We start from the raw sequence: 57,100 nt of genomic DNA, 5'->3' as shown, positions 1-57,100 counted from the left end.
CGCAGGAAGCAATTCGGGCATGAGATGCGCCGGAAAGAGAGCCGACGCCCTCCATGTCCAGCCGGACCCCCGGATGGGGCACCCGGCAAGAGAGGATGTAGGCGCGGCCCGCCCGATTTCAAGCCGCCGCCCCGGCGCGGGAAAGGCGGGGTCATGGCCCCCGACCGGGCCGGAAACGAAAAATATCTTGCGGAAGTACCAATGGGTATATATTAAAACCGTAAGGAACATCGAGCGGACCAATATCCAAGGCCGCCTGCGGATTCGTTCCTCTTCCCGCCGGGCGGATATGGAGGATAGCCATGGAATTCGGTATATTTCTGCCCTCTGCGCGTAACGGCTTCATCATTTCCGAAACCGCGCCGCAAATTCCCCCAGCTATCCCCTGATCAAGGACATCGCCCAGGCGGGCGAGGAGAACGGCTTTTCCTTCGCGCTCTGCCTCTCCTGCCTGCGCGGGCTGGGCGACGGCGGCCCGACCGGTTTCTGGGACGACGCGCTGGAAGCGATGACGGAAATGGCGGCGCTGTCGCGCGACACGAAGTTCATGAAGCTGATCGGCTCGGTCAACATCCTCGCCATCCATCCCGCCATCGCCGCCCGCATGGCGATGCCATCGATTCGGCCAGCGACGGCCGCTTCCTGCTCAACATCGTGCCGACCGTCTTTGCCGACGTGACCAGCGACATGACCATCGCGCACGAGGAGATATTCGGCCCGGTGCTCGCCATCCTCGGCTATCGCGACGTGGAGGAGGCGATCCGCATCGCCAACGACACGCCCTATGGGCTGGGGGCCATGTGCAGGGCGCGCCCGAAGAGGCGGAGGCCGTGGCGCTGCGCCTGCGCGCCGGGCAGATCATGCTGAACGGCGCGGACTATGATTTCACCGCGCCCTTCGGCGGCTACAGGCAATCGGGCAACGGGCGGGAATGGGGCAAATATGCCTTTGCCGACTTCCTCGAATATAAGGCCGTCATCGGCGTGGGGCGGGGGCGGGTGATGCCGGATAGGGCGGAGAGGGAATTCTCCGTCCCGTTTGGCCGCATCCGTTATTCTCGAGACGTGGGAAGACGTTCCGGCGCTGCCGGGAACGATGCCAGCCTGCGCTGGCATGACGGCAAGGGCGGACGTTCACCCCCGCGTAGGGGTGCCATCCGCGTCACGCCGTCTTGCGCGTCGTCGTCCGGCGGGCCGGTTTCTTCTTCTCCGAATAGGACACGATGTTGAGCGCGAATTTCGACATCTTCTCCGCCAGCTCGTCGGGGGAGAGGCAGCCGTCGGCGCGGTACCAGCGGTGGATCCAGCGCACCATGCCGCTGATCGCGAGCGAGGCCAGCATCGGGTCCTCTACGGTGAACACGCCCGACTTGACGCCATCCTCGATCAGCTTCGCCAGCCGCTTGTCGAATTCATGATGCTGCGCGCGCAGCCGCTTCTGCGATTCCGGCGACAGGTTCTTCTCTTCATTGAGGAAGATCGCCGTGATGTCGGAGCGCCGGATATTTTCCAGCACATAATATTTGGCGAAGGCCTTCAGCCGGTCCTCCGGCGGACCGTGCACGGCGAACACCTCTTCGGCGCCGGTCAGGATATTCTGCAGCGCGCGCTCGAAAATCTCTTCGAGCAAGGCGTCCTTGTTCTTGAAATAGGTGTATACGAAAGGCTTGGTGACCTTCAGCTGCTTGGCGATCTTGTCGATGCTGACGCCCTGAAAGCCGAATTCGGCGAAGAGCGGAACCGCCTCATCCAGGATCCGCTCTCTCTTGAATTCCCAGACCTCGTCTTTCATTACCATTCCATACCTATATGCGCGCACGCGCCTGCCATTTGTCCCCTTTCATAGCCGCAATTACGGAATTTTGTCCATATCGAAGGTAGGAATTTATACCCTTCCGTCTCTTTTTCCGATTCCGGCCCGCCCCGCGCGCTTGCAGGACGCGCTGCCTGTTCTCTCCCCGATCGAGGAGATTATGGAAGCGGCGGCCAATGGGCGCATGTTCATCCTCGTCGATGACGGCGACGCCCGATGCGGTGAACTTCATGGCGACGCACGGACGCGGCCTCGTCTGCCTCGCGCTCAGCGCCGAGCGGTGCGACCAGCTCGGCCTGCGGGCGATGGCGCGGCGCGGCGACATGCCGCCGGGCAGCGACTTCACCGTCTCCATCGAGGCGCGCGACGGGGTGGACACCGGCATATCGGCGGGCGACCGCGCCCATACCATCGCCGTCGCGATCAATTGCGAGGATGGCAGGAAGGCGCTGGTCAGCCCCGGTCATGTGTTCCCGCTGCGCGCGTCGCCGGGCGGCGTACTGACCCGCGCGGGCCGCACCGAGGCGGCGGTCGATATCGCCCGCCTGGCCGGGCTGAACCCCTCCGCCGCGATCTGCGGCATCATGAAACCGGCGGCGCCGATGAATTTCCAGATGGGCGGCATGGGTACGTCCTTCTTCGGCGACATCCATGTGCCGGGCGACGGCTATAGGCTGTTCTACACCGACCATAAGGGCGTGGTCAGCCGCTGGTAACGGTCCTCCTATCATCATCACCCGGCTCCCCGTCGCGGCTTCGCCCGCGGCGGGGTTTTTCATGCCCGGCATAGGGGGCGGCCTCATGCGATATCAAACTGCTATCGCCCCTGCCGTCTCTTCATCGTGATTTCACCCGCCATGCTGATATCGTCCAGCAAAAGACCGGGAGAGACGGATTGTTCATCCATAATAGCTGGTATGTCGCGTGCTGGGCGCATGAGATCGGGCAGGGTCCGGTCGGGCGGGAGATATTGAAGCAGCCCGTCGTCCTGTTCCGCACCGAATCCGGCGCGCTGGCCGCGCTGGAGGATCGCTGCCCGCATCGCCATCTGCAACTCTCCATGGGCCATGTCGCGGGCGAGACGATCCAGTGCGCCTATCACGGCATGCAGGTCGACGGGACGGGGCGCTGCGCCCATGTGCCCAGCCAGAAGGCGATCCCGCCGCGCGCCCGCGTGCGCAGCTATCCGGTGGAGGAGCGCTATGGCTGGATCTGGATCTGGCCGGGCGACCCGGCGCTGGCCGACGCCGCGCTCATCCCCGATTTCGGCCAGCTCACCGACCCGAAGCTGAAGGCGGTCGGCGCGACCAACCATGTGAAGGCCAGCTATCAGCTGCTGAACGACAATCTGCTGGACCTGTCGCATGTCGGCTTCGTCCACACCTCGACCATCGGCAACCGCGAATTCGGCGCCAATGCGAAGATTTCGGTCGAGAAGGAAGGAACGGGCGTGCGCGTGACGCGCTGGGTGCGCGATTGCCCGCCGCCGCCGACCTATGTGAAGACCGGGCACCTGCCCGAAGGGTGCAATATCGACCGCTGGTCGATCATCCACTACACGCCGCCCGGCTTCGTCATCATCCACACCGGCGGCGCGGAGGTGGGGACGGGCGCGCCCGAAGGCAGGCTGGAGCATGGCATCAACCTCTGGGTGATGAACGCGATGACCCCGCAGGACGAGCGCACCACCCATTATTTCTGGGCCACCGTCCGCAATTTCCGCATCGACGACCCCGCCGCCGACGAGCTGATCTTCACCCAGGTGCGCGAGGCGTTCGAGGAGGACAAGCGCATATTGGAGGCGCAGCAGGTCGCGATCGACCGGCATGGCGATGACTGGTCCAACGCGCTTCAGGCCGATGCCGGGGCGGTCGAGGGACGGCGAAGCCTCGAAAAGATGCTGAAGGCCGAAACCGGCGAGGCGGCGATCCGCGACGCGGCGCGCGCCTGACGGGCCGCCGCGCCCATTCCACCATAGACAAGGGAGCAGGACCGTGTTTCTCATAACCGCCGCCAATGGAAATCAGGGCAAGTTGCTGATGCCCAAGCTCGCCGCCGCCGGGTTGCCGGTTCGCGCGCTGGTGCGCACCGAGCAGTCGGGCGACGTGCTGCGCGCGCTGCCAGGCGTCGAGGTGATGGTCGGCGACATGAGCGAGCCGGGCGTGCTTGAGCGCGCGATGGAGGGCGTGTCCTCGGTCTATCATATCGGCCCGGTCCTCCACCCGCGCGAGCGCGAGATAGGCTTCGCCGCGGTCGATGCCGCGAAGGCGGCGGGCGTGCGGCATTTCGTGTTCAGCTCCGTGTTGCACGCGATCCTCACCGATCTGGTCCAGCATGAGATCAAGCGCGATGTGGAGGAGCATCTGCTGTCCTCCGACCTCGAATATACCATCCTGCAACCCAGCAACTATATGTCGCCGCTGAAGCTGCAACCGGTGTTCCGCGAGGGCGTCTTTCGCCTGTCCTGGTCGCTCGACCGGTTGCAGTCGATGGTCGATCTCGACGACGTCACCGATGTGGTGGTCGAGGTGCTGACCAACGGCGAGCGCCATTATGGCGCCACCTATGAGCTGGTGGGCCGGGGCCGCTATGACGCGCATGAACTGGGGCGGATCATCTCGCAGGTGCTGGGCCGGGAGATTCCGGTCGAGGAGATCGACGGCGACGAATATCTGAAAGCCTTCATCGGCGACCGCGACCCCGCCGCCTTCACCCATGAGGCCCGCGTGCTGCGGGCGATCACCGCGCGCTACAGCGCCCATGATTTCGTCGGCAACCCCAATGTGCTCACCTGGCTGCTGGGGCGGGAACCGACCAGCTTCGCGCAGTTCGTCGAGCGCGAATATCGCCATTATCAGGCGCGCGCGGCGGCCCCCGCCGGGGCCTGAACGAACCCTATTTCCGGAGACCTGTCTTGACAGCACCCCATCTCAAGCACCACCCCAGGGTGGTCATCATCGGCGCGGGGCCGACCGGCCTTGCGCTCGCCATCGAGCTGGGCAGCCGCTCGATCCCCTGCCTTGTGATCGAGCGCACCGAGCGCGGGGGCTATGCGCCCCGCGCCAAGACCACCCATGTCCGCACGCGCGAGCATATGCGGCGCTGGGGCATCGCCGACAGGCTGGCGGCGCTGTCGCCCTTCGGCATCGATTATCCCAGCGACGTGCATTTCGTCACCCGGCTGGGCGGCTGGCCGCTGGCGAAGTTCGAGGATTCGCTCAACTGCTCGCCCGCGCGCGACGAGCGCTATAACGAGCATGGCCAGTGGATTCCGCAATATAAGCTGGAGGCGGTGCTGCGCGAGCATGCGCAGTCGCTGCCCGACGTGACGATCCGCTACGGGCAGGAATATGTGGGCTTCACGCAGGATGACGCCTGCGTCCATGTCGATATCCACGACAGCGCCAGCGGCCATGACTGGTCGGTCGAGGCGGACTATCTGGTCGGCGCGGACGGCGCGCGCAGCCTGGTGCGCGATACCATCGGCGCGAAGATGATCGGCACCTACGGCCTGTCGCGCAACTACAACATCATCTTCGAGGCGCCCGGCCTCGCCGAGGCCCATCCCCATGGGCCGGGCATCATGTACTGGCAGGTCAATGCCGAAACGCCCAGCCTGATCGGCCGGATGGACGAAGGCGAGCTGTGGTATTTCATGCCGACCATGCTGCCGCCCGACGTGACGCTGAGCGACGAGGAGGCGCTGGACCTGATCCGCCGCTCGACCGGCATCGACATGCCCTATCGCATCCTCAGCTCCGACGAATGGGTCGCCAGCCGGCTGCTGGCCGACCGCTACCGCCTGGGCCAGGTGTTCCTTGCCGGGGATGCGTGCCACCTGCATCCGCCCTTCGGCGGCTTCGGCATGAACATGGGCGTGTCCGACGCGGTCGATCTGGGCTGGAAGCTGGCCGCGCGGTTGCAGGGCTGGGGCGGCGAGGCGTTGCTCGACAGCTATGAGGCGGAGCGGCGGCCGGTGCACGACATGGTGCTGGACGAGGCGGAGGGCAATCATTCGGTGCTCGCCAACCAGCTCTACCGGCCGGGGCTGGAGGACGACAGCGAGGAAGGCGCGCGCATCCGCGAGGAAGTCGGTGCGCTGATCCGCGAGGCCAAATATCGCGAGTTCAACGCGCTCGGCATCGTGCTGGGCTATCGCTATCTCGGCTCTCCGATCATTGCCGACGACGGATCGTCGCAAGGGTGGAAGATGTCGCGCGACTATGCGCCCAGCGCCGCGCCGGGCGCGCTGGCGCCGCACCGCTGGCTGGCGGACGGCCGCTCGCTCTACGACCTGTTCGGCAAGGATCTGACGCTGCTGGTGACGAACGAGGCCGCGCGCGAGGAAGCCGAGGCGGCGGCGCGCGAGGCGCAGCAGGCAGGCATCCCGCTCGACCTGCTGGCCGTGACCGACGCGGGGCTGGAGGAGCTCTACGAGGCGCGCCTTGCGCTGATCCGCCCGGACCAGCACATCGCCTGGCGCGGCAACCACGCCCCGCCGCGCGCGGTGCTGGACCTGATAACGGGCCATGGCGCGGATGCGGCGCATGATGTGGAGCGGGTGCGCACGGCTTGATGCGGTTGTGAAATTCTGCCGAACGGTTCCGCAAGATGCGTCGGGCAGCCGTTCGGCGGGAAATCATGAACAGGTTTTCGTCCCTGTCATTCTCGCACGATTTGAAGCAAGGGTTCAAAACTATATAGGGCCGGGCGCCTTCCTGCCGCCGGTTCCAAGGTCCGCAGCAATTCCTTTTCCACAAGGATTCTTGTAAATCTGTGGGCTGTCGCCTCCGGTATTCCTGATTTTCGGGTGAAGATATTGTTTCTGAAAATCGGCCTGGAGAACAGGAAATCCAGGGCGGCCATTCCCCATTGAGAACTTAGCAGCTGTGGAAAATCCTTCTTCAACTCTTCATAGAGATCTCTGATGCTTTCCGCCGTCGACAGATTCTTTTTAGCTTGAGCCTCCAGGGCTTCGAGGAAGAATATTACCCATTGGGTCCATGCGCCCGACTTCGAAACCTCGCGCATGCGATCGATATATTCGTCGCGACGATCCTCGAAATAGCTGCTTATGTAAAAATGGGGCGCTGAAATGGCTCCATATTTCCAAAGCATAAGTGTAATCAGCATGCGCCCGATGCGGCCGTTTCCATCCTTGAAAGGATGAAGCGCCTCGAATTCCAGATGCGCCAGGGCGGTCCTGATAAGAACCTGCATCTTGTCCTTTTCAATGAAATCGAAAAGCCGGTCCATGCCATCCCGAAGCTGCTCGGGTCGCATCGGGATGAACAGAACTTTCCGCTTGGTGCGATCGGCCAGATAATTCTGCTCGGTCTTGAAATCTCCCGGCGACAGGCTGGCCCCCCGGCCAAAACCCAGTAGAACCTTATGCGCGCTTTTGATCAGGAAGCTGGATAACGGCGCGCCTTCTTCCATATTATGCTGAACGGCATTGAGCGCGCGTCCATAGAGGAACACTTCTATCGCTTCGTTGCGATAATGATATCCGGCCCCCGCTCCCCCGCCATTGTCTTCCTGATCCGCTTCGTAGCGCAGCACTTCATCCAAGGTGCTGACCGTGCCTTCCATGCGCGATGACACGACCGCTTCCTGATTGCGCAGGGGCGTCAGGAGAATTTCGCTGTTATGCATGCCCTTGAGCATCTGATCATATCGCGCCAGGGCATCCACGGCTGCCGTCAGGGGCATGATCAGGCTGGCCATATCCAGCTGTTGCGGCGGAAATTGGCCGTAATGATATTCTACCGCTTCAGAGAGGTCCAACGAGGAAGAAACCATGTTGAGTTCCAAAAATATTGAAATTTGAGAGACAAAAGCCCTTGTGTCTCTTCTGCCGCGTTCAAAGCAATTTGTCTATCAAAAATAGAATAAAATGATAGTCAAATCGCTTTGGCTTGCAGGAGCGGGAGGCAAGGACATTTGGGTGTCAGAAAAGGGCTTTTTTGAAACTCAACCGAGTTTGAACAATATGGATGCAGCACAAATGGCATTGCCCATCAAAAACGGGAAAGCGTAATAGTCAACGGCCCCGGCCTTAGCGGTTAAAGGCGGCCTTCGTGGGCGTAATGCGTCCCCGCCCGCCTCAGCAGGTCGCACAGCCGTTCCGCCATCGGCGTCAGCGGCACGTCGCGGCGGCGCACGATGCAGACCGGCGCGGCGACCAGCGGGTCGTCCACCGTCAGCGACAGGAACTGCCCGGCGGCCAGCGGATATTCGAGCCATTGCTTCGGCAATATGGTCAGCAGGTCGGAACTGGCGACCAGCAGCAACGTCACCAGCGTGGAGCGCGAATGCATGACGATATGCGGCGGCGGCAGCCCCGCCCGCTCGAACATGCGCTCGAAATCCGCCTCGCTCGTCCGCGTCGCCATCGTCGGGCGGACCCATTGCGCGCCGACCAGATCGGCAAGGCGGGTGGCGTTCGCCAGCGGATGGCCGGTGCGCGCGACGATCACCCGGCGGTTGTCGAACAGCTTTTCCATGACGAACTGGTTCGAAAAGGCCTCCTGATCGAAAACGCCGACATAGAAATCGATCCGCCCTTCCAGCAGGTCGGACGTCACCGGCTCGAACAGGCCCTCGGAAACCTTGACCACCGCCTCTGGATATTCCTTGCGGAAATTGTGGAGCGCGCGGGGCAGGATCGCGATGCTGGCCGCCGTCGAGGCCGTCACCGAAACCTGCCCGGTGGCGCGGCCCTTGAGCTGCTCCACCTCCTCGCGCGCGCGCCGGACCTCCTCCTGTATGCGCGACGCGCGGCGGACCAGCGCCTCGCCGATCTCGGTCAGGCGGACGCCGCGCGCATGGCGCTCGAACAGGGCCACGCCCAGTTCATTTTCGATATCGCGGATGTTGCGCGTCATCACCGGCTGAGCCACGCCCAGATGGCGGCTGGCAGCGCGCAGGCTGCCCGCTTCCGCGACCGCCAGCACGTCGCGCAACTGGCTCAGTTTCATGCTTCCTCTCCGCCTCTCCGATAGCAGTTTGATATCGTTATTACTCAAATAGAGGCTCTGCAAGCGGGGATCCTTTCCATAGCCTTGGCGCAACAACCAGAAAAGCCCGCCGCCGGGGCGACCAAAGGCGGGCGACCGAAGGGGAGACACGACATGAAGCTGAAGCATCTCTATCTCTGTTCCGCGCTGCTGCTGCCGGCGGTGCCCGCCGCGCCGGCGCTGGCGCAGGAAGAGGCGCAGACCGACGCCACAGGCGCGGCGGGCGTGGGCGACATCGTCGTCACCGCGCAGAAGCGCGCCGAGAACCTGCAAAAGGTGCCGATCGTCATCACCGCGGTCAGCGGCGCGCAGATCGAGAATTCCGGCGTCACCAACCTCCAGACCCTGCCCGCGATCGCGCCCGGCCTCAACAGCCGGGTGACGGCGGGCGCGTTCCAGCCCTATATCCGTGGCGTCGGCACCTCCAGCAATGTGGTGGAGAACCCGGTCGCCCTCTATATCGACGGCGTCTACCTGCCGCAGCAGCGCGAGGGGCTGCGCGAGTTGCCGGACGTGGAGCAGGTCGCGGTGCTCAAGGGGCCGCAGGGCACGCTGTTCGGCCGCAACGCGACCGGCGGCGTCATCCAGATCACGACCAGGAAGCCGACGCAGGACGCCGAATTCATGGCGCGCGCGGGGATCGACAATTATGCGACCTTCCGGGGCACGCTGTTCGCGTCCGGCGGCCTGACCGACGGCATCGCCGCCAGCTTCTCGGCCGATTATGCCGATCAGGGCAAGGGCTTCGGCGACAATGTCACCAACGGGCACGACACCTTCCAGCTGCTGCATTCGCTCTCGCTGCGCGGCAAGATCGTGGTCGATGCCGGGCCGCGCACCGAAATCACGCTGATCGGCGACTATATGGACCGCAAGGAGCGGACCTACAGCTTCGTGCCCTATCCGGGGACGTCCTTCTCCGTGCCCTATGCGCCGGTGGGCAGCGTCTACGACACGCGCTCGCCGATCGATCCCTATACCGCGTTCGAAGGCGGCGGGGTCAGCCTGAACATCGACCATGACCTCGATTTCGCGCGGCTGGTTTCCATCACCTCCTGGCGCAAGGGCAGCACCAGCTATCTGTTCGACGACGTGCCGGTGGGCACGCCGGTCTTCTATGTCGGCGTCGACAAGGGGGATCAGCCGAACGAGAATTTCACGCAGGAAATCCAGTTGATTTCCAGCGACAACGGCACGTTCAACTGGACGGTGGGTGCCTTCTACTTCTGGAACAAGACCGCCAACAGCCCGATTACGCGCCAGTTCTTCCCGGCCTTCTACGGTCCCGCCGGGCCTGCCCCCACGTCCAACCGGATCAGCCAGACCTATGGCGAGGAGACGACCGAATCCATCGCCCCGTTCGGGCAGGTGTCGATCGAGGTGATGCAGGACACGCGGCTCACGCTCGGCGCGCGCTATACCTATGAAAAGCGCGACATGAACGGGCGCACCGTCCTCACCCGCTATGACGGCACGGTGCTGACCATCCCCAAGGCGGCGGTGGTGCCGGATTCCATCACCATCAAGAAGCCGACCTGGCGGGTGGCGCTCGACCATCAGTTCACGCCCGACGTGCTGGGCTATGTCTCCTATAATCGCGGTATCAAGAGCGGCGGCTTCAACATATTGAACGTCAACAACCCCGCCTATCTGCCGGAACGGCTGGACGCCTATGAGGCGGGGCTGAAGATGCAGCTGTTCGACCGCAGGCTGCGGCTCAATGTCGGCGGTTTCTATTACGACTATTCGAATCTTCAGGTCATCCAGTTCATCAACCTCGCGCAGACGGTGGTGAACGGCGCCAAGGCGCGCATCTATGGCGTGGATGTCGATTTCAACGCGAAGCTTTCCGACGAATTCAGCCTGAGCGGCGGTTTCGAGATATTGCATGCGCGCTTCACCGACTATCGCAACGCGGTCGGCAGCACGCCGCTGCCCGGCGGCGGCGCGACGCTGGGCACGGTCGTCGCCAGCGGCAACCGCATTCCGCAGGCGCAGAAATTCGTCGCCTCGCTGTCCGCCGATTATCAGAAGCAATTTTCCTTCGGGTCGCTCAATTTCAACCTCACCGGCAACTATAACGGCGATTATTATGTCGAGCCGGACAATTTCCTGAAGCAGGGCAGCTATGTGATGCTCAACAGCTCGCTCACCTGGACCGAGCCGAACGGCCATTATTCGCTCAGCGTCTGGGGCCGCAACCTGGCGAACGAGAAGATCATCACCAATGCCAGCAGCCAGGCGATCGGCTATCCGATATCCTATGGCCAGCCGCCGCGCACCTATGGCCTTACCGGCAAGGTGATGTTCTGAAAAAGGAAGGGCGAACGTTTTGGAAAACCCCGGATTGACCCTATACCACTTCCCCGGAGCATGCTCCGGGGTTGCCGTCTGCGCGCTGGAGGCGGCGGGCCTCGACTATGAGCTGAAGCTGATCGACATTACCGCCGGGCAGCAGTCCGAACCGTCCTATCTGGCGCTGTCGGCGCTCGGCAAGGTGCCGCTGCTGCTGATCGACGGCGTGCCGCTGTCGGAAAATGCGGCGATCCTGACCTATATCGCCGCGCTGCGGCCGGAGGCGGGGCTGTTTCCGGCGGACAGCGCGCCGCGCGCGCGGGCCGAGGCGGTCGGCGGCCTGTCCTTCTGCGGCGGCACGTTGCACCCGATCATCCGGGGCATCGCCAATCCCCAGCGGCTGACCGACGGTGACATCGAAGGGGTGCGCTCCCGGTCGAAGGAGCTGGCGAAGAAATCCTTCGGCTATGCGGACCGGCGACTGGCCGAGCGCGGCTGGTGGCTGGGCGAGCGGTCGATCGTCGATGTCTATCTCTACTGGGCGTTCGGCGTCGCCCGCAACGCCGGTTTCGACGCCTCGCCCTTCGCGGCGCTGGTCGCGCTGGAGGACCGGCTGAAGGCGGAGATGCCCGGCTTCGCGGCGATGCTGGATATCAACGCCAGGGCGCGGGCCGAACTCGGCCACTGACGCGCGGCGCCTTTTCCCGATGCCTTGCGGCCCGGTTTCCTTAGGGAAACCGGGCCGGTTTTTATGGCTGGCTTCGGGGGCCGATCAGTCCCAGCGCAACGGCAGGCGCAGCACCAGCAGCGCCGCTATGACCGCCGGTATCGCCATCAGCGCGGAGACGAACAGCTGCCCGAAGCCCAGCGAAAACAGCAATCCGCCGGTCGCGGGCGCGATCGCGCTGCCCAGGCGGCCGACGCCGATCACCAGCCCGGTGCCGGACGCCCTCGCCTCGGCGGGGAAGCTGCGCGAGACGACCGCGTAGAGCCCGGCCATGCCGCCGATGGTGAAGCAGCCCAGCAGCGCCGCCATCGCCGAAAGCGCGACGATGCCGATGGTCGCCAGCCCGAACGCCGCGATGGTTGCGGCGCCCGCGGCAAAGGCCAGCGCCACGCATTGCCGCAGGCCGATGCGCGAGGCGACGAGGCCGAGCAGCAGCCCGCCGGCGATGCCGCCGCCGTTCATCCACACCGAGACATGCGCCGCCTGCGACGGGGTGAAGCCCGCCCCCACCACCATCGCGGGGATCCAGCTCTGGATATAGAAGAGCGACACGACATAGAGGAAATAGACCGCCATCACCCGCAGCGTCAGCACCGCCATGTCGCGCCGCGCCAGCAGCGAGAGGGCCGATGGCCGGTCCTTCTTCGCGGCGGCGGCGGGCAGGGCCGAAAGCTCCGGCTGGTTGCACAGGCGCAGATAGAGATTGACCCGGTCGAGCGTCGACGGGGACGGGCGGGCGATCAGGCTCGCCACCGGTTCGGGCAGCCAGCGGGCCGCCAGCGCGATCATCACCACGCCCAGCCCGGCCGCGCAGACGAAGAGCATGCGCCAGCCGAATTGCGGCAATATCCATGCGGCGATCATGCCGCCGATGATTGCGCCCACCGGAAAGCCCAGATTGAGCAGCGTGACGCACAGGTCGCGCCTGCGGGCGTTGGAATATTCGGCGGCCAGCGGATTGATGATCGCGATCATCGCGCCGATGCCGATGCCGGTGGCGAGGCGGGACAGGCCGAGGTCGAGCGGCCCGGATGCCGCCGCCGACCATGCCGTCCCTGCGGTGACGAGGGCGAGGCTGGGCAGCAGCACGCGCCGCCGCCCCCATATATCGGCCAGCGGCGCGATCAGCAGCGACCCGGCCGCCATGCCGAACAGGCCCGCCGACAGCACCAGCCCCAGCTCCGCCTTGCCGACGCCCCATTCCTTTTCCAGCTGGGGGATGACGAAGGTGATCGCGAACACGTCGAACCCGTCGAGCGCACACAGCGCGATGACCAGCGTGACCGCCATTATCTGGAACCGGCTCATGGGGGCCGCCAGCAGGCGCTCGCGATAGCCTTGATTTTCCATATCATCCCCTCGGATTTATGTTTCTATGGTGCAGGACTATGCCCGTCGCGCGCGACATGCCCACGATATTCCTTTTCCGGCACAGATATCATTTTGCTATCATTGCCATGGCTGGCGGGCGGTGCTCATATTTGCTAATAGGAACTAGTAGCAGGTGATCGATCGCCTGCGGGACGTATCTGGCGCAAGGCGGCATTTGATGAAGCAAGGCATCGACACTTTTTCCGCCCTTCAGGGGATCATCGGCAAGACGCCGTCCGCCATCGATCTCAAGGTCATCGACCATCTGGACGAGAACGCGCTGCGCTGGCTCGGCGTGTCGCCGCTGATGTTCGCCGGTTTCGGGGATGGCGCGGCGCTAGCGGTCACTTTGGGCGGCGGAAAGCCCGGCTTCGCGGGCGGCGATCCGCGCGGGCTGCGCCTGCCGCTCGCCGCGCTGGACGATCCGGCGCTGGCGCGGCCCGGCGCGGGCTTCGGCTCGCTCTTCCTCGCGCCCGGCATCGGCGAGACGCTGCGCGTCAACGGGCGCGTCGCCGCGATAGAGGACGGCGCGGCGGTGATCGCGGTCGAGGAATGCTATGTCCATTGCGCCAAGGCGCTGATCCGCTCCGGCTTCTGGTCGGCCGCGCCGCTGGCCGAGGCGCCGGACGATCCCGCTGCCTTCGTCGCCGCGAGCTGCTTCATGGCGCTGGCGACCGCCGACGCGCGCGGCCATGCCGACCTCAGCCCGAAGGGCGATCCGGCCGGGAGCATGGCGCGGCTGGAGGACGATGCGCTGTGGTTCGCCGACCGCCCTGGCAACCGGCGCGTGGACAGCTTCCGCAACATCCTCGACCAGCCTCATGTCGCGGCGGTGCTGATCGTGCCGGGATCGAGCCGGGTGGCGATCCTCGGCGGCCCGGCGCGGCTGACCGCCGACGAGGAGGCCCGCGCGCGGTTCGCGGTGCGGGGCAAGGTGCCGCATCTCGCCGTCCGCATCGACCCGCTTGCGCTGGACCTCCGGGTCAGCCCGGCGCTGGAGCGCGCCCGCCTCTGGCCGCTGGAGGCGACAGCGCAAGGGATCGACCCGGCGAAGATATTCGTCGCCCATGTGAAGGCGAACCGGGAAAGGGGCATGGGCGCGCGGCTCGCAGGCGCGGTGATGTCGATCCCCGGCCTGATGCGCAAGGGGCTCGACAAGGATTATAAGGACAATCTCTATTGAGCCGGGCCGGATTTCAGAAAGCCTCGCCGGTCCACTCGTTGCTCTTCGCCCAGAGCGCCCTGGCGCGGTCGGGGTCGATCGCATAGGAGCGCACGCCGACGCGGGAGCCGGGCGTGTCGTTGATCTCCGCGACATGGCAATTCTCGCAATAGCGCCCGCCAACGGCGTCCGCATCCGCCACCGCGCCCGCCCAGACGGAGGTCGCCGCGCCCTGCTCCACGCTCTTGTACCGGAACGGGGGCGCCCCGGCGGGAAGGTTGGCGTTGATCGCCGCGATCTGCGCCGCCTTCGCCTCCGGCGTCTGGTGGCGGGACAGGGGCGTATCGATCGTGCCGGGGTGCACGGCCACCGCGCGAATGCCCTTGTCGCGGTGCCGCCGATCGAACTCCACGGCGAAAAGGGCGTTGGCGGTCTTCGACCGGCCATAGGCGGCGCGGTCGCTATAGGGCGTGTTCGCGAAATTGGGATCGTCGAGATCGACATCCCCGGCGCGATGGCCGCCCGACGTCAGCGAAACGACGCGGCTCCCGGCGCGCAGCAGGGGCGCCAGCCGGTTGACGAACACGAAATGCCCCAGATGATTGGTGGCGAAATGCATCTCGAACCCGTCCTTGCTGAGGCCGAAGGGCATCGCCATCACGCCCGCATTGGCGATGACGAGATCGAGCGGCATGCCCTGCGCCGCCAGCGCATCGGCGCAGGCGCGCACGCTTGCCAGCGAGGTCAGGTCGAGCTCGACCAGCTCGATGCCCGCAATGCCCTGCGTCGCCGCGCGGCCTTTCTCCAGATCGCGCACCGCGCCGATGACGTGCGCCCCGCGCGAGGCCAGCGCGCGCGCCGTTTCGACGCCGAGGCCGGACGACGCGCCCGTCACCAGCATGCGCTTTCCGGTCAGGTCGATAGTACCGAGCACTTCGTCTGTGGTGGATTCGGCGCCAAAGCTCGTTGCCATGCTCATTTCTCCTTCTCTTCCCCCGTTATGATCGGACGAAAGCGGCGGTTCCACGCCTGATCGGGTCAAATCATTGCACGATCCTCTCATTCCGGCCTCTCCTGTTGCCGCGAATAAAAAGCAACCGGACATTGCTTTCGCGAACATTTGCAATTACAAAGGATGCATGCAGGCGATATTGGACGAGATGATCGATCGGGTGGTGCGCCATGCGGACAGGCCGACCCCCATAGTGCCCCGGTTGCGGATGCGCGTGCGCGACTGTCCGTCCGACCACGGCGCCGCGACCATCTATGTGCCGATGGTCTGCCTGGTGCTGCAAGGCGTCAAGCAGGTGATGATCGGCGATCAGGTGCTGCGCTACGACCCGGCATCCTATTTCGTCAGCTCGCTCGACCTGCCGGGGCGGGGCCATGTGGTGGAAGCGAGCGCGGAGCGGCCGTTCATCAGCGTCAGCCTCGCGCTCGACATGGAGAAGGTGGCGGCGCTGCTGCCTCATCTGCCGCCGCCCGCCGACGACCCCGCCCGCACCTTCGCGACCGGCCCGGTCACCTCCCGGCTGCTCGACCCGTGGCGGCGGCTGCTCCACCTGCTCGACGAGCCGGAGGACGCGCCGGTGCTGGCGCCGCTGCTGGAGCGGGAGATCATGTACCGGCTGCTGCGCGAACCGGCGGGGCTGGCGCTGCGCCAGCTGGTCAGCGCCGACAGCCGTCTGTCGCGTATTCGCCGCGTGATGGGCTGGCTGCGCCGCCATTACAACCGGCAGCTCAGCATAGAGGAACTGGCGGACATGGCGGGGATGAGCACGGCGTCGTTCCACCGCCATTTCAGGATGGCGACGGGCACCAGCCCGCTGCAATTCCAGAAGAATGTGCGCCTGCAACAGGCGCGGGTGCAACTGCTCGCCGGGGAGAATGCGGCCTGCGTCGGCCATGCGGTGGGCTATGAAAGCCTGTCGCAGTTCAGCCGCGAATATGCGCGGATGTTCGGCGCGCCGCCGGTGCGCGACGCGCGGCGGGTCAGCGCGCGGCTCGGCTTCGCGGAGGCGCGGGCCTGATTATCGTTTAAAAGTGGTTTCAAGTCAGATGGAATATCTGACAGCCCGGAACGAAGTTCAGCGCAGCTAAAACACGGAAACAAGCAATACCGGACTCTGTCTGGCCCAATCTGAACAGGACAGGGTTCGGTCCTAAAGCCCGAACCCGCTTGCCGGAGACTATCCGGCAAGCGGGGAGACGTGCGACCGTCGGGGAAAGGGATCAGACCAGCGCGGTGACGCCGCCTTCGATGCCGACCAGCGCCTTGCCGTAGACCTCCGCGCTGATCGTCGGCGAGATCACCGCATGGCGCCCGGCGGTTTCCAGATCGCGCCAGATCCGCTGCAACGGGCTGACCTCCGCGAAGGTGCCCGCGCCATGGATGGAGATGAGCTGGTCCACCGCCTCGCGCGCGAAGGTGATCGCGCAGCCCACGTCCATGCGCACGCGCGCGCGGTCGAGATAGTCGAGATTGCGCCCCTCGCGCGCGGCGGTGTCGATGACGTCGGCCGCGCGATAGGCGAAGAGATGCGCGGCATCGACCTTGCTCGCCGCTTCCGCCAGACCGAGCTGGAAGCTGGGGGAATCGGCCTGCCGGTCGTAGAAGGAATAGGAAATGCCGCGCTTGGTCGCCTTGCTGCGCACGAAATTGAACGCCTCGGTGCACAGGCCGAGCTGCGGGCCGACCAGCGCCAGCGCCGCGACGGGGATGAAGGAGGATCGCTCCAGCGTGCCCCCGGTGGACTGGGTGGCGGCGGTGCCGTCGATCAGCGCGGGCACGCTGACGATGCGCCGGTTGGGAATGAACACCTCTTCGGCGATCAGCGTGTTGCTGCCCGTGCCCTTCATGCCGACGACGAACCACGTGTCCTCGATCACAAGGTCGGTCATCGGGATCAGCGCGAAGCCCTGATCGACCTGATTATTGTCGCTGTCGACCATCGGCACGCCGACCAGCGCCCAGTCGGCATGGAGCGAGCCGCTGGCCCAGGCCCATTTGCCGGTGACGACGAGGCCGCCTTCGGCCCAGCGGGCGGTGGCCGACGGCGCGAACACCCCGGCGATGCGGGCATCGGGATTGTCGCCCCAGATGTCGTTCTGAAGCTCCTTGCCGCCCATCGTCACGAACCATGCGCATACGTTGAGCAGCGTGGCGACCCATGCGGTGGAGCCGCAGCCGCGCGCCAGCTCGCGGGAAACGTCCAGCATGGTGCGCATGTCGGTTTCCAGCCCGCCATGCGCGCGCGGGGTGGTGATCTTGAGCAGGCCGGCCTCGCGGATGCCCTCGATATTGGCCTCGACCACGCGGCGGTTGGTCTCGGTCGCCTCGGCATTGGCGGCGAGCAGCGGGACCAGCTCGGCCGCGCGGCGCACCAGTTCGAGGCGCAGCGCCTCGCCGCGCAGATGCTCTATGTCGCTGATGTCGACGCGGCCGGACTGCACGATCGGGCGCAGCAGCGTCGCAGTTTCCGGCACGCTGACGGCGGTGCGCGAATCGCCCTTGCGCGCATAGGGCAGTTCGACGCGGGATTGGGTTGCCTGGGTCATGGGTTCGATCCTCTCAACTGATTATTTCGGTTCGTCATTCCCTCCGCCGGGGCGAAGGGCGGGGGAGACCCTCCCCTCAGATGTTCGGGTTATAGCGGTGCATCCGGCGCCCGATGCGGTCGCGCCAGTCGGCGTACATTTCGAAGCCTTCCTGCTCGCGGCTGAACTTCTCCGTCTCGGCGATGATCTCCTCGTCGGTCTTGCTCAGGTCCAGCGGGATGAGGAAGGGCTGCGGGAAATACCATTCGGTGTCGACGAAGAATTCGAGATTGTTGCCGTCGGGGTCATGACAGTAGATGCTCCACGCAATACCGTGGTTGCCGACCATGATGTTCTGCACATTCTCGCTCACCAGTATTTCGTGCAGTTCCCGCAGCGCCTGAAGCGAGCTGACGCGGAACGATATCTGGTTGATGAGGCTGCCGAACTGCGGGTGATAGGGGTTGGGCGGCAGATTGTCCGGGCGGCCCGAAACGAGCACGATCTGGTGATGGTCCATCGGGTCGCGGGACAGGAAGACGAGGTCCATGCCGAGCACCTCGCCCCGGTCGGTGACGGTAAAGCCCAGCACGCGGGTATAGAAATCCTCCATCCGGCCAAGGTCGCTGACGGCGAAGCCCAGATGGCTGAACATGAGGTTCGGCGTATAGCTCGGCGGTTGTATCGCATTCATGGCATCTTCTCCGGCTTTGTCATTGTCATGGGGTGAACGCCGGGCGTCCGGTTGCGGCCGTGCCCTTGCTGTCGAGTCATTTTTAAACAGAAATGACACTCATGTCCATTACTGTACGAGAAATTTTTGCGAGCGTGGCTCTGTATGCCGGTCCAGAAAGAGCTTTTTCGTGTCTGGAAACGGCTAAAATTCAAGGCATTTTCGGCGTCTTGCGAGAGGATATTGACGAAGCGAAAAGGATGACATAATTGTCATTACAGAAAAACGAGGCATCGGGGGTGCAAGCCGAAAACGGCGGCGCTTTCCAATCCGGGCCGGGGCAGATTCATAAAAACAGTCGATGGTCCGGGAAAAGGGGCCGCGACGCGAAATAACAGGAGAGGAAGCAACTTATGAAAGGCAGTATTTCGTCATCCGTAGCTCTCATCGCCATGGCGGCATCGCTCGCCGTCGCGGACCGGGCCGCCGCGCAGGACGAGGCGGCGACCGGCGGCCAGCTTCAGGAAATCGTCGTCACCGCACAGAAGCGCGCCGAGTCGGCGCAGAACATCCCGGTCGCGGTGCAGGCGGTCAGCGGCGACGCGCTCGCCAGCGCGGGCGTCAAGGATCTGGTTCAGGCGGCCACCCTCGTGCCCGGCGTGGTCTTTTCCCGCGCGCCCGACGATGGGCTGGCGATGACCTTCCGCGGCCTCGGCACCGTCGCGCGCTCTCAGGCGTTCGAACTGTCGCAGGCGCTGTTCGTCGACGGCGTGTTCATGGGCAAGGGCCGCATGTACACGACCTCCTTCTTCGACGTCGACCGCATGGAGTTCATCAAGGGCACGCAGTCGACCCTGCTGGGCAAGAATGCGAGCCTCGGCGCGGTCAGCGTCGTGACCAGGCAGCCGGGCGACGAGCTGGCGTTCGACGCCCGCGCCGGATATGAGGTGGAGCGCGGCGGCTATACCCTCGATGCCGCGACCACCGTGCCGCTGAACGACAAGGTGTCGCTGCGGCTGGCCGGCCATTATAACGATCTGCAAGGCTGGGTCCGCAACCGCGTTACCGGCAATTGGGGGCGCGAGCAGAAGGATCTGGGCCTGCGCGCGACGCTGCGCGTGCGCGCGACCGAGACGCTGACGCTGACCGGAGCCTATCAATATGCCGACAACCGGCAGATCGGCGCTTCCTATCAGCTGGTCGTCGACGATCCGGCGTTGCGCGCGGCGTTCCCGACGAACGTCTATGGCGACGCGACGTTCGACCGCTACACCTCGCAATTCACCACCCGCACCGACAATGGCGACACCTTCCACGGCAACAAGTCGCACATCGCCAGCCTGAAGGCGGAGCTGGATCTGGGCGGGCCGATCCTGGTGTCGCAGACCGCTTATCTGCGTTACAAGACCAATTATGTCGACGACTTCGACTTTTCGCCCACCGATGAAGTCAATTTCCTGCGTGACGAGAAATACCGCCAGTTCACGCAGGAACTGCGCATCCAGTCGCCCGGCGGCGACGCGCTGACCTATATGGCGGGCGTCTATTTCCTGTCGAGCCGGTGGCATTCGGTCGAGGACCAGCAATGGGCAGCGCCGGGAGTCGGCGGCGGGCAGCTGTTCAACGGCGGCTACACCAACGATTTCCTCCAGAAATCCAAGACCTATTCGGCCTTCGCGTCCGGCTCCTATGAATTCGGCGGCGGGCTGAAGATCGCGGGCGGCATCCGCTGGACGCGCGAAACCAAGGATATCGTTTCGGGCCGCACCCCGGATGCGGGCATCCAGACGGTGTGGAACACCATCGCCAACCCGCCCTTCGACCCCACGCCGCTGAGCCACAACGTCAATTTCTTCGACGGCAATGTCAGCCTGCAATATAATCTGACCGACGATGTGATGGCGTTCGTCGCCTATGGCCATGGCAGCAAGTCGGGCGGCTATGTCGAAACCAACACCATCGCCGTGCCACCGACCGCGCTGGTCAACGGCAAGGTCCCCGCCGCGCTGGTCGCGGCCGGATCGCTGGTGAAGGACGAATATACGCAGACGGTGGAGGCGGGCTTCAAGACCATGCTGCTCGACCGCCGCCTGCGCTTCAACATTGCCGGTTTCTATACCAAGGTGAAGGATTTCCAGGACACGGTGTTCACCGGCGGCACGCTGGGTTTCATCACCTTCAACGGCCCGGCGCGCACCAAGGGCGTCGAGATCGAGACCGCCTTTCAGGCCTCGCGAGAGCTGAGCTTCAACGCGGGCTTCACCTATGCCGACGCCACCGGCGAGATCCAGCCGATCGACCCGGCGACCAACGCGCCCGCGCTCGACGGCAACGGCAACCCGGTCTTCGGCTGGTATCGCCGTTCGCAGGCGCCCAAGGTCGTCGCCAATGCCGGGGTGAATTACAATGCGGAGATCACCGACAGCCTCGCGCTCGAACTCGGCGCGTCGGTGCGGCATCGCAGCAGCATGTACAACCAGCGGCAGGAACTGTTCCCGTCGAAGAAGCTGACCACGCTCGACCTCTCGGCGGGTGTCAGGTCGGCCGACGATCGCTGGGGCATACAGGTTTCGGGCCGCAACGTCACCAACGAGCTGGTGCAGGATTTCGCCAGCCCGTCGGTCGATCCCATTCCGGGCGCGCTGGGCGCCTATCTCGCCGGGCCGAACGAAGCGCGGACGGTGACCGTGAGCGTCTGGACCAAATTCTGACGCCTTGCGGCCGGGGGCGGGAGGAAGGAACGCTTCCTCCCGCCCCCGTCCCCGGCGCCGGGCCTTGCCGGCGGCACTGGTGCTTGGCCGGATAGTCGGGTATCGGGGACAGCATGAGTGGTTCGGCAGTGTTGAAGAAGCGGCAGGAAAATTATCGGGTCAGGGTCGCGCGCGAACGGCGGGAGCGGATGCGCGCCCATCTCCTCAACTCGGTGATGATCGTCTGTTCGGGCCAGAGCAGCAACGGCCCGGCGGTGATCGACGACGTGATCCGCCATGCCGAGGTGTCGCGCGGGACCTTCTACAAATATTTCGACTCGCTCGATCAGGCGATGGGCGAGCTGGCGCGCGAGATGGCCGACGACATGGCCGGCGGCGGCATCGTCCATGTCTATGATTCGGTCGAGGATCCGCTGGCGCGCACCGCCACCGGCTTCCTGCTGTACCTGACCCGCGCGCTGATAGAACCGGAATGGGGCGGGTTCGTCTGCCGCGTCGGGCTGCTCAACGCTTCGGGCGTGCTCGCCGGCAGGATCGTCGCCGACATAGAAAGCGGCATCGCGTCGGGCGATTATGTCATCCCCTCGTTGCAGGTCGCGCTCGACATGCTGATCGGCACCAAGACCGAGGCGATCCAGCGCATCATTTCGGGCGAGGTCGGGCCGGAGTATCTCTGCGCGATGACGTCCATGGCGCTGCGGGCGCTGGGCGTCACGCCGATGAAGGCGGACCATGTCGTCGCCAACGCCTTCCAGTGGATCTGCACGCAGGCCCCGGCGCATCTCTACTGGTGGAAGGAGATCGGGGGCGAGGCCGGAGCCGGAGCCGAATAGCCGCGCGGCGGGAAAAGGGCGCTATTCTTTCCCCTCGCTTTTCCCGGCCGCGCCGGTTTCGGGCGCCGGTATCGGGAAGGCGGAGGACAGCAGGCCCAATGCCTCGCGCAGCAGCGGCAGCAGCGGCGCGGGCGGATCGGCCTCATGGAAGATATCTATCGTCACCTGCGTCACGGTGGTGACCGCCGCCGACAGCAGGCGGCAATAAAGACCCCTCCCGTCAAGGCCGAGGCGATCGCCGATGGCGTGGGCGAATTCGTTTCTGTCGTTCAGCACATCCTTCAATATCTCGCCCTGAAGCGCGCTGTCGCAGAACAGCAGACGCAATTCCGCCAGCGTCTCCGGCGAAGGGGTGTCCAGACCGGCGGCGGATGATTGCCAGGGCGCCAGCACCGCATCGGCAATGGCGGACCAGAGCGGCTTGTCGGCGGGCTGATCGCGCAGGGCCACCGCCGCATGATGCATGCGCTGCGCATGGCGGCAGGTCAGCGCCTCATATTTGCTGGAGAAATAATTGCTGAACGTCCGGGTGGAAACGCCAGCCTCGGCGGCGATATCCTCGATCCGCACGTCGTGAATGCCCCGCAGCATCGCAAGCTGGATCGCGGCCTCGGCTATGGCGTCGCGGGTCGCGATCCTGTTGCGTTCCCGCAGGCTGAGCGGTTTCTTTGCCGGTTGGCCGGATGGGTTTGTCATGGCTGGCCCCTAGACCATATATTGCGCAATAGGCAATATATTCCGTATCTGTATGCTTTGCAGGCTTTTCCGGCAAGCAAGGCAAAGGCGGCCGGTCCGACGGGCAGACCGGCCGCCTGTTTTGCCGTTCAATTCCGGGCGGAATGCCTCAGAATTTCGCCGTGCCGCGAATGCCGAAGGTGCGCGGCGGCGTCGTATAGGCGACCAGAACGCCCGCGAAGGCGATCGGCGCGACTAGCAGGCGGTCATTCTCGATATTGCGCACGAAGGCGGAGAGCGACCAGCTGTCGTCGCTGGGGCCGAAGGAGATTTGCGCGTTGCTCGTCCAGCTGGACGGCTGCAACTGTTCCGGCTGATATTCGAAACCGAGATAGCGCTCCGTCTTGTACTGGGTGTCGGCGCCAACCACCAGCTTGTAGGCGCCCATCGGTATCGTCTGCTCCGCGCCGAGGTTGACCGTCCATTTCGGCGCGGCGAAGGCCGGAAATCCGGCGCAATTGACGGACGTCGTCGGCGGCGTGGTGGGCGGCGTCACCGGCGCGGTCGCGCAACCGGTCCGCGCTTGCAGCAGCGACGAGCTGATATAGGTGAATTGCTTGTTGACGGTGTCGAGATACTGGACGCTGCCGCTCAGCAGCGTGGTTTCCGTCGCCATTACGCGGGCGTCGACCTCGAAGCCCTTGATGGTGGAGCGGCCGATATTCTCGGTGATGCTGTTCGCGCGCGGCGGGATGCCCTTGTCGAAGCCGGGATGGGCGACCTGCTGGTTGCGATAGCGCCAGTAGAACGCCTCAAGGTTCAGCTGCACCCGGTTGTCGAAGAAGCGGTTCTTCGATCCCAGCGTATAGGCGGTCAGATATTCCGGCTCGAACCTCTCGAAACCCACTGAAGTGTTGAAGCCGCCCGACCGGAAGCCGGTCTCCACGCTGGCATAGAGCAGCGAGGCCGGCGCAATGTCGAACTCGACCGCGCCGCGCCAGGTCGTCTTCGAATAGCTTGCGGTGTCGCGGAAGCTCACCTCGGTGCGGGTGATGGTCGTGCCCGCTGCCGGTCCGGGGATCGTCTGGCCGTTCGCGGTGGGGATCGGGAAGGGCTGGTCGCCGGGGGTGAGGGTGGAAACCGGCAGGATCGCATTGGCGCAGGTGAACGGCACCGCGCAGTTGAACGCCAGCGCGACGTTGGTCGAATTCAGCTTCCGCTTGTCATGCGTATAGCGGACGCCGCCGACCAGACGGAGCTGCGGCGTCAGGTTCGCCGTCAGCCGCGCGAAGGGCGCGTAGGATTCGGTCTTCTGCGTCGTCGGCGTGAAGAAGGAGATATTGCTGCCGAACGTCAGCGTCGATTGATAGAGCTCGACATTCTCGTTGAAGTAGAAGGCGCCTAGAGTATAGTCGAACATGCCCGCCTTGCCGGAGAAGCGCGCCTCGGTCGAATATTGGCGGTCGTGCTGGCGCTGGTTGACGGGGAAGCCGCCCGCGCCGCTCAGGGTGCGCAGCCGGTTCCAGCGCGCCGCCGGGATGACGGTCAGCACGCCCGACCCGGTATCCCAGGTGATTTCGCCGTTGATGCCGTAGAAATTGCTGTTCTGGAACGGGCGGGGGAAGGCGTCGCGGGTGGAGCGCACCTGCCCGGCCTGCCCCGCGCCCAGCGAGCGATAGAAAGCCTGCGCGGCGGGCGTCAGCATGCCGTCGGCCAGCGGCACGCCCGAAGGGGTCACCGTGGTCGCGTTGTAGCGGCTGATATAGCTGAAGCCCTGGCCGATGCCGCCCAGATGGGTGTAGTCGCCCGCAAGGCGGATGGTGAGGCCGGGGGCGGGCTCCGCCTTGAACTGCACGCGCAGCGCCTGCGTCCTGTCGTCCGAAGTGCCGTCGCGGAGATAGCCGTCGCGATGGGTCACGATGCCCGAAACGCGCAGCGCCGACTGGTCGCCCACCGGCACGTTGGCGGCGGCCTCGGCGATCACCAGATCGTAATTGCCGACCGTGAGGGTGCCATAGCCGGAAAATTCCCCCAGCTTGGGCTGGGTCGGCAGGATATTGATGACGCCGGCGGTCGCGTTGCGGCCGTAGAGCGTGCCCTGCGGCCCCTTCAGCACCTCGACGCGGTCGAGATCGAAGAAGGTGCCCGACGTCGCGTTGATGCGGCCGAGATAGACGCCGTCATAGTTGAAGGCGACGGCGGAATCGTTCGTCACCACGACCGAGAAATTGCCGACGCCGCGAATGAACGCGGCATTGGCCGGGCCGACCTGCTGGATCGTCAGCGCGGGCACCACCGTGCCGAGATTGCTCGCCTGCGTCACGCCGCTGCCGACCAGATCGGAACCGCCGACCACGTCGATCGCGACGGCGGCGCGCTGCGCGCTTTCCACGCGGCGCTGTGCGGTGACGATGATGTCCCGCAGCCCGATAGTGGTGTCGGCCTCGGCGCCCTGCTCGGCCGATGCCGGCTGGCCCTGCGCCAGGGCGGCGGCGGGCGTCGCCCCGCAGGCGAATAGCACGGTCGATGTCATCAGAAATCTACGCATTGTTCCTCCCCTATATTTAGTCGGTCGGTCTTGCCGCCGGATTTGATCGTGATTTTCCGTTCATATCCTTGTAATTAAATAATGTTCGTCAGTATAAATCGGTACATTGACTGTATAAGCGGTTACGGATGCGCCACCGTCGGCGTTCCCGCGAGGACGTCGCGGAAGAACTGGTGCATGGTGCGCGGCTCGCGGCCCAGAACGGTTTTCAGCATGAGCGGATTGCCGACCAGCCCGTGCTTGTCGTAATAATCGTACATGCGGGCCAGCGCGCCCCTGGTATAGCCGTCGTCGGGCAGCGGCAGCCCGGCCAGATACTCCTCGGCATTGCTTTCCCCGGCGGTGACGGGATAGCCCAGCACCTCGCTCATCACGCCGACGACCTCGTGCCGGTCGCGGCCGAAATCGGCGCACAGGTCGAACGAGGCGTTGCGCAGCGCGTCGCCGGTCAGCGCGATCGCGCCGACCTCCGCGACGTCGCGATAATCCACCCAGGAAAGGCGCTTGTCCGCCGAAAAGGGCTCGGTAAAGACATGGGTTTCGACTATGGAACGCCAGTTCCTCAGGATGTTCTGATAGAAATGGCAGGGGTGGAGGATAGTGAAATCCATGCCGGAATTGATGATCGCTTCCTCGACCGGGATTTTCTGGATGTGATTGTCCAGCGCGGTTATCATCGGATGGATGACGGAGGAGAAGACGAAGCGCCGCACTCCGGCATTGGCCGCCGCCTCGACGAAGGAGCGTCCGACCTTCTGGGATTCGTCATGCGGATAGACGGGCGCGATATAATAGACGCCGCTCACGCCCCGCAGCGCCGCCTCCACGCTCGCCGGATCGCGCAGGTCGCCGATCGCATATTCGCTCGCACCGCGCTGGAGCGCCAGCTCGCCGCGCTCGGTGCTGCGGACGAACCCCCGGACCCGCGCGCCGCGCTCGGCCAGCATCGGCACGACCAGCCCGGCATGATGCCCGGCGGCGCCGACTACGAGGATCGTCCCATTGGTATCGGACATTCTTCTCTCCCGGTAATATGGTTTGATTGGATGTGTTATGAAACGACTTGCGGCCTGCCCCGGTGGGACCATCCGATATGCGGCTTATAGAGGTGTTCAAAACTCTCCCCAGCCTGAATTGCATATGCAAATTATATGGCGAAGGGAGTCGTGTCAATCAATTCCGCTGGTCGTCCGCGCTTTTTGGGTGGAAAAGCCGCGATGCTGCCATGGAGTCGCGCGGAATGCCTCTTATGGGGATCGGCGGCGGGATCGGCCCGCGCGCCGGTCGCCCCGCCCGGCTTCGCTCGGCCGGGCGGGAAGGAAGATCAATGCTGCGGGGCGGCGTTGATGAGCTCGTAAAGCTGGCCGAACTGTCCCGTCGCCTCGGCCTCGCGCAGCGGCTTGACGGCATCGACCAATATCTCCTCGACGTCCGGCTGGTCGCGCAGGATGGCCATCACCTCGCCGATGAAGTCGTCGAGCGGCAGGGTCGGCGGACCGTTCTCGTCCACCGGCATCAAATTGGTCGCGACCGCAGGCGGCGCAAGCTCGATCACCTGAAGGGCGGTGCCGGCCAGCTGGCGGCGCAGCGACCGGGTATAGGAGTGGATCGCCGCCTTGGTCGCGCAATAGGTCGGCACCATGTTGAACGGCACGAACGCCAGCCCGGAAGAAACGTTGATGATCGCCCCGCGCGGCTGCTTGCGCAGATGGGGCAGCAGCGCGGCGGCCAGCCGGATCGGCCCCAGCAGGTTGATCGCGACCTGCTCCTCCGCGCCGCTCAGGTCGCAGGGCTCCTCCAGCAGGTTTTCCACCCGCATGATGCCCGCATTGTTCACCAGCACGTTGAGATCGGGATAGCGGCGCTTCACCTCATCGGCGAAGGCGGCGATGCTGGCCGCGTCGCCCATGTCGACCACATGCCAGCTCATGCCGGGATGGGCGCCGGCCACCCTGGCGAGCGCATCGGCGCGCCGCCCGGCGATAATGACCTTGTTGCCCGCCTCGTGCAGCGCGACCGCGAGGCCGTAGCCGATGCCGGAATTGCCGCCGGTGATGAGGACGGTGTTGCCTGTCAGTTCCATCTTCTGTTCCATTCCTTGTTATGTCGCCGGGCCGCTGCCCGGTGAGTTGGTTCGGGCGGGGCCGGTCAGGACGCGACGTGGCTCTCCAGCCCTTCGGGATAGCGCGACCCGGCGAAGGTGCCGGGGGCGAAGGCGTGGTCCAGCTCCGCCAGATCCTCCGGCGAGAGCGCCACGTCGAGCGCGCCGAGATTTTCGGGCAGGCGCGACCTGTTGCTCATGCCGACCAGCGGAATGAGGTCCTCGCCCTGCGCCAGCACCCAGGCGATGGCGATCTGCGCGGGTGTCGCGCCCTTGCGCTCCGCGATGGCGCGCAGGGCCTCCACCGCCGCGATGTTCCTGTGCAGATTTTCGCCCTGAAAGCGGGGGAAGATGCGGCGGATGTCGTCGGCGGGCAGTTCCGCCGGGAGCGCCCCGGTCAGCAGCCCCTGCGTCACCACGCTATAGGGCACGATGCCGATGCCCAGTTCGCGCGCTACGGGAAGGATTTCCGGCTCGATGAACCGGCTCGCCAGCGAATATTCGATTTCGAGCGCGGTGACCGGGTGCACCGCATGGGCGCGGCGCAGCTGGTCGGCATTATATTCCGACACGCCCAGATAGCGCACCTTCCCTTCCTTGATGAGGTCGGCGACGGCGCCGATCGTGTCCTCGACCGGCACGGCGGGGTCGATGCGCGAGGGCTGGTAGAGGTCGATTTCGTCGACGCCGAGGCGCTGGAGCGAATAGGCGCAGAAATTCCTGATCGCCTTGGGGCGGGCGTCGAAGCCGAGGAACTGCCCGTCGGGCGCGCGCATCGCGCCGAATTTGACCGACAGGAACGCCTTGTCGCGGCGGCCGCGCAGCGCCTCGCCCACCAGCATCTCGTTCGCGCCCATCGTGTAGAAATCGCCGGTGTTGAGCAGGCTCACGCCCGCGTCCAGCGCGGCGTGGATCGTCGCTATGCCTTCATCCTTCCCGGTCCAGCCCTGCTGCGCCGTCAACGGCGTCATGCGCATGCAGCCGAGGCCGATCGCGGACAGTTCCGGCCCGTCGGCACCCAGTTTCCTCATCTTCATCGTCATTCTCCTCGCTGGGCGCAGGCGCGCGTCGCCGCTCCCGGCCCGCGAAGGCCGGTCCGGCGCGGTCGGCGCTGCCCTGTCGCTGGTCGCTTAGGGTTCAGGCGCCCGCGAAGGCGTCCTGCTCCGCGACTTCATAATTGTGGACGAAATCCTGCGGCACGTCCGGGCCCCAGCTGGCGAGGCTGTCCTCCAGATCGTAGTTGGTCGGCGTCCACAGCGCATAGTCGTCGATATAGTCGATGTCGGAATAATATTCGAACCAGCTGCCCCACGGGTCCTGAATATAGTGGAAGAAGTTGGAGCCGATGGTGTGGCGGCCGAAGCCCCAGTCGCCGCGCCCGGCCTTCCTGAGCAGCGCGCGGCCGCCCCGGCCCACCTCGTCGGGGTCGGCGACCTGAAAGCTCGCATGGTGGAAGCCGATGCCGGGCGACTTGGCGAAGGCGATCACATGATGGTCGCTGTCCTTGCGCGCGCAGGTGAAGGCGATGATGTCCTGCGACCGGTCGGCCAGCCCCATGCCCAGCGCGCCGGTGACGAATTCGACGCTTTTCGGCACGTCCGGGCTGAACAGCAGCACATGGCCGAGCCGAAGCGGCCTGGCCGGCGGATAGGCCTTGCCGGGCAGGATCGCCGAGCGGCGCGTGCGCACCACCCGGCCCGGCTCGTTGATCGCGAACGCGGCCGCCGCCGGGGCCAGCTCCGGATCAGGCGCCCGCTCGATCAGGTGGAAGAGCATGCCGTGCGGGTCGCGCACCCACAGGCCCCCGCTCAGGCCCCCGCTCAGGCCCCCGTTCAGGCCCTCGCCGGAAAAGCCCTCCGGCGCGGGCACCACCTGCCCGCCATGGCCGGGAACCTGCGCGGCGATGGCGTCCAGCGCCTCGGCCCGCAGCGTCACATGGTGGAGCCGCTTGCGCCGATGGCCGCCCAGCAGCGTGATCGACGGGCGGTCCTGCCCGTCGCAGCGCAGCCGGGCGACGCTGCCGTCCACCTCCGCCAGCAGGCCCGCATCGGTGTAGAAGCGGATGCCCGGCTCGATATCCGGCACCTCCAGCGTGACCGACAATACGCCCAGAACGGCCATGGCGCTTCCTTCCCTCTTCAGGCTTTCGCGACGACGCGGTTTTCGATCGCGCCGATGCCGTCGATCTCGCAGCGCACGACATCGCCGGGTTGCAGGAACTGCTGCGGCTCCATGCCGACGCCGACGCCCTCCGGCGTGCCGGTCGCGATCAGGTCGCCCGGATCGAGCGTGAAGGCGGTGGAGAGATAGGCGATCTGCTGCCGCAGCGAATGGATCATGTTCGAGGTGTTGTTGGACTGGCGCACCTCGCCATTGACGATGCAGCGCAGGTCGAGCGCCTGCGGATCCGGCACTTCGTCGGCGGTGACGATCCACGGACCGATCGGCCCATGGGTGTCGAACGACTTGCCCATGGTGAAGGTCGACGAGTGGAACTGCCAGTCGCGCGCCGACACGTCGTTGGCGACCAGATAGCCGAACACATGGTCGAGCGCGTCGGCCTCGGCCACCTTCTTCGCCGTCTTGCCGATCACCGCGCCCAGCTCGACCTCATAGTCCAGCTTTTCGGTGACGCCGGGGTCGATATCGTCATAAGGGCCGGAAACGCACGTCGTCTGCTTGTTGAACCACACCTGATGGGCGGAGCGGGCGACGCCCAGCCGGTCGGCTTCCTCGAGATGCTTGCCGTAGTTCATGCCGATCGCCAGATATTTGCCCGGCCGCTCGATCGGCGCGAGCAATTCCACGTCGGCCAGCGCGAGCCCGCCCTGCGCGGTGGCGGCATGGTCGCGGATCTTCGCCAGCGCGGCCTCGCCGCCGGTGATGATGTCCAGCATCGTCGTGAAGCCGAGCCCGTCCAGCGGGATGACGCGGTCGCCCTCGACCACGCCCAGCGCGATGGAATTGCCTTGCTTGAACCTCGCCAGCTTCATGTATCGTTCCTTTATTTCTTCAAAGCACGGACCCCGCGTGGCCGCAGGGCTCTGCAGGTCTATCAGGCGGCGGCCAGCCATTCCAGTTCGCCGGCGCGCAGCTGCGATACCATTTCCGGCCGATCGATACCGGGAAGGTCATCGGTCACGGCAATGCCCAGATTGGCGAGATTGGCCGAGGTGTAGCGATAGCTGTCGCGATAGGCGGCGAGTTGCGCCTCGTCGAAAACGGGCTGCCTGTTGGGGTTGCGTCCGTGAATCTCGTCCTTCATGTAGAGGCAGCGCAGCCCGGCGATCAGCCAGCGGTCGCCGTCGCGCTGCGCCCGCCAGAACAGGCGGACGAAGCCTTCGAAGCTGATCTCCACCCCGTTCATCATCGAAAAGCTGCGCAGGATGCACGGCGTTTCGGATATCGCGCGATCCTTGCGGACATTGACGACCGGCGGGGTCATGATGTGGAAGTTGACCGACCCTTCGCGCACCGCCTTCCGGCTCTGCGCGACGAACTCGGCCCCGCTGCCACGAAACCACGACACCTCGACCACCGAGTCCGGATGATAGCAGGCCGCCATCTCGTCCCACTGGCGGTTGTCGCGGGCCAGCCGTTCGCGCAGGATGATATCCGCCACGTCGATCCGGTCAAAACGTTCCTGCTCGTGCATCAGTGCGTTACTCCTGTTCTGTATTCCTGTCGGGGCTGTCAGCCGGCCGTCATCGTCAGCACCGCCTTGATGACGCGGCCTTCCAGCGACGCGGCGCGGGCCTCGTTGATCTGGTCGAAGGTGAAGGACGACACCAGCTTTTCGATCGGCAGGCGACCCTTGCGGTACAGCTCGATCAGCCGGGGAATGGCCGTGCGCGGATTGGCGTCGCCCTGATTGGTGCCGACGATATGCAGGCCGCGCGCGACCACGTCGGTCACGTCGAAGCTCGCCCGCTCGCCCATCGCCGGGACGCCGATGACGACGCAGGTGCCGGTCGAGGCCAGCGCGGCGATGGCGGATTCGAGAGCGCCCCGGTTGCCGCTCGTCTCGATCGCGCCGTTGAGGCCGGCGCCGCCGGTCAGCCGCGCGATTTCGGCGGCGACATCCTGCCTGCTCGCGTCGATCACATCGGTGGCGCCCAGTTCCAGCGCGGAGGCGAGGCGTTGCGGATGCACGTCCACCGCGATGATCTGCGCCGCGCCGGTCAGCGCGAGGCCCATCAGCGCGGACATGCCGACCGCGCCCGCGCCGAACACCGCGACCCTGTCGCCATTGGCCGGGCGCAGCACGTCGGTCGCCGCGCACACCCCGGTCTGGATGCCGCAGCCGAGCGGCGCGAGGATGGTCGCCGGAATATCCTCCGGCACCGGGATCACCCCGCGCGCGGCGGTCGCGACATGGCGCGAGAAGGAGGACTGGCCGAAGAAATGGCTGTGGAGCGGTCGGCCTTCGCAGCACAGGCTGCTCGACCCGTCGCTGCGTCCGCCGCCGACCAGGTTGAGCACCGGCCATTCCCGGCAATAGCTCGGCCTGGCGTCGATGCAGGCAGGGCAATGGCCGCAGGAGGTGAAGGAGATGACGACCCGCTGGCCTATCTCCACATCGGTCACGCCCGCGCCCCTGTCCACCACATGGCCGACGCCCTCATGGCCGAGCACGCCGGGCAGCGGGAAGGGGATGCTGCCCGATTGCGCGGAGAGGTCCGCATGGCACATGCCGCAGGCTTCCAGTTCGACGACCACCTCGTCGGGCCGGGGCGCGGCGAGGGTGACGGTCCGGAGGACGAAGGGTTCGTTGGGCGCGGCCACGACCGCCGCCTGCGTTTCCCGCGCGCCGGGTTCTTCAGTGAGCATGGGGAATGAAGTCCTGCGTGATCTGCTTATATTCGAGGAATTCCTCGATCGAGGCGAGGCCGCCGAGACGGCCGGAGCCGCTGGCCTTGAAGCCGCCCTCCTCGAACTCCACCGCCAGATTGGCCCAGCTGTTGATCGAGATCAGCCCCGCGTGCAGGCGGCGGGCGACGCGGATCGGCCGGTCGACGTCGCGGCTCCACACGCAGGCGGACAGGCCGTATTCGCTGTCGTTGGCGAGCGCGATCGCTTCCTCCTCGGTATCGAACAGCTGAAGCGTCTGCACCGGGCCGAAAGTCTCGTCGCGGACGATGGAAAGGCCGGTGCCGTCCACCTCCAGCAGGCAGGGCAGGTAGAAGGCGCCCCCGGCCAGCGCCGGATCGTCCGGGCGCCCGCCGCGCACGATCGGTTTCGCGCCCGCCGCGATCGCCGCCTCGACCAGCGCATCGACGCGGTCCACCGCCGCCTTGTCGATCAGCGGGCCCATATGGCTCTGCGGGTCGGCGGCGGGGCCTGCCCGCACCGCGCGGAAGCGCTCGGCCAGCTTCGCGCGCAACGCGTCGGCGACGCCGCGCTGCACATAGATGCGGCTGCCGGTCATGCAGAACTGCCCGGCGAAGACGGTGCAGGATTTCTCCAGCACCGGCAGCACGGCGGAAAGGTCCGCGTCGTCGAAGATGAGGTGCGGCGTCTTGCCGCCCAGTTCGAGGCCGACCCGCTTCAGATGATCGGCGGCAGCGCGGGCGATGGCGCGCCCGGTCGCGGTGCTGCCGGTGAAGCTGATCGCGGGCACATGCGGCGAATCGACCAGCAGCTTCGCCCCGTCCGCGCCGGATTCGACGAAGATGTTGACGACGCCCTTGGGTATGTCCGCCACCGAGCCGACGATCTCGGCGATGAGCGCGGCGCTCTGCGCCGCCTGATGGGGCAGCTTGACCACCGCCGTGCACCCCGCCGCCAGCGCGGGCGCGAGCGCGCGGATGGTGAGATAGGCGGGCGAGTTCCACGGGATGATGAGGCCCGCTACGCCGACCGGCTCGCGGATCGACATCGACTGCTGGCCCGGCCGCGTCTCCATCACCCGGCCGAAATTATGCATGGCGAGGCCCGCTGCGAAGCGCAGCGCGCGCGGGATGAGCGAGGCCTCGAACGTCGCCTCGCCGCGCACCTTGCCGTTCTCGCGGCAGAGCGTGTCGATGACCTCCTGCAACCGCGCGTCATAGGCGTCGGCGAGATGGGAAAGGGCGGTCGCGCGCAGATAGTTGTCGTTGCGCCACGCGCTGGTCTCGAAGGTTTCGCGCGCCACGTCGATCGCGCGCTGCACGGTGGCGACGCTCGCCTCGCAATAGCGGCCGATGACCTCGCCCGTCGCCGGGTCGGTGCTGTCGCGCCATTCGCCGCCATGCACCCATTCCCCGGCGATCCACTGTCCCACGTCCCGCAAAGCCGTCATCCCGCATCCTCTCTGGCTGCCGCCGGGCTGCTTTCCCCGGCCGGTGAATCATCATTTTTCTGCATTGTCGCCGGATGGCCGGCCCAGTCATATTTGCAAACGCAAATGTCGTCAATTCGGCATCGGCAAAAGCCGGATCACGCCGCCGCCTCCAGCGGGGCGCAGCGGCCGTAGGAGCCGTTGCCGTAGAGGAGAGGGCGGATGTCCTCGCTCACCAGCGTCGATTCCACCTCGCCGATGAAGATGGAATGCGAGCCATATTGGATCGCGTCCTGCTTGCGGCAGAAGATGCTGGACTGCGCGTCGGCGATATAGGGCAGGCCATGCTCATCCTCCGCCCAGCTGCCGTGCAGGAACCGCTCCTCCGGCGCGAGCTTGCCGGAAAAGACGTTGGACAGCGCGACCTGCTCTTCCCGCAGCAGGTTGACGCAGAAGCGGTCCGTCTCCGCCAGCAGGTCGTGCAGCGAGCCGGAGCGGTTGACGCAGACGAGCAGCGAGGGCGGATCCATCGACAGCGAGGTGACGGCGGTGGCGGTTATGCCATGGCGCCGTCCCTGCCCGCTGGTGGAGATGATCGTGACGGTGGCGGCGAGTCGGCGCATGGCGTCACGAAAAGAGGCTTCCTGTTGATACATCATGGCGTATAATCCTCATCCGTTACATCAATTATTATTTGCAAATGCAAACCATGTCAATGTCCTTCCTTTCCCGCCTTGCGGCCTTCTTCAGGAGCCTTGTTTCGATGAGAGTTGATCCATGTACGCGTTGAACGAATCGCTGGCCTTCCTCCTCAATCGCGCGGGCGTCGCGGTCGCCAGCGCGTTTACGCAGGAACTCAAGGATTGCCGGCTGACCCTGCCGATGTGGCGGGTGCTGGCGGCGCTCTGGGGGACCGGCGAGCAGACGCTGAGCGGCCTTTCCGAGGTGATAAGCGTGGAGGTTTCTACCCTTTCCCGGCAGGTCAGCACGCTGGTGGAGCGGGAACTGGTCTATCGCCAGCAGTCCGGCGTCAACTGGCGCTCGGTCAATATCAGCCTCACCCCGGCGGGGCGCGCGCTGGTCGAGCGGATCCTGCCCTCGGTCACGCGGCATGAGGCGGCGGCGCTCGACGGCATCAGCCCGGCCGACGTGCGCAGGCTGAAGACGCTGCTCAACAAGATCTACACCAACCTCATCTCGCTGGACCAGGTCCACCCGCTGGATACGCAGGACGGCGACCGGAATCAGATTACGACTTGACTCATTTGCCAATGCAACTGATAACCGATCCATCGAAATGCTCGATGGAGAGGAATGATCGGCATGAGCAATGCAGCGAGGATCGTCGAAAGCGACCCTGTTTCCGGGCTATTCGCGGCGGCGGAAGATTTTGGCCGGCTCGCCCGTGAGCAGGCGTTGCGGATCGAGACGGATCGTCGCGTGCCGCAGGAACTGATCGAGCAATTCCGCGAGGCGGGGCTGTACCGGGTGCTGCAACCCCGGCTGTTCGGCGGCTATGAGGCCGGGTTCGAAGCCTTCGCCGGCATCGTGTCGCGCATCGCGCGGGGGGATGGGTCCGCCGGCTGGGTGTTCAGCGTGTGCGCCGTCCACCAATGGCTGATCGGCCTGTTTCCGGAGGAAGCGCAGGCGGATGTGTGGGGGAACAAGCGCGATGCGTTCGCGGCCGGATCCTATGCGCCGTCGGGCAAGGCGGTCGCCGTCGACGGCGGCTACCGGATGACGGGCGCATGGGGCTTCGCTTCGGGTTGCGACACGTCCGACTGGCTGCTGCTCGGCTCGATCTTCCCGTCCGACAAGGCGGGGGAGCCGCCCTTCGCGGGCTTTTTCCTGGTGCCGGCCAGCGATTACCGGATCGATCCCGACAGCTGGCAGGTGGCCGGGCTGGCGGGCACGGGCAGCCGCACCGTCTATCTGGACGATGTGTTCGTGCCCGCGCACCGGGTGCTGAGCTTCGCCGCGGGCACGTCGGGCGTGGCGCCGGGCGTGGCGGTCAACAGCAATCCGCTCTACCGCATCCCGTTCATGGCCTGCGTGCCCACCTGCCTCGTCGCGCCGACGCTCGGCATGGCGGAAGGGGCGTTCGACCTCTATCTGGAGGCGACCGGCAACCGCTCGACGCGCGGCGCGGTCGCCGGAGGCAACAGCCGGATGATCGAATTCGCGACGATCCAGATGCGCGTGGCCGAGGCCGCCGCCAGCATCGACGCGGCGCGCACCATCCTGATGCGCGACATCGCGGAGACGCAGGGCATCGCGGCATCCGGGCAGGACATCAGCCTCGACGTCCGCCTGCGCAACCGGCGCACCCATGCCTTCGCGGTCAGGCTGCTGGTGCAGGCGGTCGACGCGCTGTTCTATGGTTCGGGCGGCAATGCGCTCGATCTCAACCGCCCGCTCCAGCGCTTCTGGCGCGACATTCACGCGGCGGGCGTCCACATCAGCACCAACTGGGACGCGGTTTCGACCATGTACGGGCAGCATGTCCTCGGGCTGGAGCCGAAGGGGCAATATTGAGAGGGCGCCTGTCGAGGCCCCCATTTTGACGGGCGCCGTCGCGCGCTTCGTTTCCGGCTTTTTCCGGCGCGGGCAAACCGCCGCCATCAGGAGGGATCATGCAAGGCAAAATCGCCCTTGAGGAACATTTCGCGCTTCCAGAAACGCTGGAGGATTCCAGGGGGTTCTTCCCCGACACCATCTGGGACGAACTGCGCGCCCGCCTGCTCGACATTCAGGACCGGCGCCTGCGGGAGATGGACGAGAACGGCATCGAGCTGATGATCCTGTCGCTCAACGCCCCGACCATTCAGGCGATAGCCGACCCCGCCGCCGCGCGGGAACTGGCGCGGCGCGCCAACGATTATCTGGCCGAAGAGGTCGCGAAAAGGCCGGACCGGTTCCGCGGCTTCGCGGCGTTGCCCTTGCAGGACCCCGCCTTCGCCGCCGAGGAGATGGAGCGCTGCGTGCGCGACCTGGGCTTTGTCGGCGCGCTGGTGAACGGGTTCAGCCAGGTCGGCGACGAGGCGACCGTCACCTATTATGACGGGGCGGAATACCGGCCCTTCTGGCGCACGGTCGAGGCGCTCGGCGTGCCTTTCTACCTGCATCCTCGCAATCCGCTGCTGCCCCATGCGCGCATCTTCCAGGGGCATGAATGGCTGATGGGGCCGACCTGGGCCTTCGGGCAGGAAACGGCGGTGCATGCGCTGCGGCTGATCGGCTCCGGCCTGTTCGACGACTGCCCGAAGCTGCAATTCATTCTCGGCCATATGGGCGAGGGCCTGCCGTTCAGCATGTGGCGCATCGACAACCGCAACCGCTGGATGGACCTGCCCCCGACCTACAGGGCGCGGAGGCTGATCGGCGACTATTTCCGCGAGAATTTCCACCTGACGACCTCCGGCAATTTCCGCACCCCGGCGCTGGCCGACGCGATCGCGGAAATCGGCGTGGACCGCATCATGTTCTCGACCGACTGGCCGTTCGAAAATGTCGATCACGCCGCGAACTGGTTCGACGCCGCCGAGATATCCGACGCTGACAGGCGGAAGATCGGGCGGGATAATGCCCGCGCGCTGTTCGGGATCGAATAAGCGAAGGCAAGGCTTGCGTTGCCCTGCATTCGCTCATACATTTGAATTTGCAAATGGATAGGGCGGGCCTGAAAACCGCCCTGTAAGGAGAGTATCATGCCGACTCTGGAAACGGCTTCGGAACAGACGTCCGATGCCGCCGTGTCGCCGGTCAAGCTGGCGCATATCGTCCTTCGCACCGCCAGGTTCGAAGAACTGGTGAACTGGTACAAGGCGGTGCTCAACGCCAGGGTCGTCTATGACGACGGCGGCCTCGCCTTCCTGTGCTATGACGACGAGCATCACCGGGTCGCGGTGATCAATGTGCCGGGCGTGGGCCCGCAGCCCGAAGGCATAGCGGGCGTGCACCATTTCGCCTTCACCTATGCGGGCCTAGGCGATCTGCTGAAAAACTATATGCGGCTGAAGGATCTGGGCATCCTGCCGGTCTGGTCCGTCAATCACGGGCCGACGACCTCCATGTACTATGCCGACCCCGACCAGAACCAGGTCGAATTGCAGGTCGACAATTACGATACTGTGGAAGAGGCCGGGGAATTCATGTTCACGCCCGCCTTCAACACCAATCCCATCGGTGTCGATTTCGACCCGGAGGAATTGTACCGCCGATATCAGGCCGGCGAGGACGAAAGGGCGCTCAAGATGCGCCCCGCCAGCGGGCCGCGCGGGGTGGACGGCATCCGGTTGCGCTGAGCGGCCGCCGCGCCGCGCGCGGATGGATGATACCATGTTCGCACCCTCCCGGCCGGGACGGTGCAGATCGATCGGGGAGAAGAAGGACGATGTATATCCGCGCGGCATATTGGCTGGGCAGGCCGAAGCAGGGGCAGGAGGAAAGCTTCCGCGAGATTATTTCCGGTGAACTGGTGCCGACCATGCGCGGCTTTCCCGGCGTCAGCGGCGTCAAAATCCTGTGGCCGGAACAGCATGAGGACGGCGCCCCGCCGGTCTATTGCCAGGTTCTGGTCGAATTCGCCGACGAGGCGGGCCGCACGGCGATGATGACCTCGCCGGAACGCACGGCGCTGCGCCCGCGCGTGCTGGACGCGGCGGGCCTGTTCGACGGCGTGCTGGCCCATATCGATTTCGAGGTGAAGTGACATGACCGTGATCGACCGGACCGCGCTCGACAGGCTGTTCTACGAAGCCCGCTCCCAGAATGGCTGGCAGGCGGGCGAGGTCGGCGACGACCAGCTGAAGGCCGCCTATGAAATCGCCAAATGGGGTCCGACCTCGATGAACACCCAGCCGATGCGGCTGCTGTTCCTGCGCTCGGCAGAGGCGAAGGAGAGGCTGCGCCCCGCCATGTCGCCCGGCAATGTCGACAAGGTGATGACCGCGCCGGTCGTCGCGCTGATCGCCTTCGACGAGGCCTTTTACGAGCAGCTGCCCAAGGTGTTCCCGCACAACCCCGACGCGCGGGCCGTGTTCGCGGGCAACGAACCGCTGATCAAGGGCACCGCGTTCCGCAACGGCACGTTGCAGGCGGCCTATTTCCTGCTCGCGCTGCGCGCGGTCGGCCTCGACGCGGGGCCGATGTCGGGCTTCGACCCGGCGAAGGTGCAGGAGGAATTCTTCGCGGGCACGACGCTGCGGATCAACTTCATCTGCGGCATCGGCCATGGCGACCCGGACAAGGTCTACAACCGGTCGCCGCGGCTGGATTTCGAGGAAGTGGCCAGCTTCCTCTAGGGGCGCGGCGGCAAGAAGGACAGGCATATGGCGCAACAGGATCTGCAAGACCGCACCGCGATCGACACCCTCATCCAGTTCGAGCGCACCGCGCGCGACACCGGGCAATGGGATGTGATGGCGCAATGCTATCATCCCGATTCCCTCGTCGAGGTGTCGTGGTTTCAGGGCTCCGGCAAGGAATTCGCGGAGCGCAGCAGCCAGATCGCCGGCGGCAAGGTCTATACCTTCCACCAGATGAGCCCCGCCGCCGTGACGGTGCGGGGCGACCGGGCGCTGGCGGAAACCGGATGCTGCATCCACGCGCTCAGCGATCTGGACGGGGTGGAGATCGACCTTACCAGCCACACCCGGCTGCTCTGGCGTGCGGTGCGGGAAGGGGGCGAATGGCTGCTCTTCGGCATGCGGGCCTATTATATCAGCGACACGATCGTGCCCATCAATCCCGGCCAGCCGCTGGTGATCGATCAGGATATGTTCGGCGGCATGCGCAAATCCTATCGCTGCATCGCCTATTCGATGGCGCGGGCGGGCTTCGCGGTGCGGGACGACCTGCCCGGCATCGACCGGCCGGAAACGGTGGCGGCGCTGCGGGTGCAGGAACAACAATGGCTGGCCGAGGGCTGAAGCCTGTCAGGAGAATGGATATGAGCACTCCAGCGCGGCTGGCATCCGGCCAGGAGGACGAACTGTTCCGCAAGCTGACGGTCGGCACGCTCGATTGCGTCGCGCTGAGCGACGGCTATGTCGAAGGCCCCCTCAGCATAGCGGCGCCCGAAATCGCCGAGGACGAGCTGAAGGGCTTCCTTGCCGACCATGGCCAGAACACCGATCGGAACCGCACGACCATCACCTGCCTGCTGGTCCGCGACTATCGCGGCGAGGACGTGCTGGTCGATTCCGGCATCGGCACGCTGCCCGGTCCGGACAGCCTGCCCATCGCGACGGCGGGCCGCCTGCCCAGGGCGCTGGCCGCCGCCGGGATCGATCCGGCGTCGATCAGGACGATCCTCATCTCCCACATCCATCCCGACCATATCGGCGGGCTGTTCGATAACGACGACCGGCCGCTGTTTCCCAATGCCCGCTATCATGTCAGCCAGGAAGAGGTCGATTTCTGGGGGCGGGAGCCCGACCTCAGCGGCACGCTGATGCCGCCGCCGATGCGGGTGGAAACCATATGGGCGGCCCAGCGCTTCCTCGCTCTCGGCAAGGACCGGCTGGTGATCTTCCGCGCGGGGGAAGAGGCGATGCCGGGGGTGGGGACCATATTGCTCGACGGGCATACGCCGGGGCAGGTGGGCTTCCTGTTCGACGCGGGCGACGACAAGCTGTTCTACACCGCCGATGCCGCGGGCAATCGCTATATCTCGGTCGAGCGCCCGGACTGGCGCTTCTCGTTCGATACCGATGCGCCGCTGGCGATCGCCACGCGCAAGCGGCTGATCGATCTGGCGATCGAGACCGGCTGGTCGATGTTCACGCCCCATTTCACCTGGCCCGCGCTGGGCCGGATGACGCGGCAGGACGGTCTGGCGGTCTGGCGGCCGAGCTGAGCCGCCATGGCCGCGTCCGACATGGGGAGGGACGGCGCGAGGCTATCAAGGGCGCGATGGCCGCATCCCTGCTGGCGCTGCTGCCGGAGCAGGCCGGCGGGACGGTTTCAGCAGGAGGAGCAGGCAGAATGGCGTCATCGGATCAGGATATTTTCAGCCGCCTGAAGGACCCTGCCGGGGTGCTCGACCGCTATGCGGTCAGCGAGGTGCTGATGCGCGAGCGGCTGGCGCGCGAAATCGGTGATTTCGACGAGGAGGACGCCTGCTTCCTGCCCGATGCGACGGTCGAGGTGTCGTGGTTCAAGGGCAGCGCCGCCGATTTCGTCGATGCCGGGCGCAAGGCTGCGGCGGCGGGCCGCCGCGCGGCGGTCTATTTCGATTCGATGAGCCCCGCCGTGGCGAAGGTGAACGGCGACCGCGCGATCGCGGACGCGTCCTGCGCGGTCCACAGCTTCCTGCCGCTCGGCGGCGTCGAGGCGGCAATGACGAGCTATACACGGCTGCTCTACCGGGTGCGGCGGGTCGATGGCGAATGGCGCATCGCCGCGCTGCGCGGCATCTACATCCGTGATGAGCTGCAAGCGTGCAACCCGGTGCAGATACCGGAGATAGACGAACGGAAGCTGAACGGCTTCCGCCCGTCCTACCGCCATCTGAGCTACATTCTCGAAGCGCAGGGGCGCCCGCTGCGGGACGACCTGCCCGGCGTCGACCGGCCCGAAACGGCGGCGGCGCTGCGCGCGGCCGACCGGGACTGGCTGGCGGGCGGCGCGGGCTGAGCGCTCTTCGCCGCCGCGCCCCGGCCCGGCTTCCGTCCGGCCGCACGCTTTATAACTTGCAACTGCAAACAATGCGGCATAGGATCGGCGCGGAAACGAAAAAGGCGAGGAGAGACGAGGGTGACGGATTCTGTCTGGAAGGATGAAGGGGATCAGGGCGCGGCCGGTTCCGGCGAGCGGGATCCCCGGCCTGCGCTGCTCACCTCGCCGATGAGCCTCGCGCAGAAGATCGGCATCGCGATGACGCTGCTGATCACCGCCGCCGACGGCTTCGATATCCTCGCCGCCAGCTTCGCGGCGCCGGGCATCATGGCGGAATGGAAGGTCACCCACGCGACCATCGGCATCATCCTGGCGATGAACCTCGTCGGCATGGGGCTGGGCGCGCTGCTCATCTCGCCGCTGGCCGACCGGATCGGGCGGCGGCGCACCATCCTGCCCTGCCTGCTGCTGGTTTCCGCCGCGATGCTGCTGTCCTGCCTGACCACCGGGCCGGTGGAACTGGCTGCGCTGCGTCTGGTGACCGGCCTCGGCATCGGCGGCATGGCGGCGCCGACGCTGTCGCTGGCGACCGAATATGCGAACCTCAAGAGCCGACCGCTCGCGGCGGCGGTGATATCGATCGGCATGCCGCTGGGCGGCATGTTCGGCGGGGCGACCGCATCCTGGCTGCTGCAAAGCCACGACTGGCGCGCGGTGTTCATCGCCGCCGGACTCATCACCCTGTCCCTCGGCGTCGCGGCGACGGCGCTGCTGCCGGAATCGGTGGACTATCTGATGAGCCGGGGCGGTGAGCGCAACCTCGCCACGCTCAATCGGGTGCTGCGCCGCTTCGGCCAGCCGCCGCTCAGCCACCTGCCCGCCAGCGCGGCGCGCGAGGCCGCCGACGGCGGCCGGCAGGGCAAGCGCAGCGGCGGCCCCGCGATCTTCGCGCGCGGGCTGCGCGCGACGACGATCGCGATGATCGTCATCAACTTCACCCAGATGATGACGATCTTCTATTTCATGAGTTGGCTGCCGCAGATGGTCGCGGACATGAAATTCTCCGGCGCCGATGCGGCGGGGGTCAGCATCTATCAGAACATGTTCGGCATCGTCGGCGCGGTCGGGGTCGGCCTGCTGGGGCGGCGCCTGCCGATCGTGCCGCTGGCGCTGACGATGATGGCGGGAACGGCGTTCGCGATCATCCTCTTCACGCTGCTGCCCGCCAACCTCGCCCTGCTGAAGGTGGGCGCGGGCTTCGAGGGGCTGATGGCGCTGGGCTGCTCGGCGGCGATCTACGGGGTGATGGCGCGGGCCTTCCCGACCGCCAACCGCTCGACCGGCATCGGCATCGCCTATGCCTTCGGTAGATTGGGCAGCGTGGCGGCGGCGGTGGTGCCGGGCGTGCTGTTCACCGGCGGCTGGTCGGCGGTCGCCGTCGCGCTCGTGATGTCGATCGGCTCTGTGGTGGCGATCTCGGCCCTGCTGTGGTGGCGCGCGGACAGCGGCCACCGGCTGAAGGCGGCCGAGCCGGTGCCGAGCCCCGCTTGAGGAAAGCGGGCATAAATTTGCCGTTTAGGAAAAAATTGCACAATACGCAAATTTATACTGGATTTTGAATCGGGAACGGATCATAAAAGCCGTGCGATCGAAGCGGGAGAAGGGCGCGATGCGGCCCGCCGCGCGGACACGGCACACTATCCGTCCGAAACATATCGCGGGGATGGCGGACGCCGTCCACCGGCGAGGGCGAGGCGGAGACAAGCGGGCATGAACGCCAGGCGGCCGCAAGGGCCATGAATGAATTGAGAGGGAAAGGCTATGAAAATGATCGCTGATGCGCTGATCGATCGCGCCCGCGCGCTGGCCGCGGAGATAAGGGAGCGCGGCGTCGAAATCGATTCCGCAAGCAAATTGCCGGACGATATCGTCCGGCAATATATCGACCTCGATCTGGTCTCGGTGCTCACGCCCCGCATGTTCGGCGGCAGCGAGCTGGGGCTGGAGACGGCCTGCGACATCATCAAAATCATCGCGGCGGAGGATCTGGGCGCGGCCTGGGTGCTGGCCTTCTACATCGGCCACAACTGGATCCACTGCCAGTTCCCCGAAGAGGCGCAGCGCGAGATCTACGCCAACGGCCCGTCGCCCTGCACCGCGGGCGTGCTGGCGCCGACGCTGAAGCTGCGCGCGGTCGACGGCGGCTATCGCGTCAGCGGCCGCAACGGGTGGAATTCCGGCGCGCCGCACGCCCAATGGATCATGGGCACGGGCATGGTGGTCGAAGGCGACGGGCCGAAGGGGCCGATCAGCTTCATCGTGCCGGTCGGCGACGTGGAGGTGATCGACACCTGGGACGTGCAGGGCATGCGCGCCTCTGGAAGCTGGGACGTGGTCTATGACGACGTATTCATCCCCGCGCACCGGACGGTCGCCACCGCCAGCCTGTTCAGCGGGGACACGCCGGGGTCCAGGCTCCACGCCAATTCCCTCTACGGACGCCCGCTGACCCTCGTGACCTTCACCTATTCGCTGGCGCCGTTCATCGGCGCGCTGCGCGGGGTGGTCGACGATTTCCTCAACACCACGCGCGTGCGCGTCGGCACCAATGACGGCAAGGCGGTCAATCAGAAGCCGACCGCGCATATGCGCGCCGGGCGGGGCGAGAGCAGCTATGCCACCGCGCAGGTGCTGTTCGCGGACCTGATGCGGCTGGCGCTCTCGCCGGAGGCCGCGACGATGGGCATCGAGGGGCGGATCGAGTTCAAGGCGCGCAGCGCGGCGCTGGTCGGCCATTGCAAGGAAGCGGTCAACGATCTGGTGGCCGGATCGGGCGCCAACGCCTTCCGCACCTCTTCCATCATGCAGCGGGCGTTCCGCAACGTGAACATGATCGGCGTGCACGCCTTCTTCGACAATGATTCCTCGATGGAAGGCTATGGCCGCATGCTGCTGGGGCTCGAACCCAATGTAGCCGTCTGACCTTTTCTTCCGCCGCGACGGCCGACGGGGCGTCGCGGCAGGCAACCAACGCATATCATCGCAATGCATATCATGGCGAGACAGGCCGGCAGGCCGCCGCCGGGCGCCTTCGCGCGCCCTGAGAAGGCAGGAGGATAGACATGAAGAGCTGGAAGGACGACCCGCGCGCGGCGACCAATCCGCTGTTTAACGGAAACCGCCTCAAGCTGGGATTGTTCGGGCTGAACGCGGGACATCTCATAATGTCCCTCGCGCCCGATCGCTATATCGCCGACTGGAACCGGTGCGACGCGGCGGTCGGCATGGCCGACGCGCTGGGGCTGGAGGTCGCGGTGTCGCTGATGGGCTGGGAACCGAGGCCGGAGCTGGAGCCCTTCACCTGGGCCACGGCGCTGGCCGCGCGCCATGCCCATCCCGCGATGGTCGCGACGATGCATGTGCAGCTGAACCACCCCGTCTTCGTCGCCAAGGCGGCGGCGACCGGGGACCGGGTCAGCGGCGGGCGGTTCGCGCTCAACCTCGTGGCCGGGGCCAATCCGGCGACGTTCGGGGCGTTCGGCGTCGCGCTGGAGGATCATGAAACGCGCTATGCCCATGCGCGCGAATGGCTCGACCTGCTCAGGCGCCTGTGGACGGCGGAGGAGCCGTTCGATTTCGAGGGCCGCTTCTACAAGGCGGACGGCGTGCTCTCGCTGCCCAAGCCCATCCAGCATTTTCCCGCGATCATGAATGCGGGGACATCGGCCAGGGGCCGCGAATTCGCCTGCGAGCATGCCGACATCGTCTTCACCCACATCTCCGCCGACCTCGCCGAGGCCCGGACGCAGATCGCCGATTACAAGCGCTATGCGCGCGAGACATTCGACCGCGAGGTCCAGATCTGGACCCATGGCTATACGGTGATCCGCGAAACGCAGCGGGAGGCGGAGGATTTCCTGAACTATTATGCGGTCGAGCATGCCGACCGTGCGCGCGTCGAGCATTTCGTCACGACCCTCGGCGCGACGGCGCAGTCGATGAGCGCGGAGGAGCGCTGGAAATTCGATCGCAACTGGGCGGCGGGCGGCGGCTTCGGCGTGGTGGGCTCGATGGAGCGCGTCGCCGAACTCCTCGTCGCCCTGTCGGACGCCGGGCTGGACGGCATATTGCTCAACACGATCGAGCCGGAAACCATGCTGGATCATCTGGGGCGGGGCGTGCTGCCCCGGCTGGAGGCCGCCGGCGTGCGCGCGCCGCACTGCCCCGGCGACCGCGCCTGCTCCGCGCAGGTTTTGGAAGAGATGGATTTTACATTGCAAATGAACAAACGGTTCGAAAATTCAAGGAGAAGGGGACAATGAAGGATTTTTCGCAGACGGCCAGCTGCATCGCCATCGCTCTGATGGGCCTGTCCGCGCCCGTCGCCGCCTCGGCGCAATCGACGGCCCAGCCTGCGCCGGAGGCCGAGGCGTCCGGCGGCATCGCCGACATCATCGTCACCGCCGAGCGCCGCGAGCAGAATGTCCAGAAGGCGCCGCTGACCATTCAGGTGATCGGCGGGGACGATCTGTCGAAGGCGGGCATCACCGACACCGCCAGCCTCCAGAAGATGACCAGCGGCCTTCAGATCGGCGCGAACGGCGCGTCCACGCAGGTGTTCCTGCGCGGCGTGGGCAGCTTCGCCGCCGGCACGCTGACCAGCCCCGGCGTCGCTTTCAACGTCGACGGCATCTATGTCGGCCGCCCCGAAGGCACCAGCGGCAATTTCTACGATATCGCCCGCGTCGAGGTGCTGAAGGGGCCGCAGGGCACGCTCTACGGCCGCAACGCCACCGGCGGCGCGATCAACGTCATCACCAACGAGCCGCGCCTGGGCGCGCGCACGGCGGAGATGAACTTCGAGGGCGGCAACTACAACCTGCTGCACGCATCGGGCGCGGTCAACCTGCCCATCGGCGATACGGCGGCGATCCGGGGCGCGTTCAACATCATCAACCGCGACGGCTATCTGTCCGACGGGCAGAATGACGATGTGCAGCAGGCCGCGCGCCTGCGCTTCAAATGGGAACCCTCGCCCGATCTGACGCTGCTGCTCAACGCCGATTATTCGCATGTCGGCGGCCGGGGCGGCGATTATGTCTATCTGCCCCGCCGTCCCGGCGCCAGCCCCTATGAATCGATGACGACGCCGGAAGCCAATGCCTATATGCACGCCTTCGGCCCCGGCGGCGCGGTGGTCTACGATGCGCTCAACGACAATTACAGCGACACCACGCTCTACAACTTCAGCGCCCAGCTCGATTACCGGATGCCGTTCGCGACGCTGACGATCATTCCGGCCTATCGCTATGTCGACGCCAACTACATCATCCACTTCACCACGACGCTGGAAAATCGCAGCGTGATCAAGCAGAAGACGCTGGAAGTGCGCCTCGGCAACAGTTCGCGCGCGCTGACCTGGGTGCTGGGCGGCTATGCCTATCGCGACAGTTCGGAGAACGGCACCGTTTCGGTCCGGTCGGCGCCTTTCATGGACAATCTGATCACCGTCACGCCCAAGTCGACCTCCTATGCGGCGTTCGGGCAGGCGACGCTGACCCTCACCGACGGGCTGCGCCTGATCGGCGGCCTGCGCTACACGCATGAGAAGAAGTCGCTCTACGGCAACACCTTCAGCCGCGTCTCGCAGTCGACGCTCTACCGGTTCGACGGCGAGCAGAGCTTCAACAATGTCTCGTACAAGGTCGGCGCGGAATTCGACCTCGCCCCCAACAGCCTGCTCTATGCGACCTACAGTACCGGCTATAAATCGGGCGGCTTCTCACAGATCGCCGCGCCCAACAGCTATGGCGCGGAAAAGCTGCGCGCGTTCGAGGCAGGGGTGAAGAACCGCTTCCTCAACAACCGGGTGCAGGTGAACCTGAGCGGGTTCCACTGGAAATACAAGGATATCCAGGATTCCCGCCCCGGCTTCGATTCCGCCGGCAACCTCAGCCTCATCACCTTCAACTCGGGCGACGCGACCATCTATGGCGGCACCGCGGACATCGTGCTGAAGCCTACCCAGGCCGATACGATCAGCCTGTCGGGCGAATATGCGCATTCCGAATATGACCAGTTCGCCTATCTGACGCCGCAGGGCTTCTTCAATCCGATCTCGACCGGCTGCGCGGTGTCCGGGCCCTATGCGCCGGGCGCGGCGCTGCCGATGCGGGCGAGCGGCCAGACGGTGAACGGCGGCCCGCTGCCGGTGTTCCTCAGCAACTGTGCCGGGTTCCAGGTCGCGCGCGTGCCGAAATGGTCGGGCACGGCGGCCTATGCGCATGATTTCACGCTGGCCAACGGCGCGACCGTCACCGCCGACGCGAGCGTGAACTTCGCCAGCGCCCGCTGGCTGACCATCGACTTCATCGACGCGGAGCGGGACGGCGCCTATGCGGTGGTCAACGCCAACCTGACCTATTCGGCACCGGGCGACCGCTGGTCGGTGGGGCTGTTCGGCCGCAACCTCAACAAGGCGGTCTATTATACCGGCGGCATCCAGTCCGGCTCTGTCGCAGGGCTGGTCGCGGCGAACATCGGCGCGCCGCGCACCTACGGCATCCGCGCGAACTTCAAGTTCGGCGGCTGATAAGGTGGGGCCGGCCGCGGAACATGGCCGCGATCGGCCCCTCTTTTTCCGGCTGACCGGTTTGGAACGGTTAGCCGACATAGCCCAACCGTCATGCTGAACTCGTTTCAGCATCCATCAAGCGCCACAGGCCGATGATCGATCTGGCGAAATGGACCCTGAACCAAGTTCGGGGTGACGGTAAAGGCTAGGTCAGCCTCGGTCGGACGCAGACGTCCGACCAGAGCTTCCTTGCACGGGTTTTCCCCCGCCCGCCTCAGCGCAGCGGGATGCTGTCCACGCCGCGCGGGCCGCTGGCCGGGCGGAGCTTCACGCTGGCTTCGGCCTCGCCCGCCGCCAGCCGCCGCCGCAGCTCGGCGGGGTCGAAATCGACGCCGATCGGGTTGGTCGCGAAGGCCTCGGTGAACATGAATTCGCCCGCTTCCTCCACCGTGTCGTAATTGTCGACCTGGAATTCCAGCTGGTTGCCGTCGGGATCGGCATAATAGATGGACGTGGTCGGCCCGTGGTTGACGCACCACACCGGCTCTATCCCCTGTTCGGCCAGCCGCGCATGGTTGTCGAGCAGCTGGTGCAGGTTTTCATAGGTGAATGCGATATGGTGGACGCCGGCCGCCCCGGCGGGCTGGTCCGCGAGGCCGGGTATGTTGATGAACGCGACCCGGTGGTGCTCGTCGTCATAGCAGAGGAAGGCGATGCCGTCGTCGGCATAGGCGATATGGGCGCCCAGCGCCGTCGAATACCAGTCGATCATCTCCCGGAACCGCGACGTCCTCAGCACGATATGGGCGAGCTTGATCGGGGAGGTGATGGCGCCCGTTGCCGGGGGCGCCGTCGTGGCGGTGTCTGCTGCGGTCATGCATCTTTCTCCTGTTGGCCGGGGTCCGGCAAATCCGGGGAAAGTTTATGAACCCTTCGCGCGGATAACTCACGATGCGGCTTTTCCCGCTGGGATATCATTTCGGTATCAATGACGCAGGAATCTGCCCGCTCGATGATTGCGGCCCTGCAATCATTCGGGACAGAAAATTTCGCGAATTGACCTGTATGGGATGGTTTATGCCAATATCCGCCGCCATCATGGCGCAATTCGCAAGGATTCCCGCCCCGTCCCGCACTATGATGGCTGCATCGCAAGCGGAGCGCGGGCATGAACGGATTGAGTGGTGCTGAAATATTGGTGCGGACCCTTCAGGATCTGGGGGTGGAGGTCATTTTCGGCTATCCCGGCGGCGCCGTGCTGCCCATTTACGACGAGCTGCTGAACCAGGACCGTATCCGCCATATTCTCGTCCGGCATGAGGCCGGGGCGGTGCACGCGGCGGAGGGCTATGCGCGCTCGACCGGCAAGCCGGGCGTGGTATTGGTGACGTCCGGGCCGGGTGTGACCAATACCGTCACCGGACTGACCGACGCGATGATGGATTCGATCCCGATCGTAGTGATCTCCGGGCAGGTGGCGACGCATCTGCTCGGCACCGACGCCTTTCAGGAATGCGACACGATCGGCATCACCCGCCATTGCACCAAGCATAATTATCTCGTCAAATCGGCCGACAGCCTCGGCCCGGTGATCCGCGAGGCGTTCCATATCGCCGCGACCGGGCGGCCCGGCCCGGTGCTGGTCGACGTGCCCAAGGACGTGCAGGTCCGCCGCGCGGCCTTTCCCGCGCCAATGGCCGATCCGCCGGTGCCGCCCTCCTACCATCCCGCAGGCGACGCCGACCCCGCGCAGATCGAGACCGCGGTGGCGCTGATCGCGGCGGCGGAGCGGCCCATCCTCTATACCGGCGGCGGCGTCATCAACGCCGGGCCGGAGGCGAGCCGCGACCTGCGCGAGCTGGTCGAACTGACCGGCGCGCCCGTCACCTCGACGCTGATGGGCCTGGGCGCCTTCCCGTCTTCCTCGCCGCAATGGCTGGGGATGCTGGGCATGCACGGCACCTATGAGGCGAACATGGCGATGAACCGGGCCGACCTGATCGTCGCCATCGGCGCGCGCTTCGACGATCGCGTGACCGGGCGGCTGGACGCGTTCAGCCCGCATTCGCGCAAGATCCACATCGATGCCGATCGCAGCCAGATCGGCAAGAACGTGCCGGTCGACCTCGGCATCGTCGCCGACGCCGGGCGCGCGATGGAGGCGATCGTCGCCGCATGGCGGCGGCAGGGGTGCGAGGCCGCCGATACCGGGGCGTGGTGGGACAGCATCGCCGCCTGGCGGGGACGCGACTGCCTCGCCTTCGAGGAGCGGCGGGACGCGATCGCGCCGCAACAGGCGCTGCGTGCCTTGTGGAGCGCCGCGCGGGACCGCGCGCCCATCGTCACCACCGATGTGGGACAGCATCAGATGTGGGCGGCGCAGCATCTGGGCATCGACGCGCCCAACCGCTGGCTCACCAGCGGCGGGCTGGGCACCATGGGCTATGGCCTGCCCGCGGCGATCGGCGCGCAGGTCGGCAACCCCGGCGCGCTGGTCGTCACCGTCACCGGCGACGCCTCGTTCCAGATGAACATGCAGGAAATGGCCACCGCCACCCAATATCGCCTGCCGGTCAAGGTCTTCATGCTGAACAACCAGTATCTGGGCATGGTGCGGCAGTTGCAGGATGTCGGCTATGACGGGCGCTATGCGGAAAGCTATTCCGATTCCCTGCCCGATTTCATGGCGGTGGCGGAGGCCTATGGGTGGAAGGGCATCACCGTCACCGATCCGGGCGACCTCGACGGGGCGATCGCCGCCATGCTCGCCGCCGACGGGCCGGTGCTGGTCGATTGCCATGTGACGCGGCTCGACAATTGCTATCCGATGATCCCCGGCGGCGCGGGCCATACCGAAATGCTGCTGGGGCCGGACAGGCGGACCGTCGACATGGAGCGGCTGGACAGCACGCTGGTGTGATCCTCCTCCCTCTGCCCTGCCGGGTCGCCGGGCAGAGGGATCACATGGCTGATGCAGCGGGCCTTCCTTCCTTCTTGCTCTCGCCACGCGGGGCCTTGCGAGGCTATGCCGGGTGCAGGAGCCGACAGGGGAAGGACAACATCATGGGCATGAAATGGCTCAAGTCGACGGAATGCCTCAGCTTCGAGGTCGGGGACAATGTGGCGCGCATCACGCTCAACCGCCCCGACAAGCGCAACGCGCTGTCCGCCCTGACGCTGCGTGAGCTGCATCAGGCGCTGCTGGAGGCCGACGACAGGCGGGACGTCAACGTGATCCTGCTGTCGGGCGTGGGCAAGGATTTCTGCGCCGGCTACGATCTGACCGACAGCTATGGCGGCAAGGCGGACGACGCGGCGGACTATGATCCGGCCGCCTATCGCACGCGCGCGGATACGCTGGACGACGACATCTGGCATCTCGAACGGCAGCAGGACCTGACCGCGATCATGCTCGACCTGCACAAGCCGATCGTCGCCAAGGTGCACGGCAATTGCCTCGCGGGGGGGACGGATCTCGCCTTTTCCTGCGACATCGTGCTGGCGGCGGACGACGCGAAGATCGGCTTTCCGGCGGCGCGGGCCAACGGCACCCCGCCGACCAATCTCTGGTTCTATCATTGCGGGCCGCAATGGGCCAAGCGCATGCTGTTCACCGGCGATACCATCAGCGGGCTGGACGCCGCGAAGATCGGCCTCGTCCTCGAAGCCTATCCGGCGGACGAGATCGACGCGCAGGCCGACGAGATGGCGCGCCGCATCGGCAGCGTCGATGCGGAGATCCTCGCCACGCACAAGCGGGTCGTCAACATGCAGATGGAACTGGCGGGCGCCCGGCAATCCCTGCGCTACGCGGCGGAGCTGGATGCGCGGGCGCACCTTTCGCAGGGTCCGCGCCGGGCGCAATTCCGCAAGGACATGGCGGAAAAGGGCCTGAAGGAGGCGCTCGCCAACCGCGACGCCCCCTTCGGCGACGGGCGGGTCCGGCTGCGTGCGCGCGCCATCGCGCCGGAGTGACTCTTCACAACCGCGATATAGTGCCCCTTTCTGCCGCCGGGGGCTTTCAACCCCGCCGAAACATGGCAGATGATGAAGATCATTGGCCGTCCGGGGACGGGAAAGGACATCAGAAGAGATGAGCAACAGGGCGCAACCCGATGCCGCCACGCAGGTGGAAATCTATCGCCGCATGGCCTTGATCAAGGCCAATGACGAGCGGTCGCGCAAGGTGATCATGAACGGCCGGCTGGTGATGCCCTATTACAGCCCGCGCGGGCAGGAGGTCATCCCCAGCGCGACCTTCGTCAACCTCAACGACGACGATTATCTCTGCACCATCTATCGCGGCACGCACGACATGCTGGCCAAGGGCTTCCCGTTGAAGGACATGTGGGCCGAGGTCGCGGGCCGCACCACCGGCACCTGCAAGGGCAAGGGCGGGCCGATGCACCTCACTTATCCCGGCAAGGGCGTGATGGTGACGACGGGCATCGTTGGCTCCTCCATGCCGATCGCCAACGGCATCGCCTGGGGATCGCAGCTGCGCGGCGACGGCCGGGTGACGGTGGCGACCTTCGGCGACGGCGCGTCGAACATCGGCGCCTTCCACGAATCGCTGAACCTCGCGGCGGTGTGGAAGCTGCCGGTCATCTTCCTGTGCCAGAACAACGAATGGGGCGAGCACACCGCCTATGACAAGACCAGCAACGTCCGGGTGGCGGACCGTGCGGCGGCCTATGGCATGCCGGGCGAGCGGGTCGACGGCAACGACCCCTTCGCCATGTACGCCGCCGCGCATGAAGCGGTGCGGCGCGCCCGCGCCGGCGAGGGGCCGACCCTGATCGAGGCGATGACCTATCGCTTCCACGGCCATGTGTTCGGCGATCAGGACGCCTATATGGACAAGGCCCGCAAGGCCGAGGCCGTCGCCAACGACCCGGTGCCGCGTTTTCGCGCGCGGCTGATCGCCGAGGGCACCGCCACCGAGGAGCAACTCGCCGCGATGGAGGCGGAGATCGAGGCGCAGATCGACGAGGCGGTCGAATTCGCGCTGAACAGCCCGTTTCCGGGCGTCGAGGAACTGAAGCGCGACGTGTTCGCGGAGGAGCTGGCCTGATGAGCACCGAAACCATGGCGAAACCGGCCAAGGCGAATATCCTTCAGGCGATCAACGCCGCCATCGCCGATGCGATGGAAGCCGATGAGACTGTCATCGCGCTGGGCGAGGATCTGGCCGACCCGGAGGAAGGCGGCGTGTGCGGCGTCACCAAGGGGCTGTCCTCCCGCTTCGGCGAGCATCGTGTGCGCTCCACCCCGATTTCGGAGCAGGCGATCATCGGCGCGGCGATCGGCGCGTCGCTGGTGGGGTTCAAGCCGGTGGCCGAGATCATGCTGATGAACTTCACCACGGTGGCGATGGACATGATCGTCAACCACGCCGCCAAGCTGCGCTTCATGTCGGGCGGGCAGACCCATGTGCCGATCGTCATCCGCACGATGACCGGCACCGGCTTCGCCTCCGGCGGCCAGCATTGCGATTATCTGGAGGCGTGGTTCGCCCATACGGCGGGCATCAAGGTCGTCGCGCCGTCCAGCCCGAAGGACGCCTATGGGCTGATGCGCAGCGCGATCGACGATCCCGATCCGGTGCTGTTCATCGAAAATCTGCCGACCTACTGGACGCCTGCCGAAGCGCCGGAAAAGGACTATCGCGTGCCGATCGGCAAGGCGAATGTGCTCTGCGAGGGCAGCGACGTCACCATCATCGCCTATGCGCGGATGATTCAGGAGGCGACGCCCGCCGTCGCCCAGCTGGCCGAAGCGGGCATTTCGGCGGAGCTGATCGACCTGCGCTCGATCGCGCCCTGGGATCGCGAAACGGTGCTGGCCTCGGTCGGCAAGACCGGCCGCGCGATGATCGTGCATGAGGCGGTCACGCCCTTCGGCGCCGGGGCGGAAATCGCCGCCGTGCTCAACGAGGAGCTGTTCGGCCGGCTGAAGGCGCCGGTGCGGCGGCTGGGTGGGGCGTTCTGCCCGGTGCCCTTTTCCAAGCCGCTGGAAACGGCCTTCGCGCCGCAGACCGCCGATATCGTCGGCGCCGCCAAGGCGCTGATGGCTCGATAATTCATATAGGGAGTTCATGATGGCCGTTGAAGTTTTGCTGCCGAAGATCGGCTTTTCGATGAATGAAGGCGTGCTGGCCGAATGGTTGGTCGCCGATGGCGGCCAGGCCGTCGAGGGGCAGCCGCTCTATGCGCTCGAATCCGAAAAATCGACGCAGGAGGTCGAAAGCCCGGCCACCGGCACGCTCCGGATCGTCGCGCAGGTGGGCGAGACCTATGAGGTCGGCGCGCTGCTGGCCACGATCGAATAACACTCCCATGCGCTACCGTCTCGAAGTGTCGTCCCGCGCGCTGCCGGGGCGGGCGGAGGAGTATGACCTCTGGTATCGCACGATCCATGCGGGCGAGGTGCTGGCGCTGCCCGGCTTTCTGGGCGTGGAGCGGTTCCGGCGGCTGGACGCCGACGGTTCCGACGGCGAGTTCGTGGCGCTCTATGCGGTCGAAACCGACGATCCGCAGGCGTTGCTTCAGTCGCTTTTCGCAGCGACCCCGACGATGCGGCTGACCGACGCGATCGACCCGCAAAGCCCGCGCTTCACCTTCCTGCGCCCGCTTCCCCAAGGCCCGTTTTCCGAAAGACAGCCCCATGAGTGACCTGCTGAAACATCTGGCGCCCTGGCCCGCGGCCGACTTTTCCGAATATGGCGAGGTAGAGCGCAAGCCCCTGAGCCGCATCCAGAAATTCGTCGCGTCCTTCCTCGGCCGCAACTGGGTGGCGATTCCCCATGTCACCCATCAGGACGATGCCGACGTGACCGACATGGAGGCGCGGCGCAAGGCGCTGGCGGCGCAGGGCGGTCCGAAGCTCACCCCGGTGCCGCTGCTGGTGAAGGCGCTGGCCGATGCGCTGGCCGCCTTTCCGCAGTTCAACGTGTCGCTCGATCCGGAAAGCGGGGAGCTGATCGCCAAGAAATATGCGCATGTCGGCGTCGCGGTCGATACGCCCGGCGGGCTGCTGGTGCCGGTGATCCGCGATTGCGACCGCAAGTCCGCCACCGCCATCGCCGCGGAGATCGTCGCGCTGTCCGACAAGGCGCGCACCAGGGGGCTGTCCATGGCGGAGATGTCGGGCGGCTGCATCACGCTGACCTCGCTCGGCCATATCGGCGGCACCGGCTTCACGCCGATCGTTAATGCGCCGGAGGTCGCCATATTGGGCGTGACGCGGGCGCGGCCCGTCCCGGTTCCGGCGGCGGATGGCGGCATCGCCTGGCGGCAGATGCTGCCGCTGTCGCTCAGCTATGACCATCGCGTGATCAACGGCGCGGACGCCGCCCGTTTCTGCCGCTTCCTCGCCGACCGGCTGGCCGCGCCCGACCTGTTCGAGTGACGGGAGGAAGGAGGCAGCCGGAAGGTCAGGCGTCGCCCAGCCGCTCCGCGCGCAGGGCCGAGCGGCGCACCTTGCCCGCCTCGTCGCGAATCGGCCGGCCGGTGAACTCGACCGAGCGGGGCTGCTTGAAACGGCCGAGCGTGGCGGCCAGCGGCGCGAGGAAGGCGGCTGCATCCGGTTCCTCCCGGCCCGCTTCCAGCTCGACGATCGCATGGATGCGGTTGCCCAGATCGGGATCGGGCAGGCCGATCACCGCGCAGCCCGCAACGCCGGGCAGCCGCTCCACCGCCGCCTCGATCTCCGCCGGATAGATGTTGACGCCGCCCACCAGGATCATGTCGGTGCGCCGGTCGGCGATATACAGATAGCCCTCGGCATCGACCCGGCCCATGTCGCCGAAACCGTCCGTGCCCCCGTCCGCGCGGCTTTCCGAACCGATATAGCTGTAGCCGGACGCGGCCCCGTCCGCGCGGCGGAAGCGGATTTCGCCGATTTCGCCCGGCGGCAGGATCGCGCCGTCCTCTCCGGTGATGAGGATCTGCTGCCCCGGCGCGGCGCGGCCGACCGAGCCGGGATGGTCGAGCCATTCGCGCCCGCCGATGGTGGTGACGCCGATGCGCTCCGTCCCGCCATAGACCTCCCAGACCCGGTCGGGGCCGATGCGGTCGATCCACCAGCGCTTGACGTCCGGCGGGCAGGGGGCGGCCATGTGCAGCAACGTGCGGAGGGAGGAGAGGTCGGCGGCATCGGTTTGCGACTTGGGCAGACGGGCGATCCGCGCCATCATCGTCGGCACCATATAGGCATAATCGACCCGGTGGCGCTCGACCAGCGCCAGCCATTCCGCCGGATCGAACCGTTCCATGCAGACGATATGTGTGCCCTGCGCCATCGCCATGGCCGTCGTGTTGAACGGGGCGGAATGATAGAGCGGGCCGGGGTTGAGCAGAATGAGGCGCGGCCCCCGGCGGCATCCTTCCTTGTCCGGCCCCCAGACGGACGGACGGGGATCGACGATCAGCTTGGGCCGGCCGGTGCTGCCGCCGCTGTTGGCGATCTTGCCCGGCCGGGCGATGGCGGGCGGCAGCGGGGCGGCGTCCATGGCGGCGTCGAGCGGCGCGTCGATGTCGAGGAACAGCGCGGCGGGCACCGGCAGCCCGGCCTCCCCGATCACCAGCTTCGCGCCGGACAGGTCCAGAATCTCCGCGAATTCCGGCGTCGCCAGCCGGTGCGATACGGGGCAGGGAACCGCGCCGATCTTCCACAAGGCAAAGGCGCATTGGAGATAGTCGGCCCGGTTGGGCATCGACAGGACGACCCGGTCGCCCGCCCCGATGCCGCGCCGGAGGAGGTCGCGGGCGCGCCGGTTGGCCATCGCCTCGAACTGCGCGAAGGTCCAGCAGCGGCCGCCGATAGTCATTGCGGGCCGATCCGGCGTCAGTTCCGCCTGCGCGGTGAGGAGCATGCCGAGCGGCGCGCCGTCGCGGGGCTGGCCGGTGGCCGGATCGACCCAGGTGTCGGCGCGCTGCATGCCCCCTCCCGTCAGATTTTCCCGGTCAGTTCGGGCACGGCCTTGTAGAGGTCTGCGACGAGGCCGATGTCTGCGACCTGGAAGATGGGGGCATCCTCGTCCTTGTTGATGGCGATGATGGTCTTGGAGTCCTTCATGCCGGCAAGGTGCTGGATCGCGCCGGAGATGCCGACCGCGACATAGACCTCAGGCGCGACGATCTTGCCCGTCTGCCCCACCTGATAGTCGTTGGGCACATAGCC

The 57,100-nt window shown here is 65.9% G+C and carries 53 protein-coding genes and 1 pseudogene; 32 read left to right on the top strand and 22 right to left on the bottom strand.

Annotated elements, in window-relative coordinates; translation table 11 throughout:
* Window positions 1-151 precede the first annotated feature (151 nt).
* Window positions 152-586 carry a hypothetical protein gene (locus tag GGR43_RS23405; protein WP_223177535.1) on the bottom strand — a complete coding sequence of 145 codons (435 nt, stop codon included), beginning with the start codon at window positions 584-586 and terminating at the stop codon, window positions 152-154.
* A gap of 68 nt (window positions 587-654) precedes the next feature.
* Here GGR43_RS23405 and GGR43_RS23910 point away from each other — a divergent pair, with 68 nt between their 5' ends.
* Both GGR43_RS23910 and GGR43_RS23905 read left to right on the top strand, forming a co-directional pair.
* The gene (locus GGR43_RS23910; RefSeq protein ID WP_343054539.1) at window positions 655-867 is read left to right on the top strand and encodes an aldehyde dehydrogenase family protein; all 213 of its coding nucleotides are present in this window, start codon (window positions 655-657) and stop codon (window positions 865-867) included.
* Complete coding sequence (locus tag GGR43_RS23905; RefSeq protein ID WP_343054540.1) at window positions 861-1,229, top strand: aldehyde dehydrogenase family protein; 369 nt, start codon at window positions 861-863, stop codon at window positions 1,227-1,229. The genes GGR43_RS23910 and GGR43_RS23905 overlap by 7 nt, the downstream gene beginning before the upstream one ends.
* Here the strand turns inward: GGR43_RS23905 and GGR43_RS19895 are convergent.
* A complete protein-coding gene (locus GGR43_RS19895) occupies window positions 1,162-1,791 on the bottom strand; it encodes a TetR/AcrR family transcriptional regulator (protein WP_188073557.1) in 630 nt (209 codons plus the stop codon). The two genes, GGR43_RS23905 and GGR43_RS19895, sit on opposite strands and share 68 nt — an antisense overlap.
* Before the next feature lie 118 nt (window positions 1,792-1,909).
* Between GGR43_RS19895 and GGR43_RS19890 the strand changes: the two are divergent.
* The 4 genes and pseudogenes from GGR43_RS19890 to GGR43_RS19875 form a co-directional block, all read left to right on the top strand.
* Window positions 1,910-2,417: pseudogene (locus GGR43_RS19890) on the top strand (3,4-dihydroxy-2-butanone-4-phosphate synthase); the annotation flags it as partial.
* A gap of 290 nt (window positions 2,418-2,707) precedes the next feature.
* The gene (locus GGR43_RS19885) at window positions 2,708-3,763 is read left to right on the top strand and encodes an aromatic ring-hydroxylating dioxygenase subunit alpha (protein WP_188073556.1); all 1,056 of its coding nucleotides are present in this window, start codon (window positions 2,708-2,710) and stop codon (window positions 3,761-3,763) included.
* Between the two features lie 43 nt (window positions 3,764-3,806).
* Window positions 3,807-4,700: an SDR family oxidoreductase gene (locus tag GGR43_RS19880; protein ID WP_188073555.1), complete on the top strand. Its 894-nt coding sequence runs from the start codon at window positions 3,807-3,809 to the stop codon at window positions 4,698-4,700.
* 26 nt (window positions 4,701-4,726) lie between these two features.
* A complete protein-coding gene (locus GGR43_RS19875) occupies window positions 4,727-6,388 on the top strand; it encodes an FAD-dependent monooxygenase (protein ID WP_188073554.1) in 1,662 nt (553 codons plus the stop codon).
* Window positions 6,389-6,474: 86 nt separating this feature from the next.
* Here GGR43_RS19875 and GGR43_RS19870 read toward each other — a convergent pair whose 3' ends face one another.
* Together GGR43_RS19870 and GGR43_RS19865 are read right to left on the bottom strand one after the other, a co-directional pair.
* Entirely contained in the window at window positions 6,475-7,614 is a 1,140-nt protein-coding gene (locus GGR43_RS19870; protein ID WP_188073570.1) for a Fic family protein, read from the bottom strand.
* Between the two features lie 263 nt (window positions 7,615-7,877).
* Window positions 7,878-8,792 (bottom strand): LysR substrate-binding domain-containing protein, encoded by a 915-nt coding sequence (locus GGR43_RS19865; RefSeq protein WP_188073553.1) that lies wholly within the window; start codon window positions 8,790-8,792, stop codon window positions 7,878-7,880.
* A gap of 153 nt (window positions 8,793-8,945) precedes the next feature.
* On the opposite strand from GGR43_RS19865, the gene GGR43_RS19860 reads away from it, so the two are divergent.
* A complete protein-coding gene (locus tag GGR43_RS19860; RefSeq protein WP_188073552.1) occupies window positions 8,946-11,144 on the top strand; it encodes a TonB-dependent receptor in 2,199 nt (732 codons plus the stop codon).
* Window positions 11,145-11,178: 34 nt separating this feature from the next.
* A complete protein-coding gene (locus tag GGR43_RS19855) occupies window positions 11,179-11,814 on the top strand; it encodes a glutathione S-transferase family protein (RefSeq protein ID WP_188073551.1) in 636 nt (211 codons plus the stop codon).
* Window positions 11,815-11,898: 84 nt separating this feature from the next.
* On the opposite strand, the gene GGR43_RS19850 is transcribed toward GGR43_RS19855, so the two are convergent.
* Window positions 11,899-13,203 (bottom strand): MFS transporter, encoded by a 1,305-nt coding sequence (locus GGR43_RS19850; protein WP_188073550.1) that lies wholly within the window; start codon window positions 13,201-13,203, stop codon window positions 11,899-11,901.
* A gap of 199 nt (window positions 13,204-13,402) precedes the next feature.
* Between GGR43_RS19850 and GGR43_RS19845 the strand changes: the two genes are divergently transcribed.
* A complete protein-coding gene (locus tag GGR43_RS19845; protein ID WP_188073549.1) occupies window positions 13,403-14,407 on the top strand; it encodes a pyridoxamine 5'-phosphate oxidase family protein in 1,005 nt (334 codons plus the stop codon).
* 13 nt (window positions 14,408-14,420) lie between these two features.
* Here the strand turns inward: GGR43_RS19845 and GGR43_RS19840 are convergent, their stop codons facing one another.
* Window positions 14,421-15,359 (bottom strand): SDR family NAD(P)-dependent oxidoreductase, encoded by a 939-nt coding sequence (locus GGR43_RS19840; protein ID WP_188073548.1) that lies wholly within the window; start codon window positions 15,357-15,359, stop codon window positions 14,421-14,423.
* A gap of 166 nt (window positions 15,360-15,525) precedes the next feature.
* Here GGR43_RS19840 and GGR43_RS19835 point away from each other — a divergent pair, with 166 nt between their 5' ends.
* Window positions 15,526-16,416: an AraC family transcriptional regulator gene (locus GGR43_RS19835; RefSeq protein WP_188073547.1), complete on the top strand. Its 891-nt coding sequence runs from the start codon at window positions 15,526-15,528 to the stop codon at window positions 16,414-16,416.
* A 202-nt stretch (window positions 16,417-16,618) separates the two neighbouring features.
* On the opposite strand, the gene GGR43_RS19830 is transcribed toward GGR43_RS19835, so the two are convergent.
* The gene (locus tag GGR43_RS19830) at window positions 16,619-17,944 is read right to left on the bottom strand and encodes an acyl-CoA dehydrogenase family protein (RefSeq protein WP_188073546.1); all 1,326 of its coding nucleotides are present in this window, start codon (window positions 17,942-17,944) and stop codon (window positions 16,619-16,621) included.
* Window positions 17,945-18,020: 76 nt separating this feature from the next.
* Window positions 18,021-18,617: a VOC family protein gene (locus GGR43_RS19825; protein ID WP_188073545.1), complete on the bottom strand. Its 597-nt coding sequence runs from the start codon at window positions 18,615-18,617 to the stop codon at window positions 18,021-18,023.
* A gap of 392 nt (window positions 18,618-19,009) precedes the next feature.
* Here GGR43_RS19825 and GGR43_RS19820 point away from each other — a divergent pair, with 392 nt between their 5' ends.
* Both GGR43_RS19820 and GGR43_RS19815 read left to right on the top strand, forming a co-directional pair.
* A complete protein-coding gene (locus GGR43_RS19820; RefSeq protein WP_188073544.1) occupies window positions 19,010-21,307 on the top strand; it encodes a TonB-dependent receptor in 2,298 nt (765 codons plus the stop codon).
* A gap of 113 nt (window positions 21,308-21,420) precedes the next feature.
* Entirely contained in the window at window positions 21,421-22,140 is a 720-nt protein-coding gene (locus tag GGR43_RS19815) for a TetR/AcrR family transcriptional regulator (protein WP_188073543.1), read from the top strand.
* A gap of 21 nt (window positions 22,141-22,161) precedes the next feature.
* On the opposite strand, the gene GGR43_RS19810 is transcribed toward GGR43_RS19815, so the two are convergent.
* The 11 genes from GGR43_RS19810 to GGR43_RS19760 all read right to left on the bottom strand — a co-directional run bounded on the left by GGR43_RS19810 (window position 22,162) and on the right by GGR43_RS19760 (window position 34,382).
* The gene (locus GGR43_RS19810) at window positions 22,162-22,836 is read right to left on the bottom strand and encodes a TetR/AcrR family transcriptional regulator (protein ID WP_188073542.1); all 675 of its coding nucleotides are present in this window, start codon (window positions 22,834-22,836) and stop codon (window positions 22,162-22,164) included.
* Window positions 22,837-22,984: 148 nt separating this feature from the next.
* Window positions 22,985-25,363, bottom strand: coding sequence for a TonB-dependent receptor (locus GGR43_RS19805; RefSeq protein ID WP_188073541.1), 2,379 nt, complete (start codon window positions 25,361-25,363; stop codon window positions 22,985-22,987).
* A 122-nt stretch (window positions 25,364-25,485) separates the two neighbouring features.
* The gene (locus GGR43_RS19800) at window positions 25,486-26,379 is read right to left on the bottom strand and encodes an NmrA family NAD(P)-binding protein (protein WP_188073540.1); all 894 of its coding nucleotides are present in this window, start codon (window positions 26,377-26,379) and stop codon (window positions 25,486-25,488) included.
* Window positions 26,380-26,687: 308 nt separating this feature from the next.
* Entirely contained in the window at window positions 26,688-27,446 is a 759-nt protein-coding gene (locus tag GGR43_RS19795) for an SDR family oxidoreductase (protein WP_188073539.1), read from the bottom strand.
* A gap of 65 nt (window positions 27,447-27,511) precedes the next feature.
* A complete protein-coding gene (locus GGR43_RS19790) occupies window positions 27,512-28,501 on the bottom strand; it encodes an aldo/keto reductase (protein WP_188073538.1) in 990 nt (329 codons plus the stop codon).
* 100 nt (window positions 28,502-28,601) lie between these two features.
* Window positions 28,602-29,585: a VOC family protein gene (locus tag GGR43_RS19785; RefSeq protein ID WP_188073537.1), complete on the bottom strand. Its 984-nt coding sequence runs from the start codon at window positions 29,583-29,585 to the stop codon at window positions 28,602-28,604.
* A 17-nt stretch (window positions 29,586-29,602) separates the two neighbouring features.
* A complete protein-coding gene (locus GGR43_RS19780; RefSeq protein WP_188073536.1) occupies window positions 29,603-30,457 on the bottom strand; it encodes a fumarylacetoacetate hydrolase family protein in 855 nt (284 codons plus the stop codon).
* A gap of 62 nt (window positions 30,458-30,519) precedes the next feature.
* Entirely contained in the window at window positions 30,520-31,119 is a 600-nt protein-coding gene (locus GGR43_RS19775) for a nuclear transport factor 2 family protein (RefSeq protein WP_188073535.1), read from the bottom strand.
* Between the two features lie 38 nt (window positions 31,120-31,157).
* Entirely contained in the window at window positions 31,158-32,294 is a 1,137-nt protein-coding gene (locus GGR43_RS19770; protein WP_188073534.1) for an NAD(P)-dependent alcohol dehydrogenase, read from the bottom strand.
* A complete protein-coding gene (locus GGR43_RS19765; RefSeq protein ID WP_188073533.1) occupies window positions 32,284-33,744 on the bottom strand; it encodes an aldehyde dehydrogenase family protein in 1,461 nt (486 codons plus the stop codon). Before GGR43_RS19765 ends, GGR43_RS19770 begins: the two co-directional genes overlap by 11 nt.
* Window positions 33,745-33,881: 137 nt before the next feature.
* Window positions 33,882-34,382 (bottom strand): flavin reductase family protein, encoded by a 501-nt coding sequence (locus tag GGR43_RS19760; RefSeq protein WP_188073532.1) that lies wholly within the window; start codon window positions 34,380-34,382, stop codon window positions 33,882-33,884.
* Between the two features lie 118 nt (window positions 34,383-34,500).
* Here GGR43_RS19760 and GGR43_RS19755 point away from each other — a divergent pair, with 118 nt between their 5' ends.
* The 13 genes from GGR43_RS19755 (at window position 34,501) to GGR43_RS19695 (ending at window position 47,935) form a co-directional block, all read left to right on the top strand.
* Window positions 34,501-34,983 carry a MarR family winged helix-turn-helix transcriptional regulator gene (locus tag GGR43_RS19755; protein ID WP_188073531.1) on the top strand — a complete coding sequence of 161 codons (483 nt, stop codon included), beginning with the start codon at window positions 34,501-34,503 and terminating at the stop codon, window positions 34,981-34,983.
* A gap of 63 nt (window positions 34,984-35,046) precedes the next feature.
* Window positions 35,047-36,258 carry an acyl-CoA dehydrogenase family protein gene (locus tag GGR43_RS19750; protein ID WP_188073530.1) on the top strand — a complete coding sequence of 404 codons (1,212 nt, stop codon included), beginning with the start codon at window positions 35,047-35,049 and terminating at the stop codon, window positions 36,256-36,258.
* Window positions 36,259-36,356: 98 nt separating this feature from the next.
* Window positions 36,357-37,334, top strand: coding sequence for an amidohydrolase family protein (locus tag GGR43_RS19745; RefSeq protein ID WP_188073529.1), 978 nt, complete (start codon window positions 36,357-36,359; stop codon window positions 37,332-37,334).
* Between the two features lie 96 nt (window positions 37,335-37,430).
* Window positions 37,431-38,027, top strand: coding sequence for a VOC family protein (locus GGR43_RS19740; RefSeq protein ID WP_188073528.1), 597 nt, complete (start codon window positions 37,431-37,433; stop codon window positions 38,025-38,027).
* An 89-nt stretch (window positions 38,028-38,116) separates the two neighbouring features.
* Window positions 38,117-38,434: a putative antibiotic biosynthesis monooxygenase gene (locus tag GGR43_RS19735; RefSeq protein WP_188073527.1), complete on the top strand. Its 318-nt coding sequence runs from the start codon at window positions 38,117-38,119 to the stop codon at window positions 38,432-38,434.
* Window position 38,435: 1 nt separating this feature from the next.
* Entirely contained in the window at window positions 38,436-39,026 is a 591-nt protein-coding gene (locus GGR43_RS19730) for a malonic semialdehyde reductase (protein ID WP_188073526.1), read from the top strand.
* Window positions 39,027-39,053: 27 nt separating this feature from the next.
* Window positions 39,054-39,653 (top strand): nuclear transport factor 2 family protein, encoded by a 600-nt coding sequence (locus GGR43_RS19725; protein ID WP_188073525.1) that lies wholly within the window; start codon window positions 39,054-39,056, stop codon window positions 39,651-39,653.
* Between the two features lie 20 nt (window positions 39,654-39,673).
* Entirely contained in the window at window positions 39,674-40,582 is a 909-nt protein-coding gene (locus GGR43_RS19720) for an MBL fold metallo-hydrolase (RefSeq protein WP_188073524.1), read from the top strand.
* Window positions 40,583-40,710: 128 nt separating this feature from the next.
* Window positions 40,711-41,361 carry a nuclear transport factor 2 family protein gene (locus GGR43_RS19715; RefSeq protein ID WP_188073523.1) on the top strand — a complete coding sequence of 217 codons (651 nt, stop codon included), beginning with the start codon at window positions 40,711-40,713 and terminating at the stop codon, window positions 41,359-41,361.
* A 120-nt stretch (window positions 41,362-41,481) separates the two neighbouring features.
* Window positions 41,482-42,894, top strand: coding sequence for an MFS transporter (locus GGR43_RS19710; RefSeq protein WP_188073522.1), 1,413 nt, complete (start codon window positions 41,482-41,484; stop codon window positions 42,892-42,894).
* Between the two features lie 270 nt (window positions 42,895-43,164).
* Window positions 43,165-44,325: an acyl-CoA dehydrogenase family protein gene (locus tag GGR43_RS19705; RefSeq protein WP_188073521.1), complete on the top strand. Its 1,161-nt coding sequence runs from the start codon at window positions 43,165-43,167 to the stop codon at window positions 44,323-44,325.
* 140 nt (window positions 44,326-44,465) lie between these two features.
* On the top strand, window positions 44,466-45,665 hold the full coding sequence (locus GGR43_RS19700; protein ID WP_188073520.1) for an LLM class flavin-dependent oxidoreductase: 1,200 nt from the start codon (window positions 44,466-44,468) through the stop codon (window positions 45,663-45,665).
* Window positions 45,662-47,935, top strand: coding sequence for a TonB-dependent receptor (locus GGR43_RS19695; protein ID WP_188073519.1), 2,274 nt, complete (start codon window positions 45,662-45,664; stop codon window positions 47,933-47,935). Before GGR43_RS19700 ends, GGR43_RS19695 begins: the two co-directional genes overlap by 4 nt.
* A gap of 256 nt (window positions 47,936-48,191) precedes the next feature.
* Here GGR43_RS19695 and GGR43_RS19690 read toward each other — a convergent pair whose 3' ends face one another.
* A complete protein-coding gene (locus GGR43_RS19690; protein WP_223177534.1) occupies window positions 48,192-48,794 on the bottom strand; it encodes a VOC family protein in 603 nt (200 codons plus the stop codon).
* Between the two features lie 291 nt (window positions 48,795-49,085).
* Here GGR43_RS19690 and ilvB point away from each other — a divergent pair, with 291 nt between their 5' ends.
* From ilvB to GGR43_RS19655, 7 genes are all read left to right on the top strand, one after another.
* Complete coding sequence (gene ilvB, locus GGR43_RS19685; RefSeq protein ID WP_188073518.1) at window positions 49,086-50,837, top strand: biosynthetic-type acetolactate synthase large subunit; 1,752 nt, start codon at window positions 49,086-49,088, stop codon at window positions 50,835-50,837.
* Between the two features lie 143 nt (window positions 50,838-50,980).
* Complete coding sequence (locus GGR43_RS19680; protein WP_188073517.1) at window positions 50,981-51,892, top strand: crotonase/enoyl-CoA hydratase family protein; 912 nt, start codon at window positions 50,981-50,983, stop codon at window positions 51,890-51,892.
* A gap of 118 nt (window positions 51,893-52,010) precedes the next feature.
* The gene (locus tag GGR43_RS19675) at window positions 52,011-52,991 is read left to right on the top strand and encodes a thiamine pyrophosphate-dependent dehydrogenase E1 component subunit alpha (protein ID WP_188073516.1); all 981 of its coding nucleotides are present in this window, start codon (window positions 52,011-52,013) and stop codon (window positions 52,989-52,991) included.
* Window positions 52,991-53,998, top strand: coding sequence for an alpha-ketoacid dehydrogenase subunit beta (locus GGR43_RS19670; RefSeq protein ID WP_188073515.1), 1,008 nt, complete (start codon window positions 52,991-52,993; stop codon window positions 53,996-53,998). The genes GGR43_RS19675 and GGR43_RS19670 overlap by 1 nt, the downstream gene beginning before the upstream one ends.
* A gap of 19 nt (window positions 53,999-54,017) precedes the next feature.
* The gene (locus GGR43_RS19665; protein ID WP_188073568.1) at window positions 54,018-54,248 is read left to right on the top strand and encodes a biotin/lipoyl-containing protein; all 231 of its coding nucleotides are present in this window, start codon (window positions 54,018-54,020) and stop codon (window positions 54,246-54,248) included.
* Window positions 54,249-54,255: 7 nt separating this feature from the next.
* The gene (locus GGR43_RS19660; RefSeq protein WP_188073514.1) at window positions 54,256-54,591 is read left to right on the top strand and encodes a hypothetical protein; all 336 of its coding nucleotides are present in this window, start codon (window positions 54,256-54,258) and stop codon (window positions 54,589-54,591) included.
* Window positions 54,584-55,327 (top strand): 2-oxo acid dehydrogenase subunit E2, encoded by a 744-nt coding sequence (locus GGR43_RS19655; RefSeq protein ID WP_188073513.1) that lies wholly within the window; start codon window positions 54,584-54,586, stop codon window positions 55,325-55,327. Before GGR43_RS19660 ends, GGR43_RS19655 begins: the two co-directional genes overlap by 8 nt.
* Before the next feature lie 25 nt (window positions 55,328-55,352).
* Here the strand turns inward: GGR43_RS19655 and GGR43_RS19650 are convergent, their stop codons facing one another.
* Together GGR43_RS19650 and GGR43_RS19645 are read right to left on the bottom strand one after the other, a co-directional pair.
* Complete coding sequence (locus GGR43_RS19650) at window positions 55,353-56,858, bottom strand: AMP-binding protein (RefSeq protein ID WP_188073512.1); 1,506 nt, start codon at window positions 56,856-56,858, stop codon at window positions 55,353-55,355.
* A gap of 11 nt (window positions 56,859-56,869) precedes the next feature.
* A partial coding sequence (locus GGR43_RS19645; RefSeq protein ID WP_223177533.1) for an FAD-binding protein occupies window positions 56,870-57,100 on the bottom strand: 231 nt, incomplete at its 5' end.

Origin of the sequence: Sphingobium jiangsuense (genome assembly GCF_014196495.1) — a bacterium.
In the GTDB taxonomy this organism is placed as follows: Bacteria; Pseudomonadota; Alphaproteobacteria; order Sphingomonadales; family Sphingomonadaceae; genus Sphingobium; species Sphingobium jiangsuense.
This window is presented reverse-complemented; position numbering and strand designations above follow the sequence as displayed.

Coding starts and splice junctions, on each gene's coding strand:
- GGR43_RS23405 (WP_223177535.1), bottom strand. CDS start 586: ATGGATGGCGAGGATGTTGACCGAGCCGATCAGCTTCATGAACTTCGT.
- GGR43_RS23905 (WP_343054540.1), top strand. CDS start 861: ATGCTGAACGGCGCGGACTATGATTTCACCGCGCCCTTCGGCGGCTAC.
- GGR43_RS19895 (WP_188073557.1), bottom strand. CDS start 1,791: ATGAAAGACGAGGTCTGGGAATTCAAGAGAGAGCGGATCCTGGATGAG.
- GGR43_RS19870 (WP_188073570.1), bottom strand. CDS start 7,614: ATGGTTTCTTCCTCGTTGGACCTCTCTGAAGCGGTAGAATATCATTAC.
- GGR43_RS19865 (WP_188073553.1), bottom strand. CDS start 8,792: ATGAAACTGAGCCAGTTGCGCGACGTGCTGGCGGTCGCGGAAGCGGGC.
- GGR43_RS19860 (WP_188073552.1), top strand. CDS start 8,946: ATGAAGCTGAAGCATCTCTATCTCTGTTCCGCGCTGCTGCTGCCGGCG.
- GGR43_RS19850 (WP_188073550.1), bottom strand. CDS start 13,203: ATGGAAAATCAAGGCTATCGCGAGCGCCTGCTGGCGGCCCCCATGAGC.
- GGR43_RS19845 (WP_188073549.1), top strand. CDS start 13,403: ATGAAGCAAGGCATCGACACTTTTTCCGCCCTTCAGGGGATCATCGGC.
- GGR43_RS19840 (WP_188073548.1), bottom strand. CDS start 15,359: ATGGCAACGAGCTTTGGCGCCGAATCCACCACAGACGAAGTGCTCGGT.
- GGR43_RS19835 (WP_188073547.1), top strand. CDS start 15,526: ATGCAGGCGATATTGGACGAGATGATCGATCGGGTGGTGCGCCATGCG.
- GGR43_RS19830 (WP_188073546.1), bottom strand. CDS start 17,944: ATGACCCAGGCAACCCAATCCCGCGTCGAACTGCCCTATGCGCGCAAG.
- GGR43_RS19825 (WP_188073545.1), bottom strand. CDS start 18,617: ATGAATGCGATACAACCGCCGAGCTATACGCCGAACCTCATGTTCAGC.
- GGR43_RS19820 (WP_188073544.1), top strand. CDS start 19,010: ATGAAAGGCAGTATTTCGTCATCCGTAGCTCTCATCGCCATGGCGGCA.
- GGR43_RS19815 (WP_188073543.1), top strand. CDS start 21,421: ATGAGTGGTTCGGCAGTGTTGAAGAAGCGGCAGGAAAATTATCGGGTC.
- GGR43_RS19810 (WP_188073542.1), bottom strand. CDS start 22,836: ATGACAAACCCATCCGGCCAACCGGCAAAGAAACCGCTCAGCCTGCGG.
- GGR43_RS19805 (WP_188073541.1), bottom strand. CDS start 25,363: ATGCGTAGATTTCTGATGACATCGACCGTGCTATTCGCCTGCGGGGCG.
- GGR43_RS19800 (WP_188073540.1), bottom strand. CDS start 26,379: ATGTCCGATACCAATGGGACGATCCTCGTAGTCGGCGCCGCCGGGCAT.
- GGR43_RS19795 (WP_188073539.1), bottom strand. CDS start 27,446: ATGGAACTGACAGGCAACACCGTCCTCATCACCGGCGGCAATTCCGGC.
- GGR43_RS19790 (WP_188073538.1), bottom strand. CDS start 28,501: ATGAAGATGAGGAAACTGGGTGCCGACGGGCCGGAACTGTCCGCGATC.
- GGR43_RS19785 (WP_188073537.1), bottom strand. CDS start 29,585: ATGGCCGTTCTGGGCGTATTGTCGGTCACGCTGGAGGTGCCGGATATC.
- GGR43_RS19780 (WP_188073536.1), bottom strand. CDS start 30,457: ATGAAGCTGGCGAGGTTCAAGCAAGGCAATTCCATCGCGCTGGGCGTG.
- GGR43_RS19775 (WP_188073535.1), bottom strand. CDS start 31,119: ATGCACGAGCAGGAACGTTTTGACCGGATCGACGTGGCGGATATCATC.
- GGR43_RS19770 (WP_188073534.1), bottom strand. CDS start 32,294: ATGCTCACTGAAGAACCCGGCGCGCGGGAAACGCAGGCGGCGGTCGTG.
- GGR43_RS19765 (WP_188073533.1), bottom strand. CDS start 33,744: ATGACGGCTTTGCGGGACGTGGGACAGTGGATCGCCGGGGAATGGGTG.
- GGR43_RS19760 (WP_188073532.1), bottom strand. CDS start 34,382: ATGATGTATCAACAGGAAGCCTCTTTTCGTGACGCCATGCGCCGACTC.
- GGR43_RS19755 (WP_188073531.1), top strand. CDS start 34,501: ATGTACGCGTTGAACGAATCGCTGGCCTTCCTCCTCAATCGCGCGGGC.
- GGR43_RS19750 (WP_188073530.1), top strand. CDS start 35,047: ATGAGCAATGCAGCGAGGATCGTCGAAAGCGACCCTGTTTCCGGGCTA.
- GGR43_RS19745 (WP_188073529.1), top strand. CDS start 36,357: ATGCAAGGCAAAATCGCCCTTGAGGAACATTTCGCGCTTCCAGAAACG.
- GGR43_RS19740 (WP_188073528.1), top strand. CDS start 37,431: ATGCCGACTCTGGAAACGGCTTCGGAACAGACGTCCGATGCCGCCGTG.
- GGR43_RS19735 (WP_188073527.1), top strand. CDS start 38,117: ATGTATATCCGCGCGGCATATTGGCTGGGCAGGCCGAAGCAGGGGCAG.
- GGR43_RS19730 (WP_188073526.1), top strand. CDS start 38,436: ATGACCGTGATCGACCGGACCGCGCTCGACAGGCTGTTCTACGAAGCC.
- GGR43_RS19725 (WP_188073525.1), top strand. CDS start 39,054: ATGGCGCAACAGGATCTGCAAGACCGCACCGCGATCGACACCCTCATC.
- GGR43_RS19720 (WP_188073524.1), top strand. CDS start 39,674: ATGAGCACTCCAGCGCGGCTGGCATCCGGCCAGGAGGACGAACTGTTC.
- GGR43_RS19715 (WP_188073523.1), top strand. CDS start 40,711: ATGGCGTCATCGGATCAGGATATTTTCAGCCGCCTGAAGGACCCTGCC.
- GGR43_RS19705 (WP_188073521.1), top strand. CDS start 43,165: ATGAAAATGATCGCTGATGCGCTGATCGATCGCGCCCGCGCGCTGGCC.
- GGR43_RS19700 (WP_188073520.1), top strand. CDS start 44,466: ATGAAGAGCTGGAAGGACGACCCGCGCGCGGCGACCAATCCGCTGTTT.
- GGR43_RS19695 (WP_188073519.1), top strand. CDS start 45,662: ATGAAGGATTTTTCGCAGACGGCCAGCTGCATCGCCATCGCTCTGATG.
- GGR43_RS19690 (WP_223177534.1), bottom strand. CDS start 48,794: ATGACCGCAGCAGACACCGCCACGACGGCGCCCCCGGCAACGGGCGCC.
- ilvB (WP_188073518.1), top strand. CDS start 49,086: ATGAACGGATTGAGTGGTGCTGAAATATTGGTGCGGACCCTTCAGGAT.
- GGR43_RS19680 (WP_188073517.1), top strand. CDS start 50,981: ATGGGCATGAAATGGCTCAAGTCGACGGAATGCCTCAGCTTCGAGGTC.
- GGR43_RS19675 (WP_188073516.1), top strand. CDS start 52,011: ATGAGCAACAGGGCGCAACCCGATGCCGCCACGCAGGTGGAAATCTAT.
- GGR43_RS19670 (WP_188073515.1), top strand. CDS start 52,991: ATGAGCACCGAAACCATGGCGAAACCGGCCAAGGCGAATATCCTTCAG.
- GGR43_RS19665 (WP_188073568.1), top strand. CDS start 54,018: ATGGCCGTTGAAGTTTTGCTGCCGAAGATCGGCTTTTCGATGAATGAA.
- GGR43_RS19660 (WP_188073514.1), top strand. CDS start 54,256: ATGCGCTACCGTCTCGAAGTGTCGTCCCGCGCGCTGCCGGGGCGGGCG.
- GGR43_RS19655 (WP_188073513.1), top strand. CDS start 54,584: ATGAGTGACCTGCTGAAACATCTGGCGCCCTGGCCCGCGGCCGACTTT.
- GGR43_RS19650 (WP_188073512.1), bottom strand. CDS start 56,858: ATGCAGCGCGCCGACACCTGGGTCGATCCGGCCACCGGCCAGCCCCGC.